We start from the raw sequence: 55694 nt of genomic DNA, 5'->3' as shown, positions 1-55694 counted from the left end.
TGAAGCCTCACCAGCAAACACGGTAATTGAATTTAATAACTCCATGAGAAACAGTTCTTATGATAACTCTCTTTTTTATCGCAGCACAGAAAGAAATTATACAACCGCTGAAAAACATCGGATTTGGTTAGATCTGGTTTCTGAAACCCTAGGTGTGAATAGAATTCTAGTTGGTTATGTGGATGGAGCTACCATGGAAAGAGATCGTATGTACGATGCTAGAACCTCTGTGAAATCTTCCCAATTATTATATTCTTTAATTGGAGAGGAACCATTTATTATTCAAGGTAGAAGTTTGCCATTTGTCGATACAGATGCCGTGCCATTAGGAGTAAATATTGTTTCGCAAGGAACTTATAATTTTGCCATTGCCTATATAGATGGATTGTTCGAAACTGAAAATCAAATCATTTATATAAAAGATAATTTATTAGGGTTGGTTCATAATTTAAATGAGACGCCTTACTCTTTTACTTCAGACATTGGTGAATTCAACAACCGTTTTGAATTGGTGTTTAAAGACTCCTTCTTATCTATAGATGACAACGAAATTTCAGCCAACCAAGTATCTATTATTGAACATACCAATGGAGACGTACAATTTACGGTACCTAATAATCAGGAGATAAAATCTGTTGAGATTATCGATTTATTAGGTCGCACTATTTATAAGCTGAAAGGAAACAGTTCTTCAGAAACTTATGATTTATCTAATTTAAGTCAGGCTACTTATATTGCTAAGATTACCTTAGCTAATGGGTATGTTGTTAGCAAGAAGGCTGTGAAGCGAAAATAAATAGCCCATCCAACCCTCCCTAAGGGGAGGACTTTTTGTGAACGTGATATTTATTGTTAGTTAAGGGTGACTTGTGAGCTACCGATTATATGAAATTGAAATTGAAGTTGAAATTGAAGTTGAAGTTGAAGTTGAAGTTGAAATCGAAGTGGGCTGCCTTAATACAAACTTTATACTACGAACTACCAGCTATGTGAAGTTGAAGTTGAAATTGAAATCGAAGTGGGGTGCATTAATACAAACTGTAAGATACGAACTACCAGCTATATGAAGTTGAAATTGAATTTGAAGTTGAAATCGACGGGACGGCCTTAATACAAACTTTATACTACGAACTACCAGCTAAATGAAGTTGAAGTTGAAGTTGAAGTTGAAATTGAAATCGACGGGACGGCATTAATACAAACTGTAAGCTACGAACTACCAGCTATATGAAGTTGAAATCGAAGTTGAAGTTGAAATCGAAAAGGAAATCGATGGCATTGATACACTGTAAACTACTAACCAATGACTACCAACCAACTACAAACTATACATCAAGGACAGAATGAAGTTTCTGCCTGGGGAGGCGATTCCTGAGGAATAGGTTTTATAGCGTTGGTCTGTGATGTTTTCTAAACTGGCCGTGATGGTCGCTGCTTTTGTAATTTGATATTGGGTTCTAAGATTTAACGTGAACCAGGATGGGGCGTATGGATTTCCATTAGCGTCCAAGGCATACATATAGTCTTTTTCCTGTTCGGAAGGTGCCATTTGATAAAAGGACAATTCGCTGTTGTATTCCGCAAAGGCATCTACCAAAAACTTATCCTTTTGCCAAATAAAATGGGTGTTTCCAAAATTAGGAGATACGTGTCTTACTGGAATTTCCTTACCATTATCTTCTTCTTTTCCTCCTGTAACATTGTATTGGGAGGTTACTTTAAAGTGTTTTGACAAATTGATGCGCACGCCAGCTTCAAACCCATAAACCCGAGCTTCGGACGCATTTTGAACCGCTTGTACATGGCTTAATTCGCCATCGTACATAATTTCGGTTTCGCCATTTAAGCTGTAGTCTTTTCTAACCAAGGCCTGATCTAGAAAGGTGTAATAAGTGGCTAGATTGACAATTACCACCGCATCGAAATTTAAGGTCAAGCCCAACTCGCCTCCATAGGCATATTCGGCTTTTAAATCTGGATTTGGTACCACAACAGAACCTGGTTCGGAATCGAAAACCTTCCCGATATCGTCTATATTTGGTGCTCTAAAAGCTGTTGAGAGATTAAACTTCCATTGCATGATGTCGTTTGGCAACCAACTAATTCCCGCCGAACCTGTTAGAGCTCCAAAATTTAAATCGGTTTCATTAAATGGCAAATCCAGATATTGGTTGTTTTCAGTAAAATCGGCATGCATTAAAATCTGATTGTAACGCAACCCCGATTGAAAGATAAATTGATCGCTTGGCTTAAACTTTACGCTGGTATAGGCTGCTATGGACTGCCAATTGGAGCCATTTGGATATCTAGAAACGGTGGGTTCGGTTTCATTGGTTACTATGTTTCGGATGTCGCCCGTAGATTTCACCTTATTATACACATATTCTACCCCATAAAACACTTCCGTTTTTGGGGAGAGGGATTTTTCGAAATCGGCGTTAAAAGAATAGGCATCCACTGCTTCCTCGCGAATGTCCTTGCTGGTTTTTTGATAGTTTCTATCGTTTCTACTTTCCTTGAAATTTTGATAGGCCAAGGTGGTTTGGATTTTATCGTAGAGATTGGAGCTGCTGCTTACTTTCGTCATTTGCAGATTTCCCATAAACCATTGTTGTGGGCCATAATACCATTCGGCAGAACGCAAATTAGCGCCTTTGTATCTGATTAGTCTGTCGTATCTTGAGTAATCGGAGGTGGTTGTGTAGATTAAACCCAAGTCGAAATTCAAATTCTCTCGAGGTTCAAAACGCACTTTTTGCATGAAGTTTAACTGCTTATAACCCGTTGGGATTTGCACTTTAGGATGGGCGTTTGGAACCATTTGGTCTTCGCCATTGGTTGTTACCACATATTCCGGTCGTAAATAATTATCTGGTCCGTGGCTTCCCATTCGCAAATCGTCGAAATCGGAATACGACACACTCGTTAAAAAAGCCCATTTTTCCAAGCCAATATTAAAATCCACATGGCCTGTTTTCTCCTTGTTTGCCGTAGCATATCTGGCCACCGCATTGGCTGAAACATAGCTGTTATCTGAGTAGGATACCTGTGGTTTTTTTGTGTAAAAACTCATCACGCCACCTATGGCATCGCTTCCATATACGACAGAGCCCGCGCCTAAAGTAATTTCGGTGTTTTGGATGACGAAGGGGTCGATAGAAATTACATTTTGAAGGTTTCCGCTTCTAAAGATGGCATTGTTCATTCGAACACCATCTACTGTAAGCAGCAATCTATTGGTTGAAAACCCTCTAATCATAGGACTTCCACCTCCAAGTTGGCTTTTCTGAATAAAGACATTTCCAGAACTTTCCAATAAATCGGCACTTGTTTGTGGATTGACCAATTGCATTTTCTGAGCATCGATACTGATAATTTTTTGAGGGATGTCGCGTTTGCTTTGTTCGAATCGTGACGCCGAAATAACCACTTCATCCAGGCCTTCAATTTTAGCTTCCATCAAAATAATGTGATTCAAGGCGGTCAATTTAGACTTGTTGGTTTTTACTAGGATATGAATTGCGTCTTCAAAGAAAATAGTTTCGGAGTCTGAAAACGCAGCTAAAGACGCTTTTCCATCAAAATCCGTCAGGAGCGTGGTGCTTTTGGTTTGATTGTAAATAGAAACTCCTGGAATGGGCAAACGGGATTCGCTTTCCAAGACCTGAATGTTTTGGGCTTGTGAAAGCGTTATAACAAAAAGCCCTAGAAAAAGGGACAGAACATGTTTCATACTGGTTAATTAAAAAATCACGAATTAAATACTTGATTAAAAATCTCCAAAGATTGTGGTTTTCTAAACCCTTCCAAATGAAACTCAAAATACACTAGCATCATTTTTAAAAACGCTTGTCGTTGCTTTGAGCTCATTTTAATTGCATGTAACTCATCAAAACTTGTGCCTAAGAGCTGTTTAAGGAAGCTTATATTTTCACCAGAAATAGCGTATATATTTGTTTTGCTATTTTCGAAAGTTCCTTCCGTTATATTGAACCAATTCTCGTCGTTTTCGGCCATTTCCGGATAAAAACCCAGATGTTTGGTTAGTCGTAATAAAAAAAGCAGGTGAAAATTGGCGTACTCCGTATTGGTGTCGAGCCACTGTAAGCTAGATTCCAAATACCTGTAAAGATTTGGATTGACCTCCTCCTCTTTTAAGGTGCTGGAAAGCACTTCGGCCAAAAAAAACACGATGGAGCTTTTTAAGATATGGGTATGCAGGCTGGCATACATATAATGTGTTTTTACCTCTTTAACTTCCTGTAAGGATCTGTTGTTTTTGTGAAGGGCCACCAGTTGCAATTGGGACAAGAGTTGAAAATAGGCCGTTTTGGAACTTCCTTTTTTGGAGCTAGATACCTGTCTTAAAATATAACTGACCAGGCCATGTTTTTGGGTGTAGCACTTTACAATTAAATCGTTGTCCCTGTATTTAATTTTAGATAAAACAATGGCATTTGTGGTGGTTAGCATTATCTCACGATCATTAATTTGATCACTTTAGTTTCGAAGGTTTCTAAATCGGATAACATGATTAAATAGACCCCAGAAGCCACGGTATTGTTTCCTAGGTTTTTTCCATTCCAATAGGCTGTACCTCCATCAATCTCCAAATTATAGCCCTTATAACGCGAATTGGTTTTAGATTGGGCTTCGGCTACCAGATTGCCTTCAATGTCTGTAATTTTAATGTTCATGTTATCGGTTATCCCTCTAATCTTTACTTTTTTATCTGCCATATTAAAATCTGGCCGTACGGGATTCGGGAAAATAAACGCATTTTCTAGGGTTGCTGTTGTTTGTGAGCTACCAGAACCAAAGGAAACCAAACCATTTCGACTGGCGAAATATACATTTCCATTTACCTCGTCTATGGAGATATCGCCAATATCGTTACTTGGTAGTGGGGAGTTGTCCTTAGTAAAATGATAAATGGTTTTTTGACCATCGGCCGACAGATAAAAAACACCGGAACCAATTACAGAAATCCATTTGTTATTGGCGCCATCGACTTCGATATCGGATATAAACTGTTGATACATGAGTTCTTTGGGCACGTCGTCCTCCAAAATTATAATTGCTTGGACCTGGGGATTACTTTCAGTAAAAAAGTTTGCTGTACTATATAAAACACGTAATCCTTTACTGGTACCAATCCAGATTTGATTGCTTTTATCTATGGCAAGAGCAGTCACGTATTGGGTAGGCATGTTCTGACTCTCGTTCACGATGTTTTTAAAGATTCCATTTCCGGATATGTTTAAACCCACAATTCCGGCAATATAAGAACCGAAAAACACATTGCCAGACGGATCGAAAACAATATCAGAAAAACCTAAGTTTCCTGTTGGAGGATTGATAATTCCTGTTAAATCGTAAGAAGTCCATTGCCCATCCTTAAATCTATTTAAGGGCTTATTGACCCGTCCATTAGTAACCCAAAGCGATCCTTGGGAATCAAAATTGGAAGTTAATGTTAGGTGAAGATCTGCAGCAAACGGAACGATGGTACTGTTGTCTTGATTATAAAGTTCTATAATCTCATTATTTTGAACATCTATTAAACCCGAATAATAGGAACCCACATACACTTGGTCTGGATTAAATGGATTAATAGACATATTGGATAAGTGCAGGGGTCTAGTTATTACGGCGGCAATAGAATCGTAGGGCTTATTGATCCACTGTTCATTAACATAATGACTTAGGCCCGTATAAGGTATACCGCCATTAAAATTATAGGACGCTGAATAACCGCCAAATGTACACCATAGGTTACTGTTTCTAGTTTCGATGGAGAACACCCGATTCATTAAAGGACCATCGGGATGGATTTCATTGAAATTAGTTACATCGTTTAACTGGGTTTCCAAAATTCCAAATCCAGGTTTTCCTAGATTAACAATGTTTCTAGTTCCCACATAAACCTTGTTATTTTCTAAAATAGTGGCACAGAAAAATACGGTTGGATAGGTACTCACTTGGTTTACAACAGCTATTTCATTAAACCCTTCGTCATAAACAAAAACATGATCTTTAGTGGTTACCAATAAGTTATTATCCACACTAACCATGTCGGTTGGCAGAATTGGGTAGGTATTTAAACTTGTAAACACATCATTTTCATCAATTCCAAATAACACATTGTTGGTTTGAACTGTATATAGGTGATTATTTACTTCTTGAATGAATCTATAATTTCCGGAGCGTATTCTTTGCCATTCGTTAAAGTCGATTAGGTTTGGACTTGAAAGCCATGCTTTTCTTATTCCAGCACTATTTGTATCGCAGGCTGCATAAATATAGCCATTATAAACCGCTGTTTGGTTCACTTTTATTTGAGACCCACCATCGCCAATAAAATACGTGTCGCCAAATTCCAAGTATTGAAGATCGTAAACAGAGATGCCATAACTTGTAGACACATACACTAAATTATCAATTACATTAAAGTGGTTGATTCTTTTAATTTGAGGTGGAATGCTTGGTTTGTTCTTAATATCAACAATGGTTAACACGTCGCCATCATCTTCAAAAACTATTTCCATGAGCCCGTTTTCATAACCAATAAGCAACAGGCCATAGATTTGACTATAGTAAATGGTGGTAATCATTTCGCCAGACAAGCCATTTATGGTTGTAATTTGCTTCGTCTCTTTAGTTAACGTATCATAACTAAAAACAGCATTGTCTGCCGCCGCATATATTTTTGTATCGCCCCTAGTTACACTCTGAATATTTAAAAACGAAAAATGTCCTTTCCAGTTTTCAGAATAATCTTGACTTAAAACTATATTTGAGACTAGAAAAAGTGTCAAAAAAAGTAATAGCTTGTATTGGATTCTCTTCATTAAAATTAGGTGTTGTTTAAGCGTATAGTTTAAACCAAAAATACTATAATTTATTGTATTTTTGGTTTTATTAACTAGGCTTATTTCATGTTATTTAGCAGTCCGATATTTTTATTTTTATTCCTTCCGGCGGTTTTGCTTATCTATTTTTTAACGCCTAAAAGGTTTAAGAACTACACATTACTTGTGTTTAGTCTCTTCTTTTATACGTGGGGAGAAAAGGAATTGGTTGTATTGATACTTTTATCCACCTTGGTTGATTATACCAGCGGACTACTTATAAGTTACGGAAAAAGAAGGCTTGGTTTATACTTTTCCATTGGCTTTAATGTCTCTATTCTTTTATATTTTAAGTATGCTAATTTTATTTCAGGGAATTTAATAGGCGCCTTGGAATTTCTAAATATGAGTTCGGAAAACGCGCTTCAATTTTCAAATATTGCCTTGCCTTTAGGAATTAGCTTTTATACCTTTCAAACCATGTCGTACACCATAGATGTGTATCGAGGTCAAGTAAAAGCCTCCAAGAATTTTATTGATTTCGCAACCTATGTTACCTTATTTCCACAATTAATTGCCGGTCCTATTGTGAGATATGCCGTTATTGAGAAGGAATTAAAAAACAGAACTGTAACCACTTCTCTTTTCTATGAAGGGGTGGAGCGCTTTATTATTGGCCTATCTAAAAAAATGATTATTGCCAATAATTGTGCGCTATTAGCCGATGGTGTTTTTAATCTACCCGCATCCGAATCGTCCGCAATTATTGCCTGGCTGGGCATTATTGCTTATAGTTTTCAAATTTATTTTGATTTCTCCGGTTATTCCGATATGGCTATAGGATTAGGTAAGATGTTTGGTTTTAATTTTCCGGAAAACTTTAACTACCCATATATTGCCAAGTCTATCAGAGAGTTTTGGAGGCGTTGGCACATCACCCTTTCCACCTGGTTTAGAGATTATTTGTATATCTCCCTTGGCGGAAACAGAAAAGGACCTTGGCGCACCTATATTCATTTAATTATTGTTTTTTTTATTACAGGTTTGTGGCATGGTGCTAGTTGGACCTTTGTTTTTTGGGGCCTTTTCCATGGGATGTTTTTAATTATTGAACGTGTTTTAGAAAATAAACACTTAAAAGTACCAGCACTGCTTTCGCATGTTTATGTTATTTTTGTTCTAAATATATCCTGGGTATTTTTTAGAAGCGATACTATGGCCGATTCCTTCCAATATATTGCTACCATGTTTAATTTTTCACTTCAAACCAATATGGAATTTTTAAACTACTATTTAACAAAAGAACTTATTTTTGTATTGTTTGCAGCACTTATATTATCCACGCCCATTTACAAAAAAGTCATGTATTATACGACCCATTCAACCATGACATTCACTAATTACACCCTGTTTTCCCCGCTAAAATCCATAGGGCTTTTTATGTTATTGATTATTTGTTTCACGTATATCGCTACGGATTCTTATAACCCATTTATCTATTTCAGATTTTAATGAAGCACCAAAAAAACATAGGACAACTTATATTTATCATCCTTTTTTTAGTGATGCTCATAGCTCCTAATATGGTTATGTTATTTCATTTAGAAACTACTGAAAACAATGAAAACAGAGCTTTTAACTCCTTGCCCGATTTTAATTTAAAGCATCCGAAAGCGTTCCTGACACAATTTAAAAATTATTATCCGGAAAATTTTGGTTTGAAAACCACGCTTGTAAATAATTATATCGATTTTAAATTTGAGGTATTGAATGAAACACCTCTACCAAATAAAGTCGTAAAAGGTTTAAACGACTGGTATTTTCTTGGGAACAGTTATAACAACACCCTGGATAATGCTTTTGGAAACAATCCATTTAGCGCTAGCGAATTGAAGGACATTAGCAATAGGATTTTGGAAATTAAAAATTATCTAGCTGAAAAGAACATTGCTTTTTATGTGGTAGTACCCCCTAACAAAAACAGTATTTACAAAGCCTATTTACCGTTTAAGCTTAAACAACAGGAATCTAAATTAGATGGCCTAAAGATTTATTTAAAAACTACCATCGAATTTGAAATTATTGATTTAACGGAAGCCTTATTAGCAGAAAAAGATGAAAATCTGGTATATTTAAAAACCGATTCCCATTGGAACGATTATGGCGCTTTTATTGGTTATCAAGAAACGTTAAAGCGTTTGAACCAAGATTTCACGATTCCTACTGTGGCATTAACAGATTATCATTTAGAAGTTAAACCTGTGGCCCAAGGAGATATTATTAAAATGATTAATCTCGACATCGAAGAATCTGCTTTAACACTAACTAAAAAAACACCAACAAAAGCGAGATTAAAGACGCGCAACGTAGAAAATTATAACGTTATCCATACAGATAACCACTTAAATCTTTTTATGTATTACGATTCATTTTCCTATATCTGGATGCCTTATTTTAATGAAAGCTTTGGAAATATACACTATTTAAAAACCTATAGTATTAGCAAAAAACAATTGGAACAAGAAAAGCCAGATATGGTTATTTTCGAAATTGTTGAGCGAAATATTGATCTCCTTCTCGGTGAAAAAAGCTTTCTGGTAGACTAGACGGTTTGTTTAATTATCTCTTTTCTATTGACAATACAGCGACTTATAAAACCTAGTAAACATGACTCTAGAAAATCAATTATACTTGCCTTTTCTTCTAATTTATAGCTGAGTTAGTCTTGTTAAAAACATTATAGGACATGTGTTTTAGCTAGATGCTTTTTGTAGGAAACTTTAAAAAACACGAATCTATACAAGCTATATTATTCATTAAAAAAACCATCCCTTTGGCATTACATTTTATAGAAAATTAATAGTATTGTATTAATTTGTTAATTTGTACAACAAATATACATTATCTTTAAAAATTAATTGTTATTTTCTAATTTTCCGCAATACAACTTGTAGAATAAATTCATAGATTTATATCGTTAAAAAAAAAGAATCATCTTAATCGCTTCGTTTTAATTGATTTATTTGGTGGTTTGCTGTGTTTTTATATATTTGTTTAACATTATGCCTAATTATCGAATGCTTATATGCGCAATTTGAAACTGTTATCCGTATCCTTTCTCCTACTTGTTGGAACTCATTTTGGTTTCGCTCAACTTGGATTTTCACATGAAATTGGCGCAATAGTAGGCCCAGTTCAATTTAGATCAGATTATGGTGTTCGTCAAGACGAAGGCACGAACTTCGGGAATTCTGGTTATGGAATTGGTATTATCCACTATTTGAATTTTTCATATAGTGCTGAATGTGATTGCTATACTACAGACAGCTATTTTAACGATCATTTTAAATTACGAAGTGAAATTTCCTACAATCAAACGAAACTCGATCACCATGGGAAATGGGCTGAAGGGAGTTCTGAAGAAGCTGAAAAACTAAGAGCCCACACAGGGGAAGCCAATAACTTTGACATTGGGATGCAATTGGAATATTTTCCTTTAAGTATTCGTGATTTCCAAGCCTTTGCCTATCGTTTTGCTCCTTTTGTAAGTTTGGGAGTTCATTATACGGCCTACCGTCCAAAAGCAGCTACGTCTTTTGACGATCAAAATATTTTAAATGCAGATAATTTCTGGGGTGCTTGGGAACCTGGTTCTATCGATCCTTCTCCTGGTAGTACTTGGTCTGTAGTTTCTAGTCTTGGGGTGAGATATAAATTATCCAGGGATTCCGATTTGATGATGGACCTGAGGATGCAATACTTTGGCAACGATTGGATAGACGGCCTAAACCATCAATTAGATTCGAATAAACACAATGACTGGTTGATTTGGTTGAATTTTGGATATATCTATTACTTGGATTAAACCTTAAAACCAACATACAAAAAAACCCAAGAACATCTCTTGGGTTTTTTTGTTGCAATTAATTGATGGCCTGTTTTAAATCGGCAATTAAATCGTCTATATCTTCAATTCCAACACTCAATCTAATTAGTGAGTCCACGACTCCGGTTTTTTCACGCTCTTCTTTTGGAATGCTTGCATGCGTCATACTTGCTGGGTGTCCAGCCAAGGACTCGACTCCTCCTAAAGATTCCGCTAAGGTAAAAATCTTTAAATTTTCAACAATTCTAATCGCTTCTTTGTAATTATTTCCTTTGGTGCTAAATGAAATCATGCCTCCAAAATCGGACATTTGAGCTTTTGCAATTGCGTGGTTTGGATGGGTTTCAAAACCTGGCCAATACACCTTTTCGACTTTTGGATGTGCTGCCAAATATTCGGCTATGGCTTTTCCGTTTTCACAATGCCGCTGCATTCTAACATGAAGTGTTTTGATGCCTCGCAATACCAAAAAACTATCTTGAGGACCACAAACAGCACCGCTGGCATTTTGAATAAAATATAATTTATCTGCCAGTTCTTTATCTTTTACAATAAGTGCCCCCATAACCACATCGCTATGTCCCCCAAGGTACTTTGTGGCCGAATGCATTACGATGTCCGCACCTAAGTTTAAAGGCTGCTGCAAATAAGGCGTTGCAAAGGTGTTATCGACCGCTAAGAGCAGCTTGTGTTTTTTGGCAATCGTTGAACACGCTTTCATATCGATAATGTTCATCATTGGGTTGGTTGGGGTTTCTACCCAAAGCAGTTTTGTGTTTTCATTAATATACGCTTCGATATTATGAGCCTCATGCATGCCAATAAAATGAAACTTTATCCCGAATTTCTTATAAATTGCGGTGAACAACCTATAGGAACCCCCATACAAGTCGTTGGTTGAAATAACTTCATCCCCAGATTTTAGTAGCTTTAAAACGGCATCTATAGCTGCCAAGCCAGAACCAAAGGCCAAACCGTAGTTTCCGTTTTCTATACTAGCAAAGGCACTTTCCAAAGCGCTTCTAGTAGGATTATGGGTTCTTGAATACTCGTAGCCCTTATGTCCTCCAGGCGTTGTTTGTGCGTAGGTTGAGGTTTGATAAATTGGAGGCATGACAGATCCGTAAGCCGGATCGGGCTCTTGGCCTCCATGGATTGTTTTGGTGTTAAATTTCATTTGTACTAAAGTGTTTCTATTAATAAAAATGTGGTTTTAAAACCGTTTATACTTTTATCCATTTACTAAAAAAAAGCATAAAAAGTATTGTCACAAAGTTACCGTTTAATTCGGCGTATTCAAATACAATAACTACCTTTATCCTTATCTAAATCCTTATGTGCCATGCGCTTTAAAATTTTTGTTTATGCTGTTCTAGTTTCCTTGATTTCACAGACTTGTAAAGAGGAAAAACCTCTTGAGTTTAAAGAAATAAACAAGACCACTGCCACCAATAAACTGGTTGAAATAAACATTCCTGAAGCTACTGGTGATGATGCCGTTTCTAAGGCCATCAATACAGCTGTTGATCAATTAATTATCAACTCCTTAGGTATCGAAGAACTCGAAGGTTCTGCACCGAAAACAGTTTCGGAGAGCATCGATTTATTTAATGATGAATTCAATCGTTTTAAAGCCGATTTCCCAGATAGCGTTGTAGCTTGGGAAGCGCAAATTGATGGAGACGTTATGTATCAATCTCCGGATGTTATCTCCATCTCCCTAACCACTTATTTAAATACGGGAGGCGCACATGGCAATTTAGCCATCTCCTTTTTAAATTTTAATGCCCAAACCGGGAAACAGTTAAAAAACGAAGACTTATTTGAAGACTACCTAAGCTTCACCAATTTGGCGAAAACTTATTTCTATGAAGAAATTGCCGACAAGCGAGAACTATATTTTGAACCGGATAATTTTAAATTACCAGAAAATATTGGGTTTACCGAAGAGGGGGTTGTTTTACTTTTCAACGCTTACGAAATTGCTCCGTATTCCACTGGGATAACAGAAATACATATTCCTTGGAGCGAATTGCAAAGTTCTTTAAATTACCTATAAACACTTTTTTAAAGCCATAATATAGCCTAAATGAATGCCCTCGTGGAAGTTGTTGAAATCTATGGCTTCCTCCACAGTCGTGATAACACTTTTTGTAGTTACCGTGTACTCTGTATAGTTTTTAAATAACTTGTTGCCATAATCCTCCTGTGTTTTTTCGAGGGTAGAAAAAAGCAAACTTTTAATGGTATCGACCTCAGCTTGGGTCACATCACGCTCTGGTTTTGTGCCTTTTCTATACATCTCCACCAGGTTGTTTGGCACAAGCATGGGCAGACCAGACAAATTGTAAACCAATAATTGCTGGGTGACGATGGTGTGAGCCACATTCCAAATTATATTATTATTAAACCCTTTTGGCACTTTATTAAGTTCTTCCAAGCTATAGGTTTCTAAGAAATTTTTAAAAATAACTCTATTTTTTAAGGTGATATCAAACGCCCAATCCATGTTTTAAAATTTTGCTTAAAAGTAATTAATTTTCACTAAAAATGGGCGTTCTTTACGGGTGAAAAAATTTGTTCAACCCAAAAATATCACTCACTTTCGTGAGCAAAAAATGAAAAAGGTTTATTATTTAAAGACTTGCAGTACTTGTTTACGCATTTTAAAAGAATGGAATTTGCCATCGGATTTTGTTTTACAAGACATCAAAAATGAAGCGATTACGGTCAAACAATTAGAGGAAATGAATGCATTGGCTGGTTCTTACGAAGCTCTTTTTAGTAAACGTGCCAAACTTTACAAGGAGATGGATTTAAAAAACCAAGATTTAAAAGAATCTGATTACAAACAGTATATCTTAGAACATTACACTTTTTTGAGTCGTCCTGTCCTCGTTTTTGACGATCAGATATTTATTGGAAATTCTAGAAAAACCACCCAGGAAGCCAAAGAGGCCCTTCATGGATAGCACTAAGGCTCTTGACATTACCGTTCTGTTTATACGAAGCAGCCCTATATAATTGGTGAAGCCTAGTGCAGCAAGCCCCCTTTTAATAGCGTTTTTTGGTAGCCAAAAAGCCCAAGCTATGTTGTTAAATGCACAGGTTTTCTACCCGATTCTCCTCTGGTATCTTCCTTCGTTAATGTTTTATAGTCTTTGGTTTTAGGAAAGGTGTTTTCAATGGCCAATAATTTTTCGGGAAGACCCACCAGTTTTCTTGTAGACAAATCGATCCAGGCACCAAACATGTCGCAACTAGCTATGTTTTCGCCTTTGTGATTGTAAAAGTTATGTTCAAACTTAAAAAACATGCCATCTTCACTTAAGCCCGAAACCTCCAAGCTAACTGTTAGCGGATGTCCCATAAAAGCTTCTTTAAAATAAAACATGTGTTCATAGAATACCACAGGGCCCAAATTGTACTCTGCCAAGGTTTTCATATTAAAACCCATTTCCATTAAAAATGCCATTCTGGTATGGCTCATAAAATTAGTATAAGCACTATTTGCCAAGTGTCTATTGGCATCTACATCGCTCCATCTAATCTCAAACTGTTTTGTATACATGTTTCCTTATTTAAAAAACAAAATTACATTATTTTATTATGCGTGCATGGTGAAAATAGTATTTTCTAAGCCCTTAGTTTTTCCTACCTTTGTGCAACTTTAAAAACGAGATATGATACACTCCATGACCGGTTACGGCAAATCGATTTTGCAATTGCCAACAAAAAAGATTTCCATTGAAATAAAATCGCTTAACAGTAAAAATCTCGATTTGAATGCCAGAATGCCTTCTATTTACAGAGAGAAGGAGTTGTCTTTAAGAAAACTTATAGGTACGGCCTTGGAGCGTGGAAAAATAGATTTCTCCTTATATGTGGAAATGACCGGGGAAGAAAGTACCACCCAATTAAACAAAACCGTTATCCGACAATACATCAAACAATTAAAGGATATTGTTGATGGCGACGAAACCGAATTGCTAAAAATGGCCGTTCGTTTTCCAGATACTTTAAACACAGAGCGCGATGACATTGATGAAGATGAGTGGGAAACTATTTTAAATGAAGTGAAAGTAGCCTTAAAAAACATTGAGACGTATAGACTGGATGAAGGGAAAGTACTTGAAACCGAATTCAAACTCCGATTAACCAATATTGAAGACCTTTTAGAGCAGGTTGTTGCCATGGACCCTGAACGTATTGAAGGCGTTAGAGAACGTTTGCGCAAAGGCGTTGAAGAATTGAAGGAGAAGGTAGATGAAAACAGATTTGAACAAGAACTGGTTTTTTATATCGAAAAATTCGATATCACTGAAGAAAAAGTACGTTTAAAAAATCATTTGGACTATTTTAATTCGGCGCTCAACTCGGATGATTCCAATGGGAAAAAGCTAGGTTTTATTGCTCAAGAACTTGGAAGGGAAATAAACACCATTGGTTCTAAAAGTAATTATGCACCTATGCAAAAACTAGTGGTGCAAATGAAAGATGAATTAGAGAAAATTAAGGAACAGCTATTGAATGTGCTTTAATTTAAGGTTCAAGATTTAAAATTCAAGATTCAATAAATTAAAAATATATTTGTGACAAATAACCACACAAAAAAGGGTAAACTCATTGTCTTCTCAGCGCCATCGGGTTCTGGAAAAACCACTATAGTGAGGCACCTTTTAAATCAAGACTTATTAAATTTGGAGTTTTCCATTTCTGCGACTTCCAGAGAAAAAAGAGGAACAGAAACCCACGGAAAAGATTATTATTTTTTATCGGCTTCAGAATTTAAGCAGAAAATAAAGAACGACGAATTTCTAGAATGGGAAGAAGTCTATCGCGATAATTTCTATGGCACTTTAAAAACGGAAGTAGAACGTATTTGGGCCCATGGCAAACATGTTATTTTCGATATTGATGTATCTGGAGGCTTGCGTATTAAGCGAAAATTCCCAGACGAAACCTTAGCTATTTTTGTAAAACCTCCAAGTATCGACGAGCTTAAAATACGGTTAAAAAAGCGGGAAACCGAAAGCGCTGACAAAATTAATATGCGCATTGCCAAAGCTTCTGCCGAATTGGCCACAGCCCCATTATTTGATGTGATTATAGAAAATGATAACCTAGACAACGCACTTAGAGAAGCCGAAAATTTAGTAGGCAACTTTATAAACAAAACCCTCTAAAAATGAAGATAGGACTGTTTTTTGGTTCTTTTAATCCCATTCATATTGGGCATCTTATTATTGCCAATCATTTGGTGGAACATAGCGATTTGGATCACATCTGGTTTGTAGTTACCCCACACAACCCGTTTAAAAAGAAAAGCACCTTATTAGATAATTACCAACGTTTAGAGATGGTTTATCGCGCTACAAAAGACTACGATGCTTTAAGTCCGAGCAACATCGAATTCAACTTGCCTCAACCCAATTATACCATAAACACTCTGGTGTATTTAGAAGAGAAATACCCGAACCATGAATTTAGTTTAATTATGGGAGAGGATAATTTAAAGAGTTTTCACAAGTGGAAAAATTATGAGCTTATTTTAGAGAATCATGATATTTACACTTATCCTCGTTTATCTGAAGGCACTGTGGACACCCAGTTTGATGGGCACAAAAAAATTCATCATGTTCAGGCTCCCATCATGGAACTTTCTTCCACCTTTATTAGAAAATCCATTAAAGCCGGTAAAAATGTGAAACCCATGTTACCTCAACATGTTTGGGAATATCTGGATGAAATGAGTTTTTATAAGTAAGTTGACAAGTAAATATTAAACTGAAAGTTCGCAGGTACAGACGTTTCTAGATCCAGAAGTCTGCAAGAGCATGCAATTACTCGGAGCCCATGTTAGGCAGCGTCTTTATTTCCGTAATGTTTTATTTCATTCAATTCCAATCTCTTAGACTTCTTTTCTTCTTCGATGTTATAATTATTTTGAATTCCAAGCCAGAATTTAGCTGAATTTCCAAAATATTTGCTCAATCGCAAAGCAGTGGCTGCAATAATTCTGCGATTTCCTTTTATAATTTCCGAGATTCGTGTCTGTGGTATTTTCAAATCCTTTGAAAGCCGGTATGCCATAACTTTTAGTGGCTCAAAAAACTTTTAATTCAGTATTTTACCCAGGATGTACATTTGCCAACTTTTCCATTTTTAATAGTATTTAATGATAATCGACTATTTCAACTTCACTAAAGTTTCCTTTTTCCCAAATGAAAATAATCCGTCATTGTTTATTAATCCGAATGCTATAAAATTTATTTAATTTTCCAGTAAGTTTTTCAAGTCGGTAGGATGGTGGAATTCGCAAATCGGCAAGTTTTTGAGAATTGTTCAACATTCTCAATTTACGACGTCCCATATTTTGAAGTTCTCAAAATGGCTTGCTCATTCTTCCAATCAATCCATTTTTGACCATTTATTCGTCTCATGGCATTATCAAAAAATCTCATGATAAAAAAATTGTAGATGGCCTTTGCTAGATTTTTGGGGTTTCTTGGAATGGCCCTTAAACTCATAGAAAAGCCCGTGGTTTTATATTTCATATAATGCCAATAACCTTCAGGCATATATAGAATTTCGCCATGATTTAATTGTGTTTTAAACCCTTTGGCGTGTTTTAAAGCTGGCCATTTTTCTAAATCTGGATTGGAAAAATCAATGTCTTCGCGAGTAATTAACGCATGTGGCACTTTATATAAGTATTTATTTTGCTTCTGGTCGAAAAGGATAATTTCTTTTTCCCCGTAAAAATGAATGTGAAAAATATTGGCTAAATCAATATCATAATGCATAAAGGTGTGCGAATCCTTGCCACCAAAAAACAACATGGGAAGTTTTTTCAAGAGTTTTAATCCTAAATCCAGATGCTTAAAATCGTTTTGAAGTTCTGGGACTTCCTTTAAAATATTCCAAAGAAAAATACGGTATTTTGTAGGTTCGCTCTTAAGCAAATCCACATACTCTCCCAAGGTCATTTTTGCATGAGGTTGATTAAAACCATCTTGGTGAGATACGGGTCTATCGTCGTAGAGCGACACCATTTTATCTCCTGCCAATTCCTTAAAATAATCTAAATCCCATTTCGTAAATGCAGGCCAATCGGTAATAAATCGTTCTATAACCACAGGTTTTTGTGGTTTAAAGTAGTGTTTTATAAAGTCTTCTTTAGAGATAGATTCAACACGTGGAATGTCTTGCAAATTTAATTTCAACATCTAAAGGTTAAGAGCTTAAAAAATAATATTCAAAAGCTATTTCAAGCTTTTATTTGGCAACTTCGTTGCAATTCATTTTATGTTTTGATCTGGTTTATCCTCCAATTCCATTTTTACCAGGAATTTCTTATATACGTGACTGTGTTATCCCAATGATATTCCTGTTTTTACTGGATTTTTTTGGCTTTTTCCTTGAAAACTTCGTTGCGTTCAATTTTATGGTCAGGTCTGGTCCATCTAGGTTTTTCGCCCAAGGCTTGATATTCTGACTCTGAAGCTTCGACCGTTTGAGGCTGTACTTTTTTGGTGAAAGGCTTTTGAGGGATCATTCCTAAAAGCTCGAACATTTTCATGTCCTCGTGCACATCTGGATTTGGGGTTGTTAATAGTTTATCTCCCGCAAAAATAGAATTGGCTCCGGCAAAAAAGCACATGGCCTGTCCTTCCCTACTCATTTGGGTTCTTCCTGCGCTTAATCGCACTTGGGTTTCTGGCATCACAATTCTAGCTGTTGCTACCATACGGATCATCTCCCAAATCTCAACAGGTTTCTCATCTTCCAAAGGCGTGCCTTCCACGGCAACCAACGCATTGATTGGCGTAGATTCCGGCTGTGGATCTAAAGTAGATAAAGCCACTAACATGCCTGCTCTATCCTCTATGGTTTCACCCATTCCAATAATTCCTCCAGAGCAAACCGTGACATTGGTTTTACGCACATTTCCTATGGTATCCAATCTGTCTTGATACCCTCGCGTGGAAATAACTTCTTTATAATATTCTTCAGACGAATCCAAATTATGATTGTACGCATACAGACCCGCTTCCGCTAAGCGTTTCGCCTGATTTTCGGTCACCATTCCTAAAGTACAGCACACTTCCATGTCCAGTTTATTAATGGTTCTAACCATTTCCAACACTTGATCAAATTCTTCGCCATCCTTTACATTTCTCCAAGCTGCTCCCATGCACACGCGAGAACTTCCTGTTTCCTTAGCACGTAAAGCCTGAGCTTTTACTTGTGTTACCGTCATTAAATCGTTGCCTTCTACATTGGTATGATACCGAGCTGCTTGAGGACAATAGCCACAATCTTCCGAACAACCTCCCGTTTTTATTGAAAGCAAGGTAGATACCTGAACCACATTTGGATCGTGATGTAAACGATGGATGGTTGCTGCTTCATAAAGTAATTCCATCATGGGTTTGTTATAGATTTCTAAAATTTGTTCTTTGGTCCAGTTGTGTCTTATTTCACTCATGTTTTTGGTTTGTAGTGTGGTTCAAAAATAACTCATTTTATATTGAAAAAGCTCTCGAAAAGGGCATAAAATTTTTCTGGCTCTTCTAAATACGGATTGTGAGCGCTTTGCTCAAACATTTCAAATTGGGCTTGAGGCATGAAAACTTTATACTGAACTGCAAATTCGGGTGTGGACACACCATCGTAGCGTCCTGCAATAATTAAGGTTTTTGCCTTAACATCTTTTAATTTTTGTCTGTAATCCTGATTTATCATACTTCCAGATACCGCAAAATCGCCATCAGGTCCAATCATTTCCACATAGACATCGTTTGCCCAGCCTCTATGCTTTTCCTTTGGCACATTTTGTTTTAAACTTGTATTGTGGTAGTAGATGTATTTGGTTGGGAAATTCCCATAAATGGTTTTTAATGGTTCTTGGCTGGACACATAACCTAAGGCGCGAAGCGAATCGACTTGTTTCCATTTTTCAGGAAAATGTGTTTTTGCATAATGATTGTAACTATCGCAATTGGCCTGCCACATAGCTCCAGAATGGAACCCATTAATCAGCACCATTTTATCAAGATGCTCTGGGTACTTTATGGCATACGCTTGAGCAGGAACGGTTCCGTATGAATGCCCCACTAAGGAGATTTTATCATACTTTAAAAGCTTACGTAATTTTTCTATGAGTTCTACATCATTTTCTACGGTGTATTCGGAAACATTCTTGGCATCATCACTTTTTCCTCTTCCCAGAAAATCGAAAAAAACAACCGTATTTGTTTTGTAATACTGTCCAAAATTTCCTTGCATATAATCATGTGAATTTCCTGGGCCTCCAGGTAAAAAGAAAATGGGATCGCCCGTTCCTAAGACTTCCACATTTATTTTATAGCCATCTATGTTGTAGAATTTAGATTCAAATTTTTCAAAAATATTTGGATCTACTTGTGAAAAGCCCAAAATGGGAAGACAAAAAATTAAGAGCCATAGCTGTTTCATATATTTAAATTTAATTACGTGAATATAAGTAATTTGTTAAAAGAATTGACACCGCATTTCCACCAAATCCAACCGCATTTACCAAAATATACTTAATTTTTTTAGGTTTTTCCTGTTCAATAAAAGGCACAGGAATAAACTCCTGATGTTGCAGCATAACAACAGCCATTTCAATATTTAACATGCCACTAGCACCCAAACTATGCCCTAACTTCCACTTGTTGGTTGTTAAGACTGGATGTTGCTCTCCAAATATTTTTTTAATAGCCGCTATTTCTGCCAAATCTCCTTTTATTGTTCCTGGTGTATGTGTGACAATCACATCAATTTCATTAGGATTTATAGTACCTAAAGCCATTTTCATGGAACGTTGAAAACACAGAGCATCGGTGGATAAAGAGGCATTGTGTTCTAAAATTTCAGTGGCATAACCCACACCTATTATTTTAGCCAAGGCCTTTGGATGTTCGCCTTTTTCTAAACATGCCATGGAAGCCGCTTCGCTAAGAATCATCGTGTTTTGGGTTTTTTCTAGATCCAGCGCACGACAGGGAAAAGCTGCTTCGCTTCGCTCTGGAGGACAATAAATTTTAAGGGCTTGCATTTGGGCCATAGTAAACGGCGTTAGGGGTGCTTCGGTTCCACCCACCAAAAATTTGTTGCACATACCAGAATTCAACCAAGCAATTCCGTTTAATAAAGCATGTAAAGCCGTGGAACAGGTAATGGAGTGGGAAATTTCCGGACCTTGGGTTTGTAAATCGTGTGCCACCCAGGAGGAGATATTTCCAAGGGTTGTGGTTGGCGAACTTAACGGATTTAGTTTCGAGTTATTTAAAAAATCTGCATGATGTTTTTCAAAAAGCGAGGTCGCACCACGAGAGGAACCTATATTAATCCCGAAGTTATCACTTGCCTTCCACCCAGCCTGGTCTACAGCCCTTCTAGACGCATAAATAGCAAATAACACCGAATCGTCCAATGCTTTGAATTTTATGTCTGACAGCCTTAATTCTTCGATTTCTTTTTTTAATTCCTTAGACATTCCAGCAACCAGATTGCCTTCCTTCTCAGAAAAACAATGCTCTGGGGACTTATAGGCTTGCCAGGTCTCTTCAGGTGTTTTCCCTAAAGGCGATAAACTTGCTAAGCTAACAATGGAAATAGGCAACATAACACATACAATTTTTCAAAATTAAACTATTGACAGACTGTTCTCTATGGTTTGATAGACTTTTTGCAATTGTTCATCAGTAATTACAAAAGGCGCTTGAATATAAATCGTGCTTCCTAAAGGACGAAGAAAAACACCTTTATCCATAAAAAACTCAAATAACTTATCTCTTAAGTTTCCATAACGCGCCATTTCCGTGTTTAAATCCAAAGCAAAAATAATACCTGTTTGTCTGGTAGATTTTACTTTTGGATGATTTTTTATTCGCACATTAAATGCTTCATGTGAGGCTTTAATGTGCTGGATGTTTTTCTGAATCTCTTCGGACTGCAACAATTCGATGCCAGCCAAAGCAGCTGTACAGGCCAGAGGATTTGCCGAATACGTGTGGCCGTGGAAGAGCCCTTTTCCAATATCATCACTATAAAAAGCCTCGTAAATTTCTTGCGAACAAGAGGTAATTGCCATAGGCATTAAACCAGCAGTCAAGGCTTTGCTTAAACACATGATATCTGGTTTGGTTTGCATATAATCTGAAGCGAAATGCTTTCCGGTTTTCCCGAAACCTGTCATCACCTCATCGGCCACCGTTACAATATGATGCTCTTTACAGAATTTTAAAATACGCTCTAAGCCTTCTGCATTGTGCATTTTCATAGCAGCAGCTCCTTGTACCAAAGGTTCGTAAACAAAGCCTGCCACTTTATGTGTTTCCACTATTTCTTGTAACGCTTTTAGAATGGCTTCGTGATTGCTTCCATTGGGAGTTGGAATGCGTTTTACGTCTAAAAAAAATTCCTCGAAAGGTCCGTTGTAAACCGATAAGCCAGAAACACTCATGGCTCCAAAGGTATCCCCATGAAACCCATCTTCAAAAGCAATTAAGGTATTGCGCTTTCTTCCTTGATTATAGTGAAATTGCAAGGCCATTTTTATGCCTATTTCAACAGAGGTAGAGCCATTATCGCTAAAAAATAGCTTGTTCTGGTTTTTAGGAAGAATTTCTATTAAAGCCTCCGATAATTTGACAGCTGGTTCATGGGTAAATCCGCTAAAAACCACTTGATCGAGTTGCTGCATTTGGTTGGCAACCCGATTGGTAATGTAGGGGTTGCAATGGCCGTACATACAGGTGTACCAAGAAGCAATGGCGTCAATATATTCTTTGCCATCTTCGTCTGTTAATACACAGCCTTTTGCTTTTGTAATAGCAATAGCTTCCGGATGCAGCTTGTGCTGCGTTAACGGATGCCACAGGTGTTTTTTATCTCTTTCTTTTAGTGTCATATATTTCCTGCGAAAGCAGAAATCTTTTTAAATGGTTCGTCTTTATTTTATTGTCATGAACTTGCCTTACCGTTTGGTAGGCGCACGAATATATGTTTATATTGTGGTGCACTCTTACTTAAACCTACAAGGTTTTATAAACCTAAAAACTCTGATTGGAATTTATCAGCATATTCCAAAATCACGTTTCTATCGAAATAAGGTTCTTCATCTATTCGTCCAATAATTGGAACTTGAGTCATTTTTTTGATGATATCTTCGGTCGTTTTATGTTCGTCCCCACTGAAAATGATGGCTACCTTAAACCCTTTTTCTTTCAACAAATTCACCGTTAAAAGCGTGTGATTGATGCTTCCTAAATAATGTCTAGAAACGACAATTACATGGTATTCGGGTTTAATAATATCTAAAATAGTCTGCGTTTGATTGATGGGAACCAAAATGCCTCCAGCACCCTCAATGACCAAATGATTGTTGGTTTTTGGCGGTTTAATATCTTTTAAAGTGATAGTAACGCCATCTATATCTGCGGCTGCATGCGGACTCATGGGTGTTTTTAAGGCGTAGCTATTGGGATGGAATTTAGATGTTTTATTGGAAATCAATCTCTCCACTTTATGGGTATCGCTATCATCCAATTCTCCAGCTTGAATGGGCTTCCAGTAATCTGCTTGAAGTGCTTCTACCAAAATAGCTGAAGCAATGGTTTTTCCAATTTCTGTAGAGATTCCAGTAACAAAATAGGTTTTCATGTGTCTATACTTATTGTTTCTTATCGATTGTATGGAACTCTCAATTAATAATTTCCTTGGGTCTCAAAGTTTTGAACCTTGGAGTTTCATTTTAAATCGAATTCGGTTTGGCAGGCTTCGCATCGATACTTGTGTCTGGTATAAAATGGAAGCGCTGAAAATAAGACTCCAAAAATAAACCATATTAATGATTTGGCGTCTTTAATGGTGGAAAAGAGTTCTATTTTTTTGCTTTTACAGGTTGGACAAATTATGGCCTGACCCTCATCATCCACTGAATATTTGTTGATTGCATTTAGAATTTCCAAAGCTGTTTCACTTTGATGAGAATATACTTTTAACTTGACTCCTCCAATGGCATTGCTAATTAATGGATCGGTGTCGATGGTTAAATTATCTGAGAGAAAAACTTCAATTCCATCTGCTTCCAAACGGCCTTTTATGATTTGTGCTTCGGAAGAATACTGGAATCTGGCAATAGTTTTAAATGTGTCTGTCATATTTTTAAAAGTGAAGCCAATATTTCTACAACTTCTTTTATTTCCTTTTCTGAATTGAAACTGTGCAAACAAAACCTCAAACGCTCTTCGCCTTCAGGTACTGTTGGCGAAAGAATGGGTTTTACATCAAATCCCTTTCCTAAAAGCTCGTTGGAAATGGCTTTTACTTGACTATTTCCCTGAATAATACAACATTGAATTGGAGAATTACTTTCTATAAAATTCTCCTCCAAATGGTTGTTCATGAGTTGTAATTTAAAAAAGTTTATTTTTTGGAACAATTTCGAAATTTCATGCGTTTTAGGCAATTCGATATAAATAGATTTTATGGTCATTAACGTATGTGGAGGAAGTGCTGTGGTATAGATAAACGAACGCGCAAAATTGATTAAATATTGAGTGAGTTCCTTACTTCCTAGCACAGCTGCACCATGACTTCCAAGTGCTTTTCCAAAAGTGATTATTCTTGCAAATACCTCATTTTCCAATTCAAGTTCTTGAAGCAATCCAGATCCGTTTTTTCCAAAAACTCCCGTGGCATGTGCCTCATCGACAATTAGATATGCCCGATACTCTTTACTTAAATGCACCAAGGATTTTAGGTTTGGTGAATTTCCATCCATAGAAAAAACAGATTCTGTAACGATATATATTTCGGTTTCTATAGGATTTCGGTTGCGCTCCGTGTGACATTTCTTTTCAAGATCGTCTAAATTGTTGTGTTTAAATTTATAGGCTTTTGCATGACTCATACTAATACCATCTCTTATGGATGCATGAATATACTCGTCGTAAAAAATAACATCGCCTCTTTGAGGTACGGAAGCAAAAAATCCAAGATTGGCATTGTAACCAGAATTGAAGATCAGGGCAGATTCTGAATGATGAAACTCACTTAAAATATCTTCTACCTCCTGATATAACTTAAAATTTCCAGATAATAATCGGGAACCTGTTGCTCCATTTCTAGATAAATTTTTAGATTTCAAATAATGATGTGTCATATCGAAGATCTCTTTCGATCGGGAAAAACCTAGATAGTCGTTGGATGAAAAATCTATCAGGTTATGTTGCTTACCCAATTCACGTAACATGTTTTGGGATTTACGTTGATTTATTTTCTCTTGAAGTTTTTTCGGAAGCATAAGTTCAAAGATACGAAAGAGCCACAAGCCGTTCAAGTTTCAGAATTAAAAAACATCGTATCTTAGAGCTTTAAATTTATATCCATGCAAAAAATACAATTATCCTTTTTAGTTTTTCTATTTTCAATACTTGTTCATGCTCAAGTGTCTTCAAATTATCTTATTTCATTTGAAAACGCTGTGCATCATGAAGCGACTATTCAAGCCACATTTACAGATTTAACATCGGAAAACACAGAATTAAGAATTGCACGTTCATCACCTGGACGCTATGCTCTACACGAATTCGCAAAAAATATTTACGGTGTAAAAGTAACCGATGGCCAAGGAAAGGCTTTGGAAGTAACACGTCCAAATCCGTATGCTTGGCAAGTTTCCGGACATGATGGAACCATTCAAGTAAGTTATACTTTATTTGCAAATTATGGCGATGGCACCTATGCACAAGTAGATGAAACCCATGCGCATTTAAACATTCCAGCTACTTTTATGTATGTTCCAGAGTTATCTGAAAACGAAATTGAAGTAACTTTTGATATTCGTGAGGATTTAAATTGGAAAATAGCGACTCAATTAAAACATTTACAAGGAAACACGTATTACGCTAAAGATTTCCAGTATTTTATGGATAGTCCAACAGAAATTGCCGATTTTAAAACCCGTTCTTTTCAATTAGATGGGCAAACCATCAAACTGATACTTCATGATGATGCCGCTTCAGACGCTGATTTGGACAGGTATTTTGAAGATGTGAAGAAAATTACCATTCAGCAAAAAGCTGTTTTTGGAGAGTTGCCTAAATTCGATTATGGGGAATATGTTTTTCTAGCCTGTTATATGCCAAATGCCAGTGGAGATGGGATGGAGCACAGGAATTCCACCTATGTAACTAGCTCACGAAGTTTGGCTCTTGGTGGGGTTGAGCAAAATATTAGTACTGTATCTCATGAGTTTTTTCATATTTGGAATGTAGAACGTATTCGCCCTAAAAGCTTGGAGCCTTTTAGATTTGAAGAAGCCAACATGAGTGGCGAATTGTGGTTTGCTGAAGGATTTACAAGTTATTTCGACGATTTAACCATGTGTCGCGCTGGCATAACTTCGCAAGAAAACTACATTACAGGCTTGACCAGAGCTTTTAATTATGTGTGGAATTCGCCTGGACGCGATTACTTTAATCCAATAGGAATGAGTTATCAAGCACCTTTTGTGGATGCTGCCAAATCGGTGGATGAAACCAATAGAGAGAACACCTTTATTTCTTATTATTCTTATGGAAGCATGTTAGGTTTGGCTTTGGATTTATCTTTAAGAGAAAAAGGGCTGGATCTGGATGGCTTTATGACTTTGGTTTGGAAAAAATATGGCAAAACTGAAATTGGTTATACCGTTGAAAACCTAAATGAAACGCTAAATACGTATGCTGGAAAAGACTTTGGGAACCATTTTTTTAACAACTATATTTATAAAAGTGGCATGCCAGATTTCAAGCATTTATTTGAAACCGTTGGAGTCGATTTAAGTCAAGATCCTTCCAAAGTGGAATTGGGTGTTTATGTAAGACAAGGCAAGTTAATTAGTAATCCTAAAAACCATTCGACCGCTTATCTTGCGAAACTTCAAAAAGGTGATAAGCTTATAAAAATTGGAACTACAGAAATAACCGGAGATTCCGATATCAATGCTTTGCTAAATACATATCAGGTAAACGATCAGGTGGAAGTGACTTTTGAACGTTTTGGAAAAACAAGAACTACTACCTTAATCCTTCAAGCGGATTCTTCGTATACTATTAGCCTTATGGAAACCAATAAAAAGCCCTTGAACAAAAAACTTAAAACCCAAAGAGAAAATTGGCTGGGTGAGAAACAATAAACCTAATTCATTAAAAGACCTCACAAATTCGACCTGCGTTCTTACAAGGGCTTTTATAAGATAAAATTAGTAGTAGTTATTTAGTAGAAACGTATTCATGCAGAAAATAGATAAACCAATAACGCATTAAAACAAAGTAGTGAGCTTGAATATGTAGCTTGACACGAAGCACTAAAAAAACGCCTTAGAAACTCAAATAGATTTCTAAGGCGTTTTTATTAGTTGTAAACGATGCTTTCAGGATAAGTTCCTAAAAGAGTTTGGTGTTTTAGTTTAAATTAAAAACAGCACCTACATTTACTACAAACTGATTGTTTATTTTTTCAGCGTAGGTTAAGGTGTCGTTATTATACTTAGCAATAGGAAAAGCTGCTTCTGTAAACAGACCAAATCCTTTTGAGAAGAAATATCTAGCGCCAACATGGCCACCAAAATTCTTTAAGCTGAAGTTGATACCAGGATATAAATCGAAGTTTTCATCAATATTTAAAACATTTCCAATGTTGGCATTAAAACGCGCTTTTACATCAAATCTGTCTTGAAACTTAGCGTCTGTAATACTAGCAACACCTAAGGCATAAGATGAGACTGCTCCAATAGAGAAATTTTCACCTAAACCATAATCAAAACTCATGTACAAGCCTGTAGCGTGTTCTTGAAGACTAGCTCCAATTTGCATTTTAGTATCTCCACTTCCTGAAAATGCCTGTGCATTTACTAAGTAACCTGTAAGAAGGCAAGCAATTATCATTATATTTTTCATTCTTCGTATTTTAGTTTTTCGTTTTTAAATGAAGCCGCAAATATAAGATTAAGTTTTTAAAGTTAATACTTCAATAGTCAATATAATATGAGCGTATAAAAAAACACCAACTTCTTAAAATTGGTGTTTTTAATCAAAATTTTTATAACCGTTTAATCTAACGCAGGAATACGTAAAACTTGTCCTGGATAAATTAAATCTGGATCTTTAAGCATGGGTTTGTTCGCATCAAAAATCACAGGATATTTCATAGCATTCCCGTAGAATTTTTTAGCAATCTTACCTAAAGTATCTCCACTTACTACAGTATGAAACTGAGCTTCTGGTTCTGGATTCTCCACGGTCATCTGGTCGTCAACCGTAGCAATTCCATTGGAGTTTCCAACCACTAAAATCACTTTTTCCTTAGTAGCTTGATCATAAGCTGCACCAGAAATCGTTGCTTTGTCATCCAAAATATGAATGTTTAAATTTTCGACCTGAAGATCTAAATCGCTAATGGTTTCCTTTAAGTTATTGGCTGCTGCCTTTTCTGCATTTAATTTGGCTGCAACAGCATCTGCTGCTTTATCTGCTGCCTCTTCGGCCTTTGTTTTACCAATTCCAAAAACCTTTGCTCCTGCATCTTTAATAAATGAAAATAATCCCATAATTTGTTTTTTTAAGTGTTTTTTAATAATTATATAAAGTTCAATAAATTCTTTTAAAATTCCTATTAATTCTGACATTAAACCTATTAAAAACAGAAACTGCTTGCTGTTTTTATACAACAAACAGTCCCATTATTAACTAATCCCATTTATACTCTAGAGTTTTCTCTAGGATTCTCTTTTCTTTCGCTTTTAAACTTTCGGAATTTAGGTGTTTCTGTTTGTTTCCCTTCGGCATTTCTCATAAACTGGATGTAACCTCTTCCAGCAAATTCATAAGTGGTGCCCGATGCTGTATGGAACAATCTAATTAAACCATCATTAATTACACTGAGCTCAAAAAACTCATTTCCGAAACCGTCGTAATTCAAACTCAAGGTTTTTAAATACAAGTTTCCAGGGATGTTGTTCACTCCATAAATTCCGGTATAATCCCAGTAAATATTGTCTGGATTCGCAATTCCATAATCTTGAGAACTTCTAAATTCAGAATCGTTTCCACCAGCTAAGAATTGTAAATAATTCTCGTTATCAAATTCGTTGATGTTTCCAGCTTGACTGGTATAGGTTTTTTCCCAAGCTTGATATTCCTGCAAGAAATAATGAATGTTGTCGTAAAACACATAATCATAATCGAAATTTGAACGCTGATATCCTTTTAAAAAGTATGAGGTATCGGTATACGGATCATACAATTCTATGGTATTGCTGTTTATTTGATAGACATCGAAAGTAACAAAGCCGTCAATAAGATGATATACATCCAAAATACCATTATAGGCGTCATAATCTCCTACTTGAATTCCGAATCCGTTTCCTTGAGTACCAAATCCAACCAGATTGTTATTGGCATAAAATCTTCCATTTCTAAAAGATACAGTAAATGCCATTTGTAAAAATGGAACCTGTCCGTAACCAACGGTTTGGTTAATATCTACGTACCACAACTCGTAAGAGTTCAATAACTGATTTAAGGACATTGAAGGCTGTGGATTGTAATTGTCTATGTAAACATCGTCTGTATAACAAGATGTAAATAGTGTTGCTATTAAAGCAAATCCTAAAAGTAGTTTTAACGGTTTCATAAGCCTTCGTTTTAAAGTTACTATGATAATGAATTCAAAACACGTGCCAAAATTTCGAGGGATTTGTTTTAAAGGACTTAAAAGATTTAATTTTTATGTATTTTTGATTCTTGTAATTTTTAGAATAGATATGGAAAAACCATTAAAATATGCCGTTTTTGGTTCCGGAAGTTGGGCAACAGCCATCGTAAAAATGTTATGCGAAAATTTAGATGAGGTAGGTTGGTATATGCGAAGTACTTACACCAAAGAGCATTTAATCAAAGAACAGCACAACCCGAGTTATTTAAGTTCGGTTGAATTTAAATTGGAACAACTTAAATTAAGTAACGATATTAACGAGATGGTAGCCTATGCCGATGTGTTGGTTTTTGTTATTCCATCTGCTTTTATGCACTCTGAATTGGAAAAGTTAACGGCAGATTTGTCCAATAAAACCATTGTTTCTGCAGTAAAAGGAATTATTCCAGAATCCGGCTTGCTAGTGGGCGAACATTTTCATGATATTTATAATATTCCTTTTGAAAATATTGCTGTTATCGCTGGACCTTGTCATGCAGAAGAAGTGGCGCTTGAACGTCTTTCTTATTTAACCATTTCTTGTGCAGATGCCAAAAAAGCCCAGGACATTGCCGACAACTTGTCCAGTAATTACATAAAAACAAAAATTAGCGACGATGTTATTGGTACCGAATATGCCGTTATGCTAAAAAACATTTATGCCATAGCCGCTGGAATTGCGCATGGTTTGGGCTATGGAGATAACTTCCAGAGTGTGTTGATGAGCAATGCCATTCGTGAAATGAAACGGTTTATAAAGAAAACCCATAAAATGAAACGCAACATTAATAACTCGGCTTATTTAGGCGATTTATTAGTAACGGGTTACTCGCTTTTTTCTAGAAATAGAATGTTTGGAAACATGATAGGTAAAGGCTACACCGTTAAATCTGCCCAAATGGAAATGAGCATGATTGCTGAAGGCTATTACGCTACAAAAAGCGCCTATTTAATAAACGAAAAGAACAAGAAGAAAACGCGTATTCCAATAATCAATGCGGTTTATGCTGTTTTATATGAAGGAAAAGATCCGAAGGCTACTTTTAAGAAGTTGGCGGATAAGTTGGATTAAAAAATTTCCTCTACCTCCTCTAAAGGAGAGAACTTGTTTACCAACTCAATTCCACCTTTTAAAAATGATGTCTAGGTCTATTTTTGGCCTGTACAAATTTCAGAAAAGGCGTTTTGATGAACTAGTTTTTTTGGAGCCTGTTTTGTCTGTAGCTTTCTACTCTATCACTTACAAGGTGTTTAAGACCTATAGAACCTACTAGCGATATAACAAGAACAGTTATTCCCTTATTAATAATCACGACGTTTAAATGACTAACAATTACGATTACAAATAAATGTATTAAATATAACGGATAGCTTAATTCTCCCACATATCGGTCGATTTTAGATTTTTTTGAGAGTTCAAAAATAAATGGAATAGCCATAAAAAACATCACGAAAAAAATTTGAGGTTTAAAACTGAAAGCTATTTTATCGTACATCGTTATTGCTATGATGACAAAAACCAAGATGGCCAAATTAACCTTTTGATTTAGCAATTTTATATGTTCTGATTTATAGAGCTTATATGAAAGAATCCCTAACAGAAAGAGTGGAAGTTCCGTTGGGAAAAACCTAAATGCCCAAGGAGTATGAGTTAATCCCAACTCTGTTCTCATTAGATACTTGAGCAAGGCAAAAATCATAAAAAGCCCTAAAACAATTGATAGTTTTCGACGAACAATAAAAGGTGCAATTAAGTAAAACATTAATTCCAGAGCCACCGTCCAAGCCTGTGGAATTAAAGCAAAAGCAAATCCATTTAAGGCCTTAATATTAAAATTTGGTTGGAAGAAAAATATTCCCGTATCCAGATTGATTTCAAAAAAGAGAAGCGTGTCCTGAAAGAATATAAAGACATTAGCAAATACAATGGCTATTATGCTTGACACATGCAGCGTATTAAAATTATCCTTAAACACATTTAAAGGGCCATAACTTGCACCACTTGTAACTACACTAAACAAGAGGGAACCACCAATTATAATTATTAAAACCGCCCAATAAACAGGATACAGACGTATAAATCTATTTGTGATAAATAACTTATAGGAATTATTTATTCCAATATATTTTTCATTTAAAATAAGCGCCATATAGAAGCCCGAAATAATATAAAAAGTTTGGACTGCTATTTTTCCTCCTAAAAAATCAAAACCATAAAAAGTTTGGGTGTGGGATATGATTACAATTATTGCAAGAAAAGTTCTAATGTGCCCCATTTAAAGATTTAAAATTATTGACTTGATCATACTTTGGATTGTTTGCTAAAATAATCATTTCTAGCTGGGAAAAACCAAGGCAATAAATTCTGTTGGTTTTTTAAAGAAACAATTATAACGGATTAGCAAACCTGTTATCTTCCATTTCATAGCATACCAATTCATGTAAAATCTTTCAAAAACCAATGGATCTGTGATTAGATGTGTTTATAGCGTTGAGATGACAACCAATACTTAAACTCGGTTTAGAACGCACTCTTCATTTTTATTTCCGTCTTTATAATTTGATCGACTGCTTGTCTGTATTTTACCGGGTTTGCTGCTTTCTTAATGGCTTTATATGTTTTTTGTGGGTTTGATGTAGCTTGGGAAAAGAACTCCCAAAATCCCAGCATTTTCATTTTTATAGGTGTTGGTCCAGATAAGTACTCGTTGTATTGCTGGTAAATAGTGTCATGAAATTCAGAAAAAATGGTCCATCTATTTTCGGGATATTCGGTGGTGTTATTTTTTATCATGCTGGGTAAAAACGGATCGGCAATTAAGCCACGGCCAATCATGAAATGATCGATGCTTGGAAAGCGATTTTCAATGGCTTTAAAAGCAGAAACACTTGTAATATCACCATTGTAATACAACTTGTGCTTGGTGCTGCTAATGCATGCTTCAAAAGCCTCTAAATCCACCGGACCCTTGTAAAGTTGCTTTCCAATCCTGGCGTGAATAGCAATGTTTTTAAGCGGATACTGATCTAAAATAGGAAAAGCATCTAGTATTTCTTCTGCGTTTTCGTATCCCATTCTCATTTTCATAGAAACCAAGATATCCGTTTCGTTGTGAGCTTTGTGTAAGACCTCGTTAATTCTATTTGGATTGCAAATTAAACCAGAACCCATTCCAGATTTAGTCACCATAGGATACGGGCAGCCCAGGTTCCAATTTAATTCCTTATAACCTAAGCTTTGTACGTATTTGGCAACGAATATAAACTCGTCTGGATCGTTTGTGATTACTTGAGGGATTACCTCTAAAGTGGTATTGTTTTCTGGTAATAAATCGTTTTGATAGGATTGCTTAATGTTTAGCTTTCCATTGAGTCGAATGTATGGTGCATAGAACGTATCGATACCACCAAAATAATGCTGAAAGGCATTACGAAATCTGAAATCTGTAAAACCTTGTAAAGGCGATGAAAGTAAGGTAGTAGCCATCTTATTGTTTAGTTGGGCAAAGATAGGTTAATTGATTGATGAATTTTAAGTAGGTCTAAAAACCTGAGTTTATTACTTCACCAAAACTCCTTTAACATTCATCAAGGGAAGGTTTTGCAAAGCCTTCAAATTAACTGTGTTTTTTCTAAAAAGATAGGTTTTATCGAACATGGTGTTTCCTTCAAAAAAAGTGACTTTAAAGGTGTTGTTTAAAGCAAAAAGATCTTCCTGCAAAAGCTCGATTTTGGCATAGCTTTTCGCAGGAAGTCTTTCTAATTGTTTTCTAAAAATAGCTGTTTTTTTGTCTTCAGAATAACCACTCGATACAATAAGAACCATCTCTAAATCGACGTCCTTATCGTTAATGATATAGGCATTCCAATCATGGGTTTTATAAATTTCGTTGTATTCGTTAACAATCGCTAGATATACGTTTTTAACCTCAGGAATTTGAATGTCTTTTCTCATGATATCGTTCTGTTTGTTTTTAATCAAACACTTCTTCGAGTTACTTATTTCTTAAACTTATTGCCAACCTCCACCTAAAGATCTATATAAACGCACTACGGATAAAAGTTGTTCTAATTTATTATCTATGGTACTGATCTCGGCTCTTAACACACTTTCTCTAGCTGTTAATAAGTCTAGGTAATTGGCATATCCGTTATCCAACAATTCTTCCGAATTGGATTCGGCACGTCTAAGTGCTTCCACTTCTTTTTCGCGGTATTGAAACTTATCAACCTCAGCCTGATAGCTATACAAGGCATCCGAAACTTCTTTTCCTGCCACAAGCAAGGTATTTTTGAAATTTAAAAGGGCTTGTTCTTGCTGCGCCTGAGAAACTTCATATTGTGTTCTAACTTTACGTTGGTTAAAAATAGGTTGCGTTAATCCGCCCACTAAATTAGCAAACAAAGCGTTGGTGTTGAACCAATTTTGAAACTCCAAACTTTGAAAACCTCCTGCTGCACTTAATGTTAAAGAGGGATAGAAACTAGTTAAGGCTACATTGGTTAGCTCAAAAGATTGAATAAAGTCACTTTCGGCAGCAATAACATCTGGTCTATTTCTTAATAAAACATATGGCACACCCAGTTTCATTTCGGTAGTAATGGCTTGTTCATCCAACGTACTTCTTTCAAAATGCTGTGGTTGCTTGGCCAATAAAATACTCAAGGTGTTTTCCAGTTTAAATATTTCTGTTTTAACTTCAATTTCAAGTGCTTTGGCGTTGTTATATTGTGCCACGTTTTGGTCGACAGCAACTTGGGTTACTTGGCCAGCATCTTTAAGCGCTTGAATGGTAGAAACCGTTTTTTCGCGTGTTTCAACCGTTTCATTTAAAATTTTCAACTGCGCATCTAAAGCTACCAATCCATAATATGCCGTAGCAATATTTTCAACAAGTCTTGTTTTTACAGCTTGATGGGCAGCAATACTTTTTAAATAACCCGCTTGAAAAGCACGTTTATTGCTTCTAATTTTTCCCCAGATATCAGCTTCCCAAGACAAAGACAAAACCGCTTCATAATTCTCCATGGAACCACCGCCAAACTGACCATTTTTAGATAGTTCCTGGCGCGAAGCAAACATCTGTCCGTTTAAGGTTGGCAAATAACCTGCTTTTCCTTGTTTCATATACGCTTCTCCAGCAATAATTTGCTGTATCGCTATTCTAATATCGATATTGTTTTGAAGGCCTTCCTCTATATATTGTGTTAAATACGGATCGGTAAAAACTTCTTTCCAAGATACATCTGCCATAGACAAACTATCTGTTGGCAGGTTATCTGTACGATATAAATTCTCGGTTTCATCTTTTAATTCCGGTCTTTCGTAATCTTTAGATACCAAACAGCTTTGCAAGGTTATGGCTAGCAATCCTAAAACCATAACTCTAGAAATCCATCTTTTATTTACAATTTTTTTCATCCTAATTATTCTTTTATTTCTTGATTTACGACTTCTGGAACTCCAGTAACTTTTTCTTGTAACCATTGGAAAACAACAAACAATACTGGGATAACAAAAACACCAAATACCGTTCCTACCAATAAGCCTCCAACAGCTCCAGTACCAATAGAGTTGTTACCAACAGCCCCTACTCCTTTTGCCAATACCAGCGGCGTAATACCTAAAATAAACGCAAAGGATGTCATTAAAATTGGACGTAATCTTACTTTAGCTCCATCGATGGCCGCATCTACTATAGACAAGCCATGTTGTCGTCTTTGGATGGCAAATTCCACAATTAATATGGCATTCTTAGCCAATAAACCTATTAGCATGATTAAAGCAATTTGGAAGTATATGTTATTTTCCAATCCTGTAAAATAGGTGGTTAAATAAGCGCCTGCAACCCCAACTGGCAATGAGAGGATAACTACCAAAGGCAAGAGGTAACTTTCGTATTGTGCGGCTAATAAGAAGTATACAAACAAGATACTAATCAGAAATATAACTGTTGATTGTCCTGCAGAAGCAATTTCTTCTCTTGTAATCCCCGAGTACGCCACTGAATAACCTTCCGGTAAATTGTTTGCTGCCAATTCGTCGATGGCTTTAATAGCATCTCCAGAACTAAATCCTGGGGTAGATGCACCATTTACAGTAACCGCATTAAATAAGTTGAAACGATTAACGGTTTGAGGACCGTACACACGCTTAAATGATACGTATTGCGAAATCGGCGTCATTTCGCCACTTGGTGTTTTTATAAGCATGCTGTTTAAGCTCGACTCATCTACTCGATCTTCTGGCAAGGCTTGGATAAACACTCTAAATTGCTTTCCGAAACGGCTAAAATCTGCCACATAATTACCCCCAATATATCCTTGTAAAGCCGATAAAATTGCACTGGTTGAAACTCCATTCTCTGTTGCACGTTCCACATTGATATCTAATTCCAATTGTGGGAAGTTGGTACTAAACGAATTGGATGCATAGGCAATTTCAGGTTGTTGATTTAACAGTTTAACAAAATCGTTTGCCGTATTATCCAGCTCAGTAAGCGGTCTGGCATTTCTATCCATTAAACGCATTTCAAAACCATCTGCACTACCAAATCCAGGAACACTAGGAGGTGTGAAAAAGATGATATTAGCATCAGGTATCATAGCAGCTTTTTGAAATAACTGACCAATAATTCCATTTACAGAAGTTGCATCTGTATCACGATCGTCCCAACTATCTAGAATGATAAAGCCCATAGCATTCGAGCTTCCTTGTCCTGAGAAAAAGTTTTGACCACTAATAAAGGAAGCTCCTTTAATACCATCAATTTCTTTTATCACTTTTTCTAAAGCGGCATTGACTTCAAACGTACGATCTAAGGATGAACCTGGAGGCAGCTCGGCATTCATAAATATAATCCCTCTATCTTCTGCAGGAACAAATCCTGTTGGAATGGCTTTATTTGCGGAGATAATTCCAAAAACACAGAGTCCTAAAATTACTACGGTTATCCATTTGTGCTGTATTAAAAAGCCTACAGATTTTGTATATTTGGCCAATGTTGCATTAAAACCAACGTTAAAAGCGTCGTAAAAACGCTGTAACAAAGATTTCTTTTTGTCTTCAGGATGCTCTTTATGTGGTTTTAAGAAAATGGCACATAAAGCTGGTGTTAAGGTTAATGCATTTACTGCCGAGATAAAAATAGCAATCATCAAGGTCACTCCAAATTGCTCATAAAAAACTCCCGAAGGTCCTTTAATAAAAGTAATTGGAATAAAAACGGCCATCATTACCAAAGTAATAGAAATAATAGCTCCGGTAATTTCGTTCATTGCAGAGATTGATGCTTTTTTGGCATCCTTATAACCTCCTTCCAATTTGGCATGGACGGCTTCTACAACCACAATGGCATCGTCGACCACAATACCAATGGCCAGAATTAATGCAAATAAGGTTAATAGGTTTATAGAGTAACCCAGTATATTTAAGAAAAAGAAGGTACCAATAATCGAAACTGGTACGGCAATAGCTGGAATTAAAGTCGATTTAAAATCTTGTAAAAAGACAAACACTACCATAAAAACCAATAAAAACGCTTCAATTAAAGTATGTACTACCTTATCAATGGACGCTGTTAAGAACTTATTGGTATCGTAGTTAATTAGATAATCCATCCCTTCAGGAAAATCCTTTTTAAGCTCGTCTAATTTTACATAAATATCTTCTATAATCTCTTGAGCATTAGAACCAGGTGTTTGAAAAACTCCAAAGTTTACCGCTGAATTTCCATTTGTTTTTGAAATTGAAGAATATGAGAAAGCATCTAATTCTACTTTTGCCACATCCTTAACCCTTAGAAATTGTCCGTTACCTAAAGCTTTTATAACAATATCCTCGTATTCCTTAGCTTCTTTATAACGTCCTTTATATTTTACAACATACTCAAAAGATTCTCCAGCATTCTGACCAAAAGATCCAGCAGCAGCTTCTAAACTCTGTTCGTTTATAGCTTTAGTAACATCTCTAGGCTCAATTTTATAAGCAGCCATCTTATCCGGATCTAACCAGATACGCATGGAATAATCCTTGGCGCCAAAGACATTTAAGGCACCTACTCCATTAATACGCTGTATTTCTGGCTTGATGTTGATGTTCAGGTAGTTTTGAATATAGGTGTCGTCGTATTCTGGATTGGTAGAATACACCGCAGCAAATAATAAGGCAGAGTTTTGTTGCTTTTGCGTTATAACTCCCGCACGTATAACTTCGGCAGGTAATAAGGCATTGGCTCTTGCAACCCTGTTCTGTACGTTTACGGCTGCAATATCTGCATCATAACCTTGCTCGAAAAACACTTGAATGGAGGCACTACCAGAGTTACTGGCAGTAGAAGTAATATAAGTCATTCCTTCCACCCCGTTAATTTGTTCTTCAATAGGAACCACCACGCTTTCTAAGATGGTTTCTGCGTTAGCACCTGGATAACTTGCAGTAACCTGAACTGTTGGAGGTGCAATATCTGGATATTGTGTGACTGGTAATTGTGTGAGACCCAAAACACCCAGAATAACAATGATTATGGATATTACTGTAGATAATACAGGTCTTTCAATAAATTTCTGTAACATAATTGGTTTTATTTAAAGACAGTCTCGAAAGAGTTAATAATACTATCTAATGGTTTTAGCATGGGTTTAATTTTAGTACCGGGACTTACTTTATTAAGTCCTTTAGCTAAAATAGTTTCTCCTACTTCAATTCCGTCGCCAACGATATACATGCGATTGGCATTTTTTAAAATAGTAATAGGTTTATCCACTAACGAATCGTTAACAACGGTATAAACAAAACTTTTACCTTGTCTTTCAAAAGTCGATTCGGCTGGAATTACTATCACATTCTCAAAACTTTTAGGAATTAAAATAGTACCACTACTTCCGTTTCTAAGTAACCCCATCTCGTTATCGAATCTGGCTCTAAAGGTTATGGTTCCAGTTTGGGTATTGATATCTCCAGTAATAGTTTCTATTTTCCCAGATTTATCAAATAACTGTCCATTTGCAAGACGCAATTTAACTTCTGGGAATTTCTCCAACTTCTCTTTAGCAGTTTCCCCTTTTGCTTCGGCCATAAACGAAATAAATTCTTTTTCGTTCATGGAAAAATAAGCAAAAACCTCTTTAATGGATGACACGTTGGTTAAAGGCAATGGATCTTGAGCGCTCACTAAGGCACCCATTCTGTAATTTATGGAACCCACAACGCCATCTACCGGACTTTTTACGTTCGCATAGTCTATGTTGGCACTAATACTATTGTAGGCACTTTGTGCTTGTAGCAGTTGGGCTTTTGCTGTTTCCAATTGCACTGGACTAATTATATTTTTATCAACCAAAGGTTTTAATTTATTCACCTCTACTTGCGCTGCATTCACATTTGCTTTTGCAGCGTTGGCATCTTGACTTAAAGATTGTGTTTCTAACCTAAAAAGAAGCTGTCCTTGTTTGACACTCTGACCCTCCTCTACTAGTACTTCTTTAATATAACCTGCAATCTTTGGGCGTACTTGACTATTTACTTTTCCTTCTATGGTTGCAGGAAAATTTTCGTGTGTAATAACATCTTGTTTCTCAACTTTTACAACCGGATATGGCATAACATATGCTGGTTTTTGTTCTGCTGGCTTTTTACCACAGCTACTTAGTACTAATACTAATGCGCACGGAATGAGGATGTTTAATGCGTGTTTTTTCATGTTTAGGATTGCGTTTTAAAGGTGTTGGCAACTATTCTGGTTTTTAAATCTGAAATAGATTCAATAGCTAATTTTAAAAATTTTATGTATTTATCGTGAAATGTTAAGTCGAATTCAAATTCGTTCGTTGTAGATTCTAATTGGTTTACTTGTAACTTATAGGCTGATATTTCTTGATGAAGCCTCTTTTCTGATTCCCATTGGGTTATCATATTCTCTATATTTTGTAAAAAATTAGCAGAATTGATAATGAAATACTTTTTTCTATCTCCGGTTTTAGTGAAGTAACTTATTCGATCTAAACTTTGTAAATGCGTTAAATGTGTTGAAATGGTGCTCTTACTAGCACTTAAGTTAGACACCAAATCTTCGAAGGTGCTCCCTTCTTTTCCTGTAAGAATAATATAAGCTAAAATACGGGCAGCCACAGGTGCTAAATGGTCTTTACCTTCCAAATGAACCCCCAGTTTTTCAACTAATTTATATTTTTCCTTTAATAATTTCGTCTCCATAATTACGGATTTTGCTGCAAAGATACAGCTAGTTCGGTAGTAACCGAACCAAACGAAGTTAAAAAAATGTTAAATACTTTAAGTATGCAAAAAAGCTAGAATTAAAGAGCTGATCTAAACTGTTCTAGAAAGCGGACATCGTTTTCACTTAAAAGTCTAATATCGCTAATTTGATGTAATAGCATGGCTATTCTATCGATACCAACTCCAAAGGCAAATCCGGAATATTCATTTGGGTCGATATGGCAGTTTTCAAGTACATTTGGATCCACCATGCCACAACCTCCAATTTCCAACCAACCTGTTCCTTTGGTAATTCGGTAATCGGATTCTGTTTCAAGACCCCAATATACATCTACCTCAGCACTTGGTTCCGTAAAAGGGAAATAAGAAGGACGAAGTCTAATTTTAGATTTCCCAAACATTTCTGTTGTGAAGTATTGTAGCGTTTGTTTTAAGTCGGCAAAACTCACGTTTTTATCAATATATAAGCCTTCCACTTGATGGAAAAAGCAGTGAGAACGCGACGAAATAGCTTCGTTTCTATAAACTCTTCCGGGAGAAATGGTCCTAATAGGCGGTTTATTGTTTTCCATATAACGCACTTGCACAGAACTGGTATGGGTACGTAATAAAATATCTGGATTGGTTTGAATAAAAAACGTATCCTGCATGTCTCTTGCTGGATGGTATTCGGGCAAATTTAAAGCCGTAAAATTATGCCAGTCGTCTTCAATTTCTGGACCATCACTAACATTAAAACCAATGCGACAAAAAATATCGATAATTTGGTTTTTAACGATTGATATGGGATGGCGTGCACCAATTTCTATAGGTTCGCCAGGACGAGATAAATCGCCATAAACCCCTTTAACCTCTTCTTTACTTTCCAGCTCTTCTTTTAAAGCATGAACCTTATCCTCTGCAGTTTTTTTAAGGGCATTTATAAACTGACCAAATTCTTTCTTTTGGTCGTTTGCCACGTTTTTAAACTCTGCAAAAAAGTCGTTTAAAAGACCTTTTTTACCTAAATATTTTATTCTAAAGGCTTCAACTTCCTCTTTGGATTGCGCTTGGAAGTTTTCGGCTTCGACAATAAGTTCTTTTATCTTATCTATCATGATATGGTTGAAAATGACTGCAAATTTAAGTATTTTAAACACAAAAAACTCCTTGAGTCAAGGAGTTTTTCTATTAAAATATTATGACTTACTATTGTCTAATAAAAACTTCTGTGTAAACAACTCCTTCGTCAACCTCTTCCACGTACATTTTATTGTTCTCAAATTTAACTTTTAGGGTATATGTGTCACCATCAGATGTTGTTGAATACATTCCATTACCCAGATTTTTCCACGTTCCGGAAGAGGCACCCTCTAAAACACAACCTCCATTAAAATCGTCTTCATAATTTTTAGCAGTAAAAGTTCCATTATCACTCACGGTAAGCGTAGTTTCAGCTTCGCATACGTCTAAATCAACTTCTATGTCATTAATAAAAGTTTTATAATATTTCCAATTGCCTATAAATTGGTCCTGAGCTGTTGAATCATCATCACTACCGCAAGATGTGAAAGCAAATGTGATAACACTGATTAATAAAATTATTTTTTTCATGAACTGATTATTTATTTTTTTAAAATTAAGTTGCTAATTTAATACTATTTGTAAATAATCAATAGTTTAAAAAAAATGTTATTCTATATATTTCGATTCTAAAAAGTAACTAACAATGGCCTCCTTCATCAGTACACTTTGCTCGCCTGCTTTTAAAGTTGGCAATTGTTCTTTAGTAATATAATGTGGCCAACCTTCCTCATCAAAATAATCAAATTCATAATATCCATAAGGCTCTAATAGCCTACAAATAGCAATATGCATGAGATCTAATTTATGGTCTTTTTTAAACTTTCTATCAAATTGCCCCAATTCTTGAACGCCAATTAAATAAATAATTGCGTCTAAATCCAAGGGATCGCCATCTGCAAATTGTTTGGATAGTTTAAGGACAACTAGTTCCCAGCGTTCTTTTAATTGTTCGTCTCTAGCCATGTATATTTCCTGTAAAAACAGAAGTTTTTTAGTTTAACTTAAAAAATAATTCTCGCAAAGTTAAGTTATATTTACAGAAATAAAGAATTTCGTAAAACGCTAAATTTATTTATTTTCGTTCCACAAAATGAGTTGAAATAACTAGTTTTGGTTGTTTCCTTGGTAGATTGAGGAGGAAACATGATCTAAATTGCTACTATGGGTGTTATTGATATTTTTTTATTGGGCTTTTTATTACTTGGATTGATTCGAGGGTTTTTAAAAGGTTTTTTTGTTGAAGTCGCTTCTTTAGTCGCTTTAATTGCCGGAATTTATGGCGCCATTCATTTTAGTTTTTATGTTGCCGAAATGCTTACAGACAAAGTAGATTGGGATGAAAAAACCATTAATGTTTCAGCGTTTGCTATAACCTTTATAGTAATAGTGTTAGTGATTGCCTTGGCGGGAAAAGCCATGACAAAACTTGCCGATTTTGCTGCTTTGGGAATTGTAAACAAGCTTTTAGGAGCTCTTTTTGGAGTTTTAAAAATGGCCCTTATTTTAAGTGTCCTACTCAATATCTTCGATAAGTTAAACACAACTATTACTTTTCTTGATGAAGAACACACTGAAAACACCGTACTTTATAAACCAGTGAAATCTTTGGCACCACTAATTTTTCCGCTTGTAATTAAATCTGAAGAATTTGAATTTCTTGAAGAGAACGAGAGTCCGGAAATTAAATAACCATCTGATTATAGCTGTTGGCTGTTGTGGTATTTTGCTAAAGTTTGTTTTTATAGGTAGCAAACAATTTCTCGAAAACCCTGAAATTCATTTTCGAATTACCGAAGAACCAGTTATTCTACAACCTCTCTTCATTTCAAGTATGGCTTCAATAAATAAAAACAGGTACAAAAAAAACCACTTTTAAAGTGGTCTTTTTGTTATTCTAAACGATAAATCTCTCGAATATCCTCCAAGTATTTATCGAAATCTATTTCAAGGTCAATCAGTTTTCCTGAATGCACATCGAACACCCAACCATGTACTTGTAAACCTTCATTTTTAATAGCTTTCTGTACTGCTGCCGTTTTAATTAAATTGACGCATTGTTCCTGTACATTTAACTCTATCAATTTATTGTAACGTGCTTCTTCACAGGCAATTTTATTAAGCACATCCCTATGCATTCTGTACACATCTCTAATGTTACGTAACCAAGGATTTAGAATCCCTAAATCGGCTGCTTCCATGGCTGCTTTTACACCTCCACACCCATAATGTCCACAAACAATTACGTGTTTTACTCCAAGTTGATTTACCGCATAATTAACAACCGACATTACGTTTAGGTCGATACTAATAACCATATTGGCAATATTTCTATGCACAAAGACATCGCCTGGGCCTAAACCCATTAATTCTTCAGCAGTAACACGACTATCAGAACATCCAATAAAAAGCAATTCCGGATTTTGCCCATTTCCCAATTCCGTGAAATAATTAGGATTAAGAGCTAGTTTATCCTTAACCCATTGGTCATTGTTTTTAAAAACTTGGTCTAATTTCATTGTTCGAATTTTATGTTTAATATGACGCTGAGTCTCTTCAAAAAAGAGTTTAAAATTAACGAAAAATGCTCATAAAAACCGAAATTAATTTCATTAAGCTTAAAACACAATCAAAATCCCCTTAGAATCAAACGCTTACTTATTGAAAATTCATAAATTTCAAGAATCGAAATAAAATAGATTTACTTTCAAAATTACATTCGTGTGACCGTATTTGGACGGTTGGAATTATAACGTAAAATAAAATATCCAATAATTGCGGAAACTAAAGAGCCCAATAAAATTCCTATTTTAGCAGAATCTATATATTCAGGTGTTGTTCTAAAAGCCAAACTTGCTATAAAAATAGCCATGGTAAACCCGATTCCCGCTAGAAAGGAGACTCCCACAATATGTGTTTTATTTATATCGGATGGAATGCTAATTATTTTCAGTTTTTTAGCTGTAAGTACAATGGTAGTCACTCCAATACTATTCCCTAAAATTAAACTTAACATCAAGGTTATGATCAAATCCCAGCTTAAAGCATACTGACTATCGAAGGCAACTCCAGCATTTGCCAGCGCAAAAACAGGAATGATTATAAAGGCTACCCAATCGTGTAATTTATGTTCCAATTGCTGTAACGGCGATTGATATTTACTGGTCCAATCCTGAAGATTATCTATTTCATCGATCTGTTCTTTCGAAAGAATAGGTGTCTGTAACACAGAAGCAGCTTTTAAGTTATCTGTAATTGTTTCCAAGTTTCCTATGAATGATTTCGTGGAAATTTTTTGATGGATGGGAACTGAAAACGCTAGTAAAATCCCTGCTAAAGTTGGATGAATTCCAGATTTTAGGAATAAAACCCAAATTACAATTCCGAAAATAAAGAAGGTGTATTTTAAATAAAGGTCCTTATAAGCCAAAAGGTATAATACAGCTAACATTCCTAAGGCAATAAGCAGTAAGGTTACTTCAATATTGCCACTATAAAAAATAGCAATTACCATTACAGCCCCAATATCGTCGACAATAGCAAACGCCATTAAAAATAATTTCAAACTTAATGGCACCCGATTCCCAAGCACATTTAATACAGCTAGGGCAAAAGCAATATCTGTAGCCATTGGCACACCCCAACCGTGAGACGTATCTGGATTTTGGTTAAAAATTAAATATAAGGTCACAGGAAACACCATTCCACCAATAGCACCTACTAGTGGAAAAGCCAACTTTTTGGTAGAGTTAAGTTCTCCAATTACAAATTCTCTTTTAATTTCCAATCCAATTAAAAAGAAGAAAATAGCCATTAATCCATCGTTAATCCAAAGTATTAAAGGTTTGTTTATTTCAAAGGTTTCGCTGGTAAAGCCAAGTTCATAATTCCATAATTCCTGATACATATGGCTCCAGGGCGAATTTGCCCAAATTAGGGCTAAAAGTGTTGCTCCTAAAAGCAAAAATCCACTTAAGCTTTCAATCTTAATATATTTTTGTAAGGGGGTTAAGATGGCTTCTTTTGTCATGTATGTGTGGTCTTATGTTGTACTAGGTATGCACCTATTATTTTAAATATTGACTTTTTGAAAATTTTAAATAAAAAACAAGTAATTATTTCACTTTTTTAAAAAGAATAATCACTCTATTTTAACATATACTATGTTGTTTTATATGCTTGCTACCAGGATAAAACTGGCTATTTAAAATTATGAATATCGCATAGTAAATTCTGGTGGCTGCAAGGCTGTTTCCAAAGCGTGCGCCATGTAAGTATCTAAACAATAAAAATGATATTTTGTTTTTTGAAGTTTTAAAATATTTGTTGTAGAATTAGAAGTAACGTAAAAAGGAATAATTTTTATTTGAGTTAGCTCGCAACTCTTGTTGCTCTCCCCTTCATTCACATTATAAAACACCGAGGTATCGAACGATTTATCTAAGACGGCTATCACTAAAGGTGCTGCCATTAGAAGGGTGAAGATTATGGTGAAATAAATGGAAATGCTAACTTTCTTCATTCAATATTTTAAAAATGAACGTCAAAGATACAATTTTGAAAATTTTTTATCTGTTAAATAAAAATTAAAGTGCTTTAATATCTTCTTTACTAATCCATCCAGTTTTACCATCGGAAAGCTTGATTTTCTTCCAATTGTTAACCGTATCCAAGATTTGGACCTTCGTACCTTCGTGCAAAACAAAGGCTTCTGAACTACGTAAATTAGGTTCATTCTTAACCTGGCTTTCTTGAACAAAAACGATAGCTGGCCTATCCAATTTATCTAGATTATATTTATGAAAAGCCAAAGACAAAGTTGCACAAGTTATAATCAAAAAAGTCATGCTAGCCACAAACGACAAACGTTTTTTAACTGTAGAATAAGCAAAATAATAACTTAAAAACACCAAAACAAACAGCAAAATAGACGCAATGGATATTTTTGCCCAAGTATCAAAACTAAAGGTATTGGTTAGATTTTTTGTAATCTTGGAAAGTCCAACTTCAGGCACAGAACCAATGGCATCTATGGTCATGTTTTTAGCAAAAGCTGCATTGTTTTTAATTTCCTTATCGTTTGGGTCTAATTGTAACGCTTTTTCGTAATAATAAATACTTGGTGCAATGTGGCTTAATTTATAGTGGGCATTTGCTAAGTTAAAGTACAAGGCTGCCGAGTGTTCACCATTTTCCAAAATAGTTTTATATTTTAAGATGGCTTGTTCGTATTCTCCATCATTATAAAGTGCATTTCCTTGTTCAAACAAAGACGTGTTTTGAGCAAAGCACACACTGGAAAATATAAAAAATATGCTGTAAATTATCTGTTTCATTGCTTTATTATAAATACTAATAGAACCTTTTTGTTGTTCAAAAAAAATAGCCGTCTTTCTAATCTCCTTATTTATTTGCTTTGTTTGTCTATTTCCGAAATTGTTTTTGCTGCCTGATCGTAATCTTGCTGCATTTTCACATTGGTAATTGGAGAATAACGCGCTAATTCGCAGTTTTCCAAAATTTCTGTAAACTCCAAAACAACTTCCTTATCTACCTGTCTTTCTATCAATAAGCTTTCAATGTTATCTTTACTCATTTCGCTGGTTTCGATATGCAATTTGGCCTTTAAATAGTTGTGTAGTGCTTTTTCAAGGGCAATATAGAAAGCCTCCTTATTACCTAAGGCCTTTTTAGCTTCACTCAAATAGCGTCTTGCCAATTTATCGGCTTTTCTAATTCTATTTCCAAACACATCGGCGTCTCGAACTTGTTTTTTCTTTCTAACTATAATGGCTAACGGAATGGCTAAAAGTGGCAACAATAAGCTGGTCCAGAATCCAGTAGTATTAAAGAAAGAACTTGTATTTACAGCTTGTAAATTGGCATCTGTTTTAATAAAAGCAAATTGTTGATCGCTAACTACAACAGGTTGTTTTCCATGATTAACATTGGCTATATTATTATCTGAAGCCGTCGTATTTGTTGGCCCTTCAAGTACATTGATAACTATTTCACCTGAAGAAATCTGTTTGTACGATTCTGTTTTTAAATCGAAATAGGAGAATGAAATGCTTGGAATTGGGTACTTGCCTTTATATTGAGGCACAATGGTATAACTGTCTGAAATACTTCCTTGCATGCCTCCTAAATTGGTAACGACATTTTCGCCATGTTCTGGTTCGTAAACCTCTAAAGAGCTAGGTAAAGTAAGCTTAGGAAGTTGGAACAATCTCAAATTTCCTTTTCCTTTTACTTCCACGCGAGCTTGTAAAGATTCTGACGCATTTAACTCCGATTTCGAAGTAATGACGTTGAATTCATATTCGCCAACCGCTCCAGTAAAGTCGGCTGGTTTCCCTTCTGTAGGTAACGGTTTTACATCTATGGTTCTACTTCCTGCCGAAACCGTTTTACTAGCCTGTGCCATTAATCTAGCACCAAAAATATCTCGTCTGTTTGTTGGCACTTCTACTGTAATATCCAGACTTAAAGGTTCTATTTCCAGCTTACCCGTTTTTTGTGGATAAAGTACCGTTTTTCTTAAAACCACATATCTATAATCCTCGCCTTTATACGTTCCGTTTTCAACTTTTAAACCTTTAATATCTATATTCTGACTCCAAAAATCGTTGAATCTTGGGTTATCAATTTCCCTCCAATTTCTAACTCCTGTATTTGGTGCGACATACAATTTGTAAACGACAGTTATCGCTTCGTTTAGATACGGATTGCTTTTAGACACCTCTGCCACCAAATGGATGTTGTTGGCAGCAATTTCGTCCGGATTGTTTTCGTCGTTAGGTCTATCTACTGCCCCAGTAATCACCACTGTTTGTGGTGTAGTTTTATAAATATCACCATCTATTTCTATGGTTGCCTGTTTTATGGTAAAAGACCCTCTTTGCTTTGGTGAAAGAAAATAACTATATGTTTTTTTATACGATCTTTGCCCATTCATCCAAGACGTGCTTACGGCTTGATTAGGACCACCAACAACATTAAAGCCAACAAAATCTGGCGGAGAAAAATTATCTCCATCTTTATTCATCTCGAAATCAATGCGCAATCTTTCGTTTATTCCTAACTTATTCTTGCTTAATTTGGCCTCAAAAGTAACTTGAGCACTAGCTAAGCTAGTACTTAATATTATTAGAAATAACGATATGTATTTTATAAGTTTCATATTAATAAACCCTTTTTTGATGTTGAAGCAAATTTCTAAAAAGGAGGATTTTTTTCTTTTCTATATGATTTGTTTTTAGATTATCTACCAATCTTTATCAGTTTCAATTTTCTCGCCTTTTTGTTTTTCGGCATTCATTTTCTCTTGAACTTTTTGTTCTTGTTTATTCATGGCTTCTAACAAGTTTTTAACCTGTTGTGGCGATAGTTGTCCAGGCTTTGGCTGTTGTTGCTGCTCTTTGTCCTGATTGCCTTGATCTTTATTATCTTCTTTGGGCTTGCCGTCGTTTTCCTTTTGGTCGTCGCCTTCTTTTTTATCTTGATTGCCTTTATCTTTATTTTCGTCCTTATTATCTCCTTCTTCCTGATCTTTCTGATCTTCGTTTTCTTGGTTCTCGTCTTGGTTTTGTTCTTTATTCTGGTCTGGATCCTTATCTCTGTTCTCGTCGTCCTTTTTATCGTCTTCTGGATCGTCTTGTTGTTGCTCGGCACATTCTTTTGCCAGACCAAAATTATAACGCGTCTCATCGTCGGACGGATTGTTTCTTAAGGCATTTTTATAAGCTTCAACAGCTTCTTTGCATCTTTTTTCTTTCATTAATATATTTCCAATATTATGAAAGGCTTTATGTTTTTCTTCTTTTGAAGTGGCGCTTTTAACAGCTTGTTGCAAACGGAATAAAGCTTCGGTATAGTTCTCGTTTTTATAATATGAAGTACCTAGATTGTAGGCTCCGGCCACAGATGACGCCTGCTCTGAAAGTGCTTTCCTGTATGCCATTTCTGCTGAAACAAAGTCGTCGTTAACAGCTTTTTCATTGCCTTCAAACACATAATTATTCGCTTTTTTTAAAGCCAATACTGCTTCCTTTTCTTTGTCCTTATCTTGAGCAAAGCTGGAAATAGACATGATGGTCAATATATAAACAAATACATGTTTCATTTAAATTCTAATCTTTTTCTTTAGCGACCCCTAATATATAAAACAGATACATGCTTGATAGTTAAAGGTTTTATAAAATTTCTTAGTTCTAGTAGAACTACTAAAATTAAACGGTTATAAGTTCTCGTTGAACAAATTTAGCTTCTTTAACCACGATGTTTTTCTATCCAATAAAAAGATATCCAAAAACAAAAGGGCTAAGGCAAGTGCCAAAAACCATTGAAACTGATCTTTAAAATCGGCGTATTGCTTGGCTTCAAATTCCGTTTTATCCATTTTGTTTAAAATATCTCGAATACTTTCTACAACTTCATTCGTGTTTTGTCCGTTAATATATAAGCCATCAGCTTCATTAGCAATAGCTTTTAAGGTATCCTCATCTAAGCGGGTAATAACCGTTTCGCCTTTAGAATCCTTTTTATAGTTCAAAACAACCCCATTTCTCTTGATAGGAATAGGACCTCCATTTGTTTGTCCCACTCCAATAGTGAAAATTCTAATACCTTCTTCATGGGCTTCTCTAGCTGTTTTTATGGTCCCTTCTCCATGATCTTCCCCATCGGAAATAATAATTAAAACCCGATTGGTTTCCTGGTCATCGTCAAAATAGGTTTTCGATAATTCTATGGCTTCATTTATGGCAGTTCCTTGCGAGGAAATCATATCGGTATTCATGTTCTGCAAGAACATTTTTGCAGCCGCATAATCTGTAGTAATCGGTAATTGCGGAAATGCTTTTCCAGCATAGGCAATAATTCCAACACGATCACTTGCTAGGTTATTAATGATTTGGGTGACCAATTGTTTGGTTTTTTCCAATCTGTTTGGGGCAATATCTTCTGCCAACATACTTTTGGAAACATCGATTGCAAAAACCACATCTACCCCTTCTCGCTTAACGGTCTCTAATTTTGTTCCAATTTTCGGATTTACTAAAGCCATGGTTAATGAAGCTATAGCCAAACAAATAACCGTTAGTTTTAAAATACTTTTAAAAAGCGATTGGTTGGGACTCAATCTTTTTAATTGCTGTTTATCGGCAAATTTCTTTTGTGCATGGCGTTTCCAAAGTTGAAGCACCAAAAAGAATAGGATTATTACAGGAATAACCGCTAATACCCAAAACCATATTTTTTCTTCTAATTGAAACATTAATTGTTTATTTGTTTGTCGTGAGTTTACTTAACCACGAATGAACGCCATTTTTTTATAAATTTATTGTTCTTAAGATTTCCTTGTGCATGGAAATAACACCAGATATTATATAAAACTTCTGAAAATGGTAAACCTCAACAACAATTCAAAAAGCAATAAAATACCTGCTAACATAACAAGAGGTCTAAATTTTTCTTGATAGTTGTAATATTTAAACTCTTCGATATCTGTTTTTTCAAGCTTATTGATTTCCTCGTAAATTTCTGCCAGTTTTTTATTATCGGTGGCTCTAAAATACTTTCCTCCAGTAACATCAGCAATTTCCTGCAATAATACTTCATCTATTTCCACTTGTGCTCTTCCATATTGAAACTCGCCATTTGGCAAAATAGCCATAGGGGTTAAAGCCATGCCATTGGTACCTATTCCAATAGTGTAGGTTTTTATTCCAAATTCTACTGCCAATTCACTTGCTGTTCTAGGCTCTATAAAGCCGGAATTATTAACCCCATCTGTAAGCAGGATAATAATTTTACTTTTTGCCTGACTGTCTTTTAAACGGTTTACGGAGGTTGCCAAACCCATTCCAATTGCTGTACCACCTTCAATAATGGTACTGTATTTAATGTCGTCCAAAGCGCGAAGTACAAGAGCCTTGTCACTTGTGATTGGTGTTTTGGTATAGCTCTCTCCTGCGTATTCCACCAAGCCAATTCTATCGTTTGTTCTTTCTTTTATAAACTGTGCCGCTACTACTTTTAAAGCTTCTAGTCTATTGGGTTTAAAATCCTTTGCCAACATACTTGCCGAAACGTCAATGGCTATAACAATGTCGATGCCTCGTGTGGTTTTTGTTTTTGTGGTTACATCAACCGTTCGAGGTCGAGCTAAAGCTGTTATAATTAAAGCCAAGACCAATAAGCGCAAAACAAAAAGCACATGTTTTAATTTTGGTAAGACAGAATTGCTTGTTTTAAAACCTTTTAAACTCGACATTCTAAGCTCGGCCGTTTGTTTATTGTATTTAAAAACATACCAAAGCACAGCTAGTGGAAGTAATAAAAACAACCAGAAATATTCTTTATTTATAAATTCAATTCCTTCAAACATTATTGATCTGCTTTTTTAAGTTCTATCGAATTAATAACTTTTTCAGATATTTTTTCCGCATAGGTATCGCCTGTTTTCCAAATCAGTAAGATTTGTTGCAAGACCACTTTATTATCTGATACAAACTGAAGCAAGGCATAATTCCCTTCATAATAACTGTCAGAATTTGCTCGTGGAATATTTAAGGTCCCAAAAGTTTTCAAGCCTTCTGCGCCATTAGGAGTGGTATATTTTTCCTGTTTTACAAAAATATCTGTAATCCCATTCTTCTCCAGATTATTGATGGTTTCTGATGCCACTTTTTGTAAATCGATGTCTTTTTTTTCAGCCTCTTGTCCTTGGTTTTCAAAGGTTGTTGTACTTACATTGATATGAATATTGTCTTGCAACGTACCATAAGTAAATGCTGAAGTTTTCAACTGTGCTTTGACATCATCTGGGACCGGTGGATTGTCTCGCTTTAAAACTTTTGGAGTAGAAATATCTATTGGTGGCACACCATATTCACTTCTTACCCATTGTCCTTCCAAGAGTTCTTTACTCTCATTTCCAAGAATGGTATCTGTTACATATCCAAAACCATATTTAACACCAAAACCTACAAACACGGCTATTAGCACTAAAACTGCAGCTAAACTTGTAAGTAAAATTTTTCTACGTTTACTTTTGCGTGCTTGCTTATCTTTATACTGCTGATCGAGAAGTTTTTCTTCTTCTGTTGGTTCTGGAAGTACTTCTTTAACATGATCTATCTCTAAATCGATGGTATTTCTATCTAATTTTGCCAACTCGACATCTGGAGCAGATTTTGCGAATTTCACCAAATCGGCTCGTTTAAAAATACTTTCCAAATTTTTAAGGGTTTCCTTACTTAAATCTATTTGGTTGCCTTCTTTTAAGAGGTTTAATCTTGAAATCAGTTCGTCTGTGGTACTTTCTAACGCGCGATCATAAACTTTTTCATCCAAATATCTACGAATGGCCAATGTTAAATCTGAATAGTATTCCTTGAGTTCCGCATTTTCCAAATAATTACTTTCGTCTAACTTTTTTAAAGCTAATTTAGCACGTTCGTAAGGTGGTAATAAAGCGATTTCCTCCTCTTCTGTCAACGGTTTTTTTCGCCATAAAAACCAATACAACAAAGCTCCAACTACTACCAGAAGCGCAGCTATTAGAAGTAAGGTTTTCCACCAATCTCCTGCACTTTTTTCTACTTCGATAATGGGTTTAATATCGTACAACCCTTGTTTTGTAGAATCTACTTCTATGGTGTTAACAATAACTTTTAAGGAATCTGTGAAAAATGCCTTATCTCCAATAAGTATTTTCTGTCTTGGAATGCTATATTTTCCTGAATCGAATTGCGTTAAGCCGTATTTTTTAATTAGAAGAAATTTCGCATCTTTCTTTGTTGTATCTACTTTAAAAGATTCGATCATTTCAAGAGGCATAAACGTTTGGCCCTCTGGAAATACGACCAAATCTAAAGAATCTACCTCCACTTGAATGTTGTAAATTATCTGTTCGCCAACTTTAATAGATGTTGAATCTATAGAAGTTGAAATGTCTTGTGAAAAAGACCATGTAGAAAACAGAATAAAGAGTATAGGAAACAGACTCAAAGCTTTACGGTTAAAGCTCGAACTAGAACATTTCTTAAATCTAAAATCGTTAATCATGAATTTTGAATCTTTTTAGCTTCTTCTTTTAAAATATCCCAATAACTTTTTGACATAACTTTCATCCACACGACAATCTAAAGAACCTGCACCAGATTTACTGAAACTATCTTTAAAATAAGCTACTTTCTCATGATAATATTTGCTATAATCCTGTCTTACTGATTTTGACCCAGTATTTACCAAAATAAACTCTCCCGTTTCGGCATCTTGCATTTGCACCATTCCTAAATTTGGAATGGCCTCCTCGCTTTTATCGTACACTCTAATCCCTGTAACATCGTGTCTTCCGGATGCAATTTTTAGGGTTTGCTTATAATCGTCTGCCATAAAATCGCTTAAAAGAAAAACTATGGCTCTTTTTTTCATCACGTTGGACAAGAATTTTAAGGCTTCAGCAATATCCGTTTTTTTACTCTTGGGTTTAAATTCAATCAACTCACGAATAATACGAAGCACATGCGAACGTCCTTTTTTAGGGGGAATGTATAATTCGATTCCATCCGAAAACAGAATCAAACCTATTTTATCGTTGTTTTGAGTGGCCGAAAACGCTAAGGTTGCAGCTATTTCGGTAACAATTTCGTTCTTAAATTGGTCTTGTGTCCCAAATAATCCAGAACCCGAAACATCTACCATTAGCATCATGGTTAGCTCGCGTTCTTCTTCAAAAATCTTAATATGTGGCTCACTATATCGAGCCGTTACGTTCCAATCAATATTTCTTACATCGTCTCCGTATTGATACTTTCTTACTTCAGAAAAAGTCATACCACGACCTTTGAAGGTAGAATGATATTCGCCCCCAAAAATATGATTAGACAAGCGCCGTGTCTTAATCTCGATTTTTCGTACTTTCTTTAGTAATTCTTTAGTATCCATGATTTAGATTCAAGATTTAATATTTAAAATTCAAAATTGAATAACTCTGAATTTAGAATTTGAAACTTTGAACTATTAAGGTACTTCAATCTGGTTTACAATTTTGTTGATAATGTCCACTGAAGTTATATTTTCTGCTTCGGCTTCGTAGGTAATTCCTATTCTATGACGCAACACATCATAAACTACTGCTCGAACATCTTCGGGAATTACATAGCCACGACGTTTTATAAAAGCGTAGCATTTAGCCGCTGTTGCCATGTTGATACTTCCACGTGGCGAAGCTCCAAAAGAGATAAGTGGTTTTAAATCGGCTAGGTTATATTTTTCTGGAAAACGTGTAGCAAACACAATATCCAAGATATATTTTTCAATTTTTTCGTCCATATACACTTCACGAACGGCACTTTGGGCTCTTAAAATTTGTTCCACAGAAACCACAGGATTCACTTTTTCGAAAGCGCCTTTTAAATTAGCTCTAACAATTAATTGCTCATCCTCGAGTTTTGGATATTCTATAATTGTTTTAAGCATAAAACGGTCCACTTGTGCTTCTGGTAACGGATATGTTCCTTCCTGCTCTACTGGGTTCATGGTAGCCATTACTAAAAAGGGCTTGTCCAAAATATAGGTTTCATCGCCAATAGTAACTTGTTTTTCTTGCATGGCCTCCAATAAAGCCGATTGTACTTTTGCAGGTGCTCTGTTAATCTCATCTGCTAAGACGAAATTTGCGAAAATGGGTCCTTTTTTGATAGTGAAGTCGTTTTCCTTCATGTTATAAATTAAGGTACCCGTTACATCGGCTGGCAATAAATCTGGCGTAAACTGAATTCTACTAAAACTAGCATCAACAGCTTGTGCCAGTGTATTAATAGCTAAAGTTTTTGCCAATCCAGGAACACCTTCCAATAAAATATGTCCTTGACCCAACAAACCAATAAGTAATCTTTCTACCATGTGTTTTTGACCTATGATTACTTTATTCATTTCTAAAGTAAGCAAATCAACAAAAGCACTTTCTTTTTCAATTTTCTCGTTAATTGACTTAATATCAATTGTACTGGTATCTTCCATCATTTTATTATTTTTATCGCTCGAATATAACATCCTTTAAATAGCCATGCAAATTGTTAAAATTTTTGCTTGATTGCTGTTAATAATTGGTTAAAAATTAAAGAGCAGCACTATTAGTGCTGCTCTTTAACAAATATTTTAATAATAATTTTACTGAATCAATGTAATTAAACCAAGATTTAAAGTTTGACCCATGGAAATTTCAACATCCTCGATAACTAATGTTTGATAACTTGAAGTAGGATCTGGTGTTACTGTAACATCATAGATTCCTTCAGGCAAACCAACAACTGCAAAGTCTCCATTAGCATCGGTATAGGCCGAAGCTGTTAAAGCACCATCACTAACTGTTACAACCGATTGCATATCGGATGGCGAAACAGTACCACTTAAAGCACCCGTATTTGCTTCAACGCTAGCTCGAATAACAGGTTTTAAGTTTATGTTTCCTGAATTACCCGCTATAACAATAGATTTATCTACATCAAAATCCAACAAAAATGTGTAATGAATATTAGGAGCCAAAGCTTCATTTACTTTAATTTTTAATCCAGATTGTTGTGCACTCGGCGTGTTTAACGGATAAGTAACCCCATCCATAACAACTGTGTTATTTTCTCCAAGAATTAATCTTATCTGGTTTAAGGTTCCCGATGGAATCTCATAACCATCAACAAGCAATACATTTATTCCTCCAGTTAGTTCCAATAAGTCGTAAATACCAGGATTAATAGCTTCCAAGCTTATCCAACCACTCTCATCATCATTCGTGTCGTTAACTTTCACTTTAACATCCATAACTTCGATAAAAACATGATCATAGTCTCCAGGATTATCCATTAACTTAACAGAAATC

52 protein-coding genes and 2 pseudogenes are annotated in these 55694 nt (G+C 35.6%); 13 read left to right on the top strand and 41 right to left on the bottom strand.

The genetic code is table 11. The features are described 5' to 3' along the window. The coding region (locus VKY47_RS07580) for a T9SS type A sorting domain-containing protein (RefSeq protein WP_324311716.1) at window positions 1–796 on the top strand (796 nt) is incomplete at its 5' end. Window positions 797–869: 73 nt separating this feature from the next. Continuing rightward, window positions 870–1067 (top strand): hypothetical protein, encoded by a 198-nt coding sequence (locus VKY47_RS07575; RefSeq protein WP_324311715.1) that lies wholly within the window; start codon window positions 870–872, stop codon window positions 1065–1067. A 251-nt stretch (window positions 1068–1318) separates the two neighbouring features. On the opposite strand, the gene VKY47_RS07570 is transcribed toward VKY47_RS07575, so the two are convergent. The 3 genes from VKY47_RS07570 to porZ are packed head-to-tail and all read right to left on the bottom strand — an operon-like array spanning window position 1319 to window position 6851. After that, complete coding sequence (locus VKY47_RS07570) at window positions 1319–3733, bottom strand: TonB-dependent receptor plug domain-containing protein (protein ID WP_324311713.1); 2415 nt, start codon at window positions 3731–3733, stop codon at window positions 1319–1321. 17 nt (window positions 3734–3750) lie between these two features. Continuing rightward, window positions 3751–4473, bottom strand: a complete 723-nt coding sequence (gene recO / locus VKY47_RS07565) for a DNA repair protein RecO (RefSeq protein WP_324311711.1) — start codon at window positions 4471–4473, stop codon at window positions 3751–3753. Further along, window positions 4473–6851, bottom strand: a complete 2379-nt coding sequence (gene porZ / locus VKY47_RS07560; protein ID WP_324311709.1) for a type IX secretion system anionic LPS delivery protein PorZ — start codon at window positions 6849–6851, stop codon at window positions 4473–4475. Before porZ ends, recO begins: the two co-directional genes overlap by 1 nt. Window positions 6852–7037: 186 nt before the next feature. On the opposite strand from porZ, the gene VKY47_RS07555 reads away from it, so the two are divergent. From VKY47_RS07555 to VKY47_RS07545, 3 genes are all read left to right on the top strand, one after another. Then, window positions 7038–8363: an MBOAT family O-acyltransferase gene (locus tag VKY47_RS07555; RefSeq protein ID WP_324311708.1), complete on the top strand. Its 1326-nt coding sequence runs from the start codon at window positions 7038–7040 to the stop codon at window positions 8361–8363. Beyond that, entirely contained in the window at window positions 8363–9457 is a 1095-nt protein-coding gene (locus VKY47_RS07550) for an alginate O-acetyltransferase AlgX-related protein (RefSeq protein WP_324311707.1), read from the top strand. The genes VKY47_RS07555 and VKY47_RS07550 overlap by 1 nt, the downstream gene beginning before the upstream one ends. Window positions 9458–9936: 479 nt before the next feature. Continuing rightward, on the top strand, window positions 9937–10716 hold the full coding sequence (locus VKY47_RS07545) for a THC0290_0291 family protein (protein WP_324311705.1): 780 nt from the start codon (window positions 9937–9939) through the stop codon (window positions 10714–10716). Window positions 10717–10774: 58 nt separating this feature from the next. Here the strand turns inward: VKY47_RS07545 and VKY47_RS07540 are convergent, their stop codons facing one another. Next, complete coding sequence (locus VKY47_RS07540) at window positions 10775–11914, bottom strand: cystathionine gamma-synthase (RefSeq protein WP_324311703.1); 1140 nt, start codon at window positions 11912–11914, stop codon at window positions 10775–10777. A 165-nt stretch (window positions 11915–12079) separates the two neighbouring features. Between VKY47_RS07540 and VKY47_RS07535 the strand changes: the two genes are divergently transcribed. After that, complete coding sequence (locus VKY47_RS07535; RefSeq protein WP_324311702.1) at window positions 12080–12796, top strand: DUF3298 and DUF4163 domain-containing protein; 717 nt, start codon at window positions 12080–12082, stop codon at window positions 12794–12796. Here the strand turns inward: VKY47_RS07535 and VKY47_RS07530 are convergent. Then, entirely contained in the window at window positions 12791–13246 is a 456-nt protein-coding gene (locus tag VKY47_RS07530) for a DinB family protein (RefSeq protein ID WP_324311701.1), read from the bottom strand. The genes VKY47_RS07535 and VKY47_RS07530 overlap by 6 nt on opposite strands. A gap of 109 nt (window positions 13247–13355) precedes the next feature. On the opposite strand from VKY47_RS07530, the gene VKY47_RS07525 reads away from it, so the two are divergent. Next, window positions 13356–13709, top strand: a complete 354-nt coding sequence (locus VKY47_RS07525; RefSeq protein ID WP_324311699.1) for an arsenate reductase family protein — start codon at window positions 13356–13358, stop codon at window positions 13707–13709. 116 nt (window positions 13710–13825) lie between these two features. Here the strand turns inward: VKY47_RS07525 and VKY47_RS07520 are convergent, their stop codons facing one another. Next, window positions 13826–14308: an acyl-CoA thioesterase gene (locus tag VKY47_RS07520; RefSeq protein WP_324311697.1), complete on the bottom strand. Its 483-nt coding sequence runs from the start codon at window positions 14306–14308 to the stop codon at window positions 13826–13828. A 112-nt stretch (window positions 14309–14420) separates the two neighbouring features. On the opposite strand from VKY47_RS07520, the gene VKY47_RS07515 reads away from it, so the two are divergent. From VKY47_RS07515 to nadD, 3 genes are read left to right on the top strand one after another with little or no spacing between them, the layout of a single operon-like run. Then, complete coding sequence (locus VKY47_RS07515; protein ID WP_324311696.1) at window positions 14421–15278, top strand: YicC/YloC family endoribonuclease; 858 nt, start codon at window positions 14421–14423, stop codon at window positions 15276–15278. Between the two features lie 51 nt (window positions 15279–15329). Continuing rightward, window positions 15330–15923 (top strand): guanylate kinase, encoded by a 594-nt coding sequence (gene gmk / locus VKY47_RS07510; RefSeq protein WP_414731217.1) that lies wholly within the window; start codon window positions 15330–15332, stop codon window positions 15921–15923. A 2-nt stretch (window positions 15924–15925) separates the two neighbouring features. Next, on the top strand, window positions 15926–16504 hold the full coding sequence (gene nadD / locus VKY47_RS07505) for a nicotinate (nicotinamide) nucleotide adenylyltransferase (protein ID WP_324311695.1): 579 nt from the start codon (window positions 15926–15928) through the stop codon (window positions 16502–16504). 92 nt (window positions 16505–16596) lie between these two features. On the opposite strand, the pseudogene VKY47_RS07500 reads toward nadD, so the two are convergent. The 10 genes and pseudogenes from VKY47_RS07500 to VKY47_RS07455 form a co-directional block, all read right to left on the bottom strand. Beyond that, window positions 16597–16900: pseudogene (locus tag VKY47_RS07500) on the bottom strand (HigA family addiction module antitoxin). Window positions 16901–16912: 12 nt separating this feature from the next. Further along, window positions 16913–17122 (bottom strand): annotated as a pseudogene (locus VKY47_RS07495) (type II toxin-antitoxin system RelE/ParE family toxin); the annotation flags it as partial. Then, window positions 17097–17963, bottom strand: coding sequence for a cupin-like domain-containing protein (locus VKY47_RS07490; RefSeq protein ID WP_324311718.1), 867 nt, complete (start codon window positions 17961–17963; stop codon window positions 17097–17099). The pseudogene VKY47_RS07495 and the gene VKY47_RS07490, both read right to left, overlap by 26 nt. 170 nt (window positions 17964–18133) lie before the next feature. After that, complete coding sequence (gene bioB, locus VKY47_RS07485) at window positions 18134–19228, bottom strand: biotin synthase BioB (protein WP_324311694.1); 1095 nt, start codon at window positions 19226–19228, stop codon at window positions 18134–18136. 32 nt (window positions 19229–19260) lie between these two features. After that, on the bottom strand, window positions 19261–20217 hold the full coding sequence (locus tag VKY47_RS07480; RefSeq protein WP_324311692.1) for an alpha/beta fold hydrolase: 957 nt from the start codon (window positions 20215–20217) through the stop codon (window positions 19261–19263). Window positions 20218–20227: 10 nt separating this feature from the next. Next, complete coding sequence (locus tag VKY47_RS07475) at window positions 20228–21391, bottom strand: beta-ketoacyl synthase N-terminal-like domain-containing protein (protein WP_324311689.1); 1164 nt, start codon at window positions 21389–21391, stop codon at window positions 20228–20230. A 21-nt stretch (window positions 21392–21412) separates the two neighbouring features. After that, window positions 21413–22678, bottom strand: coding sequence for an adenosylmethionine--8-amino-7-oxononanoate transaminase (bioA, locus tag VKY47_RS07470; protein WP_324311688.1), 1266 nt, complete (start codon window positions 22676–22678; stop codon window positions 21413–21415). A 134-nt stretch (window positions 22679–22812) separates the two neighbouring features. Beyond that, window positions 22813–23430: a dethiobiotin synthase gene (gene bioD, locus VKY47_RS07465; RefSeq protein WP_324311687.1), complete on the bottom strand. Its 618-nt coding sequence runs from the start codon at window positions 23428–23430 to the stop codon at window positions 22813–22815. Between the two features lie 86 nt (window positions 23431–23516). Then, window positions 23517–23930: a putative signal transducing protein gene (locus VKY47_RS07460; RefSeq protein WP_324311685.1), complete on the bottom strand. Its 414-nt coding sequence runs from the start codon at window positions 23928–23930 to the stop codon at window positions 23517–23519. After that, window positions 23927–25075 (bottom strand): aminotransferase class I/II-fold pyridoxal phosphate-dependent enzyme, encoded by a 1149-nt coding sequence (locus VKY47_RS07455; RefSeq protein ID WP_324311684.1) that lies wholly within the window; start codon window positions 25073–25075, stop codon window positions 23927–23929. Before VKY47_RS07455 ends, VKY47_RS07460 begins: the two co-directional genes overlap by 4 nt. 84 nt (window positions 25076–25159) lie before the next feature. Here VKY47_RS07455 and VKY47_RS07450 point away from each other — a divergent pair, with 84 nt between their 5' ends. Beyond that, a complete protein-coding gene (locus VKY47_RS07450; RefSeq protein ID WP_324311683.1) occupies window positions 25160–26950 on the top strand; it encodes a M61 family metallopeptidase in 1791 nt (596 codons plus the stop codon). A 268-nt stretch (window positions 26951–27218) separates the two neighbouring features. Here the strand turns inward: VKY47_RS07450 and VKY47_RS07445 are convergent, their stop codons facing one another. The 3 genes from VKY47_RS07445 to VKY47_RS07435 all read right to left on the bottom strand — a co-directional run bounded on the left by VKY47_RS07445 (window position 27219) and on the right by VKY47_RS07435 (window position 29448). Then, the gene (locus VKY47_RS07445; RefSeq protein WP_324311682.1) at window positions 27219–27713 is read right to left on the bottom strand and encodes a DUF6646 family protein; all 495 of its coding nucleotides are present in this window, start codon (window positions 27711–27713) and stop codon (window positions 27219–27221) included. Between the two features lie 152 nt (window positions 27714–27865). Next, a complete protein-coding gene (lysM, locus tag VKY47_RS07440; RefSeq protein ID WP_324311717.1) occupies window positions 27866–28363 on the bottom strand; it encodes a peptidoglycan-binding protein LysM in 498 nt (165 codons plus the stop codon). A gap of 149 nt (window positions 28364–28512) precedes the next feature. Then, window positions 28513–29448: a nicotinic acid mononucleotide adenyltransferase gene (locus tag VKY47_RS07435; protein WP_324311680.1), complete on the bottom strand. Its 936-nt coding sequence runs from the start codon at window positions 29446–29448 to the stop codon at window positions 28513–28515. Window positions 29449–29578: 130 nt separating this feature from the next. Between VKY47_RS07435 and VKY47_RS07430 the strand changes: the two genes are divergently transcribed. Beyond that, window positions 29579–30580 (top strand): NAD(P)H-dependent glycerol-3-phosphate dehydrogenase, encoded by a 1002-nt coding sequence (locus tag VKY47_RS07430; RefSeq protein WP_324311678.1) that lies wholly within the window; start codon window positions 29579–29581, stop codon window positions 30578–30580. Window positions 30581–30701: 121 nt separating this feature from the next. Here the strand turns inward: VKY47_RS07430 and VKY47_RS07425 are convergent, their stop codons facing one another. The 10 genes from VKY47_RS07425 to VKY47_RS07380 form a co-directional block, all read right to left on the bottom strand. Beyond that, window positions 30702–31784, bottom strand: a complete 1083-nt coding sequence (locus VKY47_RS07425; RefSeq protein ID WP_324311676.1) for an acyltransferase family protein — start codon at window positions 31782–31784, stop codon at window positions 30702–30704. 245 nt (window positions 31785–32029) lie between these two features. After that, the gene (locus tag VKY47_RS07420) at window positions 32030–32995 is read right to left on the bottom strand and encodes a tRNA dihydrouridine synthase (protein WP_324311675.1); all 966 of its coding nucleotides are present in this window, start codon (window positions 32993–32995) and stop codon (window positions 32030–32032) included. A gap of 72 nt (window positions 32996–33067) precedes the next feature. Next, on the bottom strand, window positions 33068–33463 hold the full coding sequence (locus VKY47_RS07415) for a hypothetical protein (RefSeq protein WP_324311674.1): 396 nt from the start codon (window positions 33461–33463) through the stop codon (window positions 33068–33070). 57 nt (window positions 33464–33520) lie between these two features. Continuing rightward, window positions 33521–34930, bottom strand: a complete 1410-nt coding sequence (locus VKY47_RS07410) for a TolC family protein (protein ID WP_324311672.1) — start codon at window positions 34928–34930, stop codon at window positions 33521–33523. 5 nt (window positions 34931–34935) lie between these two features. After that, window positions 34936–38082: an efflux RND transporter permease subunit gene (locus VKY47_RS07405; protein WP_324311670.1), complete on the bottom strand. Its 3147-nt coding sequence runs from the start codon at window positions 38080–38082 to the stop codon at window positions 34936–34938. Between the two features lie 8 nt (window positions 38083–38090). Then, entirely contained in the window at window positions 38091–39209 is a 1119-nt protein-coding gene (locus tag VKY47_RS07400) for an efflux RND transporter periplasmic adaptor subunit (protein WP_324311668.1), read from the bottom strand. 2 nt (window positions 39210–39211) lie between these two features. Further along, complete coding sequence (locus VKY47_RS07395; RefSeq protein WP_324311666.1) at window positions 39212–39721, bottom strand: GbsR/MarR family transcriptional regulator; 510 nt, start codon at window positions 39719–39721, stop codon at window positions 39212–39214. A gap of 101 nt (window positions 39722–39822) precedes the next feature. After that, a complete protein-coding gene (gene pheS, locus VKY47_RS07390; protein ID WP_324311664.1) occupies window positions 39823–40842 on the bottom strand; it encodes a phenylalanine--tRNA ligase subunit alpha in 1020 nt (339 codons plus the stop codon). A gap of 91 nt (window positions 40843–40933) precedes the next feature. Then, window positions 40934–41338, bottom strand: a complete 405-nt coding sequence (locus VKY47_RS07385) for a hypothetical protein (RefSeq protein WP_324311662.1) — start codon at window positions 41336–41338, stop codon at window positions 40934–40936. A gap of 78 nt (window positions 41339–41416) precedes the next feature. Beyond that, window positions 41417–41773 carry a hypothetical protein gene (locus tag VKY47_RS07380; protein WP_324311661.1) on the bottom strand — a complete coding sequence of 119 codons (357 nt, stop codon included), beginning with the start codon at window positions 41771–41773 and terminating at the stop codon, window positions 41417–41419. Between the two features lie 198 nt (window positions 41774–41971). On the opposite strand from VKY47_RS07380, the gene VKY47_RS07375 reads away from it, so the two are divergent. Continuing rightward, window positions 41972–42499, top strand: coding sequence for a CvpA family protein (locus VKY47_RS07375; RefSeq protein WP_324311659.1), 528 nt, complete (start codon window positions 41972–41974; stop codon window positions 42497–42499). Between the two features lie 200 nt (window positions 42500–42699). Here VKY47_RS07375 and VKY47_RS07370 read toward each other — a convergent pair whose 3' ends face one another. From VKY47_RS07370 to VKY47_RS07315, 12 genes are all read right to left on the bottom strand, one after another. Then, window positions 42700–43326, bottom strand: coding sequence for a carbonic anhydrase (locus tag VKY47_RS07370; RefSeq protein WP_324311657.1), 627 nt, complete (start codon window positions 43324–43326; stop codon window positions 42700–42702). A gap of 194 nt (window positions 43327–43520) precedes the next feature. Then, window positions 43521–44837, bottom strand: coding sequence for a Na+/H+ antiporter NhaA (nhaA, locus tag VKY47_RS07365; RefSeq protein WP_324311656.1), 1317 nt, complete (start codon window positions 44835–44837; stop codon window positions 43521–43523). Between the two features lie 180 nt (window positions 44838–45017). Then, window positions 45018–45329: a hypothetical protein gene (locus VKY47_RS07360; protein WP_324311654.1), complete on the bottom strand. Its 312-nt coding sequence runs from the start codon at window positions 45327–45329 to the stop codon at window positions 45018–45020. Window positions 45330–45393: 64 nt separating this feature from the next. Next, window positions 45394–46143: a tetratricopeptide repeat protein gene (locus VKY47_RS07355; protein WP_324311652.1), complete on the bottom strand. Its 750-nt coding sequence runs from the start codon at window positions 46141–46143 to the stop codon at window positions 45394–45396. A 71-nt stretch (window positions 46144–46214) separates the two neighbouring features. Then, window positions 46215–47990 carry a BatD family protein gene (locus VKY47_RS07350; protein WP_324311650.1) on the bottom strand — a complete coding sequence of 592 codons (1776 nt, stop codon included), beginning with the start codon at window positions 47988–47990 and terminating at the stop codon, window positions 46215–46217. A gap of 84 nt (window positions 47991–48074) precedes the next feature. Then, window positions 48075–48932, bottom strand: a complete 858-nt coding sequence (locus VKY47_RS07345; protein ID WP_324311648.1) for a tetratricopeptide repeat protein — start codon at window positions 48930–48932, stop codon at window positions 48075–48077. A gap of 114 nt (window positions 48933–49046) precedes the next feature. After that, window positions 49047–50084, bottom strand: coding sequence for a VWA domain-containing protein (locus VKY47_RS07340; RefSeq protein WP_324311646.1), 1038 nt, complete (start codon window positions 50082–50084; stop codon window positions 49047–49049). A 108-nt stretch (window positions 50085–50192) separates the two neighbouring features. Continuing rightward, a complete protein-coding gene (locus tag VKY47_RS07335) occupies window positions 50193–51197 on the bottom strand; it encodes a vWA domain-containing protein (protein WP_324311645.1) in 1005 nt (334 codons plus the stop codon). Continuing rightward, entirely contained in the window at window positions 51197–52879 is a 1683-nt protein-coding gene (locus VKY47_RS07330; RefSeq protein ID WP_324311643.1) for a hypothetical protein, read from the bottom strand. Before VKY47_RS07330 ends, VKY47_RS07335 begins: the two co-directional genes overlap by 1 nt. A 15-nt stretch (window positions 52880–52894) precedes the next feature. Further along, the gene (locus VKY47_RS07325) at window positions 52895–53761 is read right to left on the bottom strand and encodes a DUF58 domain-containing protein (RefSeq protein WP_324311642.1); all 867 of its coding nucleotides are present in this window, start codon (window positions 53759–53761) and stop codon (window positions 52895–52897) included. A gap of 75 nt (window positions 53762–53836) precedes the next feature. After that, window positions 53837–54841 carry an AAA family ATPase gene (locus tag VKY47_RS07320; RefSeq protein WP_324311640.1) on the bottom strand — a complete coding sequence of 335 codons (1005 nt, stop codon included), beginning with the start codon at window positions 54839–54841 and terminating at the stop codon, window positions 53837–53839. A 147-nt stretch (window positions 54842–54988) separates the two neighbouring features. Next, a partial coding sequence (locus VKY47_RS07315; protein ID WP_324311638.1) for a DUF4382 domain-containing protein occupies window positions 54989–55694 on the bottom strand: 706 nt, incomplete at its 5' end.

The sequence above is a fragment of the Xanthomarina sp. genome (genome assembly GCF_035306705.1).
Lineage (GTDB): Bacteria > Bacteroidota > Bacteroidia > Flavobacteriales > Flavobacteriaceae > Xanthomarina.
This window is presented reverse-complemented; position numbering and strand designations above follow the sequence as displayed.

Excerpts from the sequence above, each read along its gene's own strand:
- VKY47_RS07570 (WP_324311713.1), bottom strand. The coding sequence starts at position 3,733 with ATGAAACATGTTCTGTCCCTTTTTCTAGGGCTTTTTGTTATAACGCTT.
- recO (WP_324311711.1), bottom strand. The coding sequence starts at position 4,473 with ATGCTAACCACCACAAATGCCATTGTTTTATCTAAAATTAAATACAGG.
- porZ (WP_324311709.1), bottom strand. The coding sequence starts at position 6,851 with ATGAAGAGAATCCAATACAAGCTATTACTTTTTTTGACACTTTTTCTA.
- VKY47_RS07550 (WP_324311707.1), top strand. The coding sequence starts at position 8,363 with ATGAAGCACCAAAAAAACATAGGACAACTTATATTTATCATCCTTTTT.
- VKY47_RS07545 (WP_324311705.1), top strand. The coding sequence starts at position 9,937 with ATGCGCAATTTGAAACTGTTATCCGTATCCTTTCTCCTACTTGTTGGA.
- VKY47_RS07540 (WP_324311703.1), bottom strand. The coding sequence starts at position 11,914 with ATGAAATTTAACACCAAAACAATCCATGGAGGCCAAGAGCCCGATCCG.
- VKY47_RS07535 (WP_324311702.1), top strand. The coding sequence starts at position 12,080 with ATGCGCTTTAAAATTTTTGTTTATGCTGTTCTAGTTTCCTTGATTTCA.
- VKY47_RS07530 (WP_324311701.1), bottom strand. The coding sequence starts at position 13,246 with ATGGATTGGGCGTTTGATATCACCTTAAAAAATAGAGTTATTTTTAAA.
- VKY47_RS07525 (WP_324311699.1), top strand. The coding sequence starts at position 13,356 with ATGAAAAAGGTTTATTATTTAAAGACTTGCAGTACTTGTTTACGCATT.
- VKY47_RS07520 (WP_324311697.1), bottom strand. The coding sequence starts at position 14,308 with ATGTATACAAAACAGTTTGAGATTAGATGGAGCGATGTAGATGCCAAT.
- VKY47_RS07515 (WP_324311696.1), top strand. The coding sequence starts at position 14,421 with ATGATACACTCCATGACCGGTTACGGCAAATCGATTTTGCAATTGCCA.
- nadD (WP_324311695.1), top strand. The coding sequence starts at position 15,926 with ATGAAGATAGGACTGTTTTTTGGTTCTTTTAATCCCATTCATATTGGG.
- bioB (WP_324311694.1), bottom strand. The coding sequence starts at position 19,228 with ATGAGTGAAATAAGACACAACTGGACCAAAGAACAAATTTTAGAAATC.
- VKY47_RS07480 (WP_324311692.1), bottom strand. The coding sequence starts at position 20,217 with ATGAAACAGCTATGGCTCTTAATTTTTTGTCTTCCCATTTTGGGCTTT.
- VKY47_RS07475 (WP_324311689.1), bottom strand. The coding sequence starts at position 21,391 with ATGTTGCCTATTTCCATTGTTAGCTTAGCAAGTTTATCGCCTTTAGGG.
- bioA (WP_324311688.1), bottom strand. The coding sequence starts at position 22,678 with ATGACACTAAAAGAAAGAGATAAAAAACACCTGTGGCATCCGTTAACG.
- bioD (WP_324311687.1), bottom strand. The coding sequence starts at position 23,430 with ATGAAAACCTATTTTGTTACTGGAATCTCTACAGAAATTGGAAAAACC.
- VKY47_RS07460 (WP_324311685.1), bottom strand. The coding sequence starts at position 23,930 with ATGACAGACACATTTAAAACTATTGCCAGATTCCAGTATTCTTCCGAA.
- VKY47_RS07455 (WP_324311684.1), bottom strand. The coding sequence starts at position 25,075 with ATGCTTCCGAAAAAACTTCAAGAGAAAATAAATCAACGTAAATCCCAA.
- VKY47_RS07450 (WP_324311683.1), top strand. The coding sequence starts at position 25,160 with ATGCAAAAAATACAATTATCCTTTTTAGTTTTTCTATTTTCAATACTT.
- VKY47_RS07445 (WP_324311682.1), bottom strand. The coding sequence starts at position 27,713 with ATGAAAAATATAATGATAATTGCTTGCCTTCTTACAGGTTACTTAGTA.
- lysM (WP_324311717.1), bottom strand. The coding sequence starts at position 28,363 with ATGGGATTATTTTCATTTATTAAAGATGCAGGAGCAAAGGTTTTTGGA.
- VKY47_RS07435 (WP_324311680.1), bottom strand. The coding sequence starts at position 29,448 with ATGAAACCGTTAAAACTACTTTTAGGATTTGCTTTAATAGCAACACTA.
- VKY47_RS07430 (WP_324311678.1), top strand. The coding sequence starts at position 29,579 with ATGGAAAAACCATTAAAATATGCCGTTTTTGGTTCCGGAAGTTGGGCA.
- VKY47_RS07425 (WP_324311676.1), bottom strand. The coding sequence starts at position 31,784 with ATGGGGCACATTAGAACTTTTCTTGCAATAATTGTAATCATATCCCAC.
- VKY47_RS07420 (WP_324311675.1), bottom strand. The coding sequence starts at position 32,995 with ATGGCTACTACCTTACTTTCATCGCCTTTACAAGGTTTTACAGATTTC.
- VKY47_RS07415 (WP_324311674.1), bottom strand. The coding sequence starts at position 33,463 with ATGAGAAAAGACATTCAAATTCCTGAGGTTAAAAACGTATATCTAGCG.
- VKY47_RS07410 (WP_324311672.1), bottom strand. The coding sequence starts at position 34,930 with ATGAAAAAAATTGTAAATAAAAGATGGATTTCTAGAGTTATGGTTTTA.
- VKY47_RS07405 (WP_324311670.1), bottom strand. The coding sequence starts at position 38,082 with ATGTTACAGAAATTTATTGAAAGACCTGTATTATCTACAGTAATATCC.
- VKY47_RS07400 (WP_324311668.1), bottom strand. The coding sequence starts at position 39,209 with ATGAAAAAACACGCATTAAACATCCTCATTCCGTGCGCATTAGTATTA.
- VKY47_RS07395 (WP_324311666.1), bottom strand. The coding sequence starts at position 39,721 with ATGGAGACGAAATTATTAAAGGAAAAATATAAATTAGTTGAAAAACTG.
- pheS (WP_324311664.1), bottom strand. The coding sequence starts at position 40,842 with ATGATAGATAAGATAAAAGAACTTATTGTCGAAGCCGAAAACTTCCAA.
- VKY47_RS07385 (WP_324311662.1), bottom strand. The coding sequence starts at position 41,338 with ATGAAAAAAATAATTTTATTAATCAGTGTTATCACATTTGCTTTCACA.
- VKY47_RS07380 (WP_324311661.1), bottom strand. The coding sequence starts at position 41,773 with ATGGCTAGAGACGAACAATTAAAAGAACGCTGGGAACTAGTTGTCCTT.
- VKY47_RS07375 (WP_324311659.1), top strand. The coding sequence starts at position 41,972 with ATGGGTGTTATTGATATTTTTTTATTGGGCTTTTTATTACTTGGATTG.
- VKY47_RS07370 (WP_324311657.1), bottom strand. The coding sequence starts at position 43,326 with ATGAAATTAGACCAAGTTTTTAAAAACAATGACCAATGGGTTAAGGAT.
- nhaA (WP_324311656.1), bottom strand. The coding sequence starts at position 44,837 with ATGACAAAAGAAGCCATCTTAACCCCCTTACAAAAATATATTAAGATT.
- VKY47_RS07360 (WP_324311654.1), bottom strand. The coding sequence starts at position 45,329 with ATGAAGAAAGTTAGCATTTCCATTTATTTCACCATAATCTTCACCCTT.
- VKY47_RS07355 (WP_324311652.1), bottom strand. The coding sequence starts at position 46,143 with ATGAAACAGATAATTTACAGCATATTTTTTATATTTTCCAGTGTGTGC.
- VKY47_RS07350 (WP_324311650.1), bottom strand. The coding sequence starts at position 47,990 with ATGAAACTTATAAAATACATATCGTTATTTCTAATAATATTAAGTACT.
- VKY47_RS07345 (WP_324311648.1), bottom strand. The coding sequence starts at position 48,932 with ATGAAACATGTATTTGTTTATATATTGACCATCATGTCTATTTCCAGC.
- VKY47_RS07340 (WP_324311646.1), bottom strand. The coding sequence starts at position 50,084 with ATGTTTCAATTAGAAGAAAAAATATGGTTTTGGGTATTAGCGGTTATT.
- VKY47_RS07335 (WP_324311645.1), bottom strand. The coding sequence starts at position 51,197 with ATGTTTGAAGGAATTGAATTTATAAATAAAGAATATTTCTGGTTGTTT.
- VKY47_RS07330 (WP_324311643.1), bottom strand. The coding sequence starts at position 52,879 with ATGATTAACGATTTTAGATTTAAGAAATGTTCTAGTTCGAGCTTTAAC.
- VKY47_RS07325 (WP_324311642.1), bottom strand. The coding sequence starts at position 53,761 with ATGGATACTAAAGAATTACTAAAGAAAGTACGAAAAATCGAGATTAAG.
- VKY47_RS07320 (WP_324311640.1), bottom strand. The coding sequence starts at position 54,841 with ATGATGGAAGATACCAGTACAATTGATATTAAGTCAATTAACGAGAAA.